This window comes from Brevibacterium epidermidis NBRC 14811, assembly GCF_001570805.1.
GTDB classification, from domain to species: Bacteria; Actinomycetota; Actinomycetes; order Actinomycetales; family Brevibacteriaceae; genus Brevibacterium; species Brevibacterium epidermidis.
In genome coordinates this window covers 403,701-460,971 of the sequence record NZ_BCSJ01000015.1, presented here as the reverse complement: position 1 = coordinate 460,971, position 57,271 = coordinate 403,701, and the positions used below count along the sequence as shown (strand labels likewise).

Annotated in this window: 55 protein-coding genes (2 of these 55 only partly in view); 7 read left to right on the top strand and 48 right to left on the bottom strand. The window is 65.3% G+C overall.

What is annotated here, in order from left to right; translation table 11 throughout:
- The 18 genes from BEP01S_RS13230 to rimP all read right to left on the bottom strand — a co-directional run.
- Window positions 1–419, bottom strand: partial view of an acyl-CoA dehydrogenase family protein gene (locus tag BEP01S_RS13230; RefSeq protein WP_062244026.1) — the 5' end (the start) only. Its footprint begins 748 nt before the window's first position; the window shows 419 of its 1,167 coding nt (coding positions 1–419); the start codon lies at window positions 417–419; its stop codon lies off the left edge, out of view.
- Window positions 420–508: 89 nt separating this feature from the next.
- The gene (locus BEP01S_RS13225) at window positions 509–2,179 is read right to left on the bottom strand and encodes a thiamine pyrophosphate-dependent enzyme (RefSeq protein WP_244882232.1); all 1,671 of its coding nucleotides are present in this window, start codon (window positions 2,177–2,179) and stop codon (window positions 509–511) included.
- Window positions 2,180–2,189: 10 nt separating this feature from the next.
- Complete coding sequence (locus tag BEP01S_RS13220) at window positions 2,190–4,232, bottom strand: acetate--CoA ligase family protein (RefSeq protein WP_062244022.1); 2,043 nt, start codon at window positions 4,230–4,232, stop codon at window positions 2,190–2,192.
- Between the two features lie 4 nt (window positions 4,233–4,236).
- Entirely contained in the window at window positions 4,237–5,454 is a 1,218-nt protein-coding gene (locus tag BEP01S_RS13215) for a Glu/Leu/Phe/Val dehydrogenase dimerization domain-containing protein (protein ID WP_062244011.1), read from the bottom strand.
- A 224-nt stretch (window positions 5,455–5,678) separates the two neighbouring features.
- A complete protein-coding gene (locus tag BEP01S_RS13210) occupies window positions 5,679–6,308 on the bottom strand; it encodes a TetR/AcrR family transcriptional regulator (protein ID WP_062244002.1) in 630 nt (209 codons plus the stop codon).
- Between the two features lie 77 nt (window positions 6,309–6,385).
- Window positions 6,386–7,675, bottom strand: a complete 1,290-nt coding sequence (locus BEP01S_RS13205) for a M16 family metallopeptidase (protein WP_244882230.1) — start codon at window positions 7,673–7,675, stop codon at window positions 6,386–6,388.
- A 62-nt stretch (window positions 7,676–7,737) separates the two neighbouring features.
- Complete coding sequence (locus BEP01S_RS13200) at window positions 7,738–9,960, bottom strand: polyribonucleotide nucleotidyltransferase (protein ID WP_062243998.1); 2,223 nt, start codon at window positions 9,958–9,960, stop codon at window positions 7,738–7,740.
- 394 nt (window positions 9,961–10,354) lie between these two features.
- Entirely contained in the window at window positions 10,355–10,624 is a 270-nt protein-coding gene (rpsO, locus tag BEP01S_RS13195; RefSeq protein WP_039210907.1) for a 30S ribosomal protein S15, read from the bottom strand.
- A gap of 91 nt (window positions 10,625–10,715) precedes the next feature.
- A complete protein-coding gene (locus BEP01S_RS13190) occupies window positions 10,716–11,654 on the bottom strand; it encodes a bifunctional riboflavin kinase/FAD synthetase (RefSeq protein WP_062243995.1) in 939 nt (312 codons plus the stop codon).
- Between the two features lie 101 nt (window positions 11,655–11,755).
- Window positions 11,756–12,127, bottom strand: a complete 372-nt coding sequence (locus tag BEP01S_RS13185; RefSeq protein ID WP_062243991.1) for a hypothetical protein — start codon at window positions 12,125–12,127, stop codon at window positions 11,756–11,758.
- Complete coding sequence (locus BEP01S_RS13180) at window positions 12,117–12,737, bottom strand: hypothetical protein (protein WP_062243987.1); 621 nt, start codon at window positions 12,735–12,737, stop codon at window positions 12,117–12,119. The genes BEP01S_RS13185 and BEP01S_RS13180 overlap by 11 nt, the downstream gene beginning before the upstream one ends.
- A gap of 130 nt (window positions 12,738–12,867) precedes the next feature.
- Window positions 12,868–13,860, bottom strand: a complete 993-nt coding sequence (truB, locus tag BEP01S_RS13175; protein ID WP_062243982.1) for a tRNA pseudouridine(55) synthase TruB — start codon at window positions 13,858–13,860, stop codon at window positions 12,868–12,870.
- Between the two features lie 12 nt (window positions 13,861–13,872).
- Entirely contained in the window at window positions 13,873–14,769 is an 897-nt protein-coding gene (locus BEP01S_RS13170) for a VldE C-terminal domain-containing protein (protein WP_062243977.1), read from the bottom strand.
- A gap of 191 nt (window positions 14,770–14,960) precedes the next feature.
- The gene (gene rbfA / locus BEP01S_RS13165; RefSeq protein WP_039210919.1) at window positions 14,961–15,395 is read right to left on the bottom strand and encodes a 30S ribosome-binding factor RbfA; all 435 of its coding nucleotides are present in this window, start codon (window positions 15,393–15,395) and stop codon (window positions 14,961–14,963) included.
- 192 nt (window positions 15,396–15,587) lie between these two features.
- Window positions 15,588–18,509: a translation initiation factor IF-2 gene (gene infB, locus BEP01S_RS13160; RefSeq protein ID WP_062243970.1), complete on the bottom strand. Its 2,922-nt coding sequence runs from the start codon at window positions 18,507–18,509 to the stop codon at window positions 15,588–15,590.
- A 130-nt stretch (window positions 18,510–18,639) separates the two neighbouring features.
- Window positions 18,640–18,915, bottom strand: coding sequence for a YlxR family protein (locus BEP01S_RS13155; protein ID WP_039210922.1), 276 nt, complete (start codon window positions 18,913–18,915; stop codon window positions 18,640–18,642).
- Between the two features lie 72 nt (window positions 18,916–18,987).
- A complete protein-coding gene (gene nusA, locus BEP01S_RS13150; RefSeq protein WP_039210925.1) occupies window positions 18,988–19,950 on the bottom strand; it encodes a transcription termination factor NusA in 963 nt (320 codons plus the stop codon).
- A gap of 137 nt (window positions 19,951–20,087) precedes the next feature.
- Complete coding sequence (gene rimP / locus BEP01S_RS13145) at window positions 20,088–20,552, bottom strand: ribosome maturation factor RimP (protein ID WP_062243968.1); 465 nt, start codon at window positions 20,550–20,552, stop codon at window positions 20,088–20,090.
- A gap of 180 nt (window positions 20,553–20,732) precedes the next feature.
- On the opposite strand from rimP, the gene BEP01S_RS13140 reads away from it, so the two are divergent.
- Both BEP01S_RS13140 and BEP01S_RS13135 read left to right on the top strand, forming a co-directional pair.
- Window positions 20,733–21,701: a hypothetical protein gene (locus tag BEP01S_RS13140; RefSeq protein ID WP_062243966.1), complete on the top strand. Its 969-nt coding sequence runs from the start codon at window positions 20,733–20,735 to the stop codon at window positions 21,699–21,701.
- On the top strand, window positions 21,698–22,717 hold the full coding sequence (locus tag BEP01S_RS13135; protein WP_039210933.1) for an aminoglycoside phosphotransferase family protein: 1,020 nt from the start codon (window positions 21,698–21,700) through the stop codon (window positions 22,715–22,717). Before BEP01S_RS13140 ends, BEP01S_RS13135 begins: the two co-directional genes overlap by 4 nt.
- 68 nt (window positions 22,718–22,785) lie before the next feature.
- Here BEP01S_RS13135 and BEP01S_RS13130 read toward each other — a convergent pair whose 3' ends face one another.
- Together BEP01S_RS13130 and BEP01S_RS13125 are read right to left on the bottom strand one after the other, a co-directional pair.
- Window positions 22,786–23,553 (bottom strand): TSUP family transporter, encoded by a 768-nt coding sequence (locus BEP01S_RS13130; protein WP_052240093.1) that lies wholly within the window; start codon window positions 23,551–23,553, stop codon window positions 22,786–22,788.
- Between the two features lie 51 nt (window positions 23,554–23,604).
- Window positions 23,605–25,452, bottom strand: a complete 1,848-nt coding sequence (locus tag BEP01S_RS13125) for a proline--tRNA ligase (RefSeq protein WP_062243964.1) — start codon at window positions 25,450–25,452, stop codon at window positions 23,605–23,607.
- Window positions 25,453–25,658: 206 nt separating this feature from the next.
- Here BEP01S_RS13125 and BEP01S_RS13120 point away from each other — a divergent pair, with 206 nt between their 5' ends.
- Window positions 25,659–26,456, top strand: a complete 798-nt coding sequence (locus BEP01S_RS13120) for an NUDIX hydrolase (protein ID WP_062243961.1) — start codon at window positions 25,659–25,661, stop codon at window positions 26,454–26,456.
- Window position 26,457: 1 nt separating this feature from the next.
- Complete coding sequence (locus BEP01S_RS13115) at window positions 26,458–26,874, top strand: RNA-binding S4 domain-containing protein (protein ID WP_062243958.1); 417 nt, start codon at window positions 26,458–26,460, stop codon at window positions 26,872–26,874.
- Between the two features lie 30 nt (window positions 26,875–26,904).
- Here BEP01S_RS13115 and BEP01S_RS13110 read toward each other — a convergent pair whose 3' ends face one another.
- Both BEP01S_RS13110 and ispG read right to left on the bottom strand, forming a co-directional pair.
- Complete coding sequence (locus BEP01S_RS13110; protein ID WP_062243954.1) at window positions 26,905–27,786, bottom strand: GNAT family N-acetyltransferase; 882 nt, start codon at window positions 27,784–27,786, stop codon at window positions 26,905–26,907.
- An 81-nt stretch (window positions 27,787–27,867) separates the two neighbouring features.
- On the bottom strand, window positions 27,868–29,031 hold the full coding sequence (gene ispG / locus BEP01S_RS13105; RefSeq protein ID WP_062243950.1) for a flavodoxin-dependent (E)-4-hydroxy-3-methylbut-2-enyl-diphosphate synthase: 1,164 nt from the start codon (window positions 29,029–29,031) through the stop codon (window positions 27,868–27,870).
- A 251-nt stretch (window positions 29,032–29,282) separates the two neighbouring features.
- Here ispG and BEP01S_RS13100 point away from each other — a divergent pair, with 251 nt between their 5' ends.
- Window positions 29,283–30,683, top strand: a complete 1,401-nt coding sequence (locus BEP01S_RS13100) for a serine hydrolase domain-containing protein (RefSeq protein WP_062243948.1) — start codon at window positions 29,283–29,285, stop codon at window positions 30,681–30,683.
- 83 nt (window positions 30,684–30,766) lie between these two features.
- Here BEP01S_RS13100 and BEP01S_RS13095 read toward each other — a convergent pair whose 3' ends face one another.
- Window positions 30,767–32,320, bottom strand: coding sequence for a M50 family metallopeptidase (locus BEP01S_RS13095; protein ID WP_039210946.1), 1,554 nt, complete (start codon window positions 32,318–32,320; stop codon window positions 30,767–30,769).
- Window positions 32,320–33,537: a 1-deoxy-D-xylulose-5-phosphate reductoisomerase gene (gene dxr, locus BEP01S_RS13090; RefSeq protein WP_062243946.1), complete on the bottom strand. Its 1,218-nt coding sequence runs from the start codon at window positions 33,535–33,537 to the stop codon at window positions 32,320–32,322. Before dxr ends, BEP01S_RS13095 begins: the two co-directional genes overlap by 1 nt.
- A 156-nt stretch (window positions 33,538–33,693) precedes the next feature.
- Between dxr and BEP01S_RS13085 the strand changes: the two genes are divergently transcribed.
- Complete coding sequence (locus BEP01S_RS13085) at window positions 33,694–34,893, top strand: acyl-CoA dehydrogenase family protein (RefSeq protein ID WP_062244374.1); 1,200 nt, start codon at window positions 33,694–33,696, stop codon at window positions 34,891–34,893.
- A gap of 148 nt (window positions 34,894–35,041) precedes the next feature.
- On the opposite strand, the gene BEP01S_RS13080 is transcribed toward BEP01S_RS13085, so the two are convergent.
- The 9 genes from BEP01S_RS13080 to rpsB form a co-directional block, all read right to left on the bottom strand.
- A complete protein-coding gene (locus tag BEP01S_RS13080; RefSeq protein WP_039210948.1) occupies window positions 35,042–35,914 on the bottom strand; it encodes a N5-glutamine methyltransferase family protein in 873 nt (290 codons plus the stop codon).
- A 79-nt stretch (window positions 35,915–35,993) separates the two neighbouring features.
- On the bottom strand, window positions 35,994–36,701 hold the full coding sequence (locus BEP01S_RS13075; RefSeq protein WP_039210950.1) for a hypothetical protein: 708 nt from the start codon (window positions 36,699–36,701) through the stop codon (window positions 35,994–35,996).
- Window positions 36,694–37,254, bottom strand: a complete 561-nt coding sequence (locus BEP01S_RS13070) for a DivIVA domain-containing protein (RefSeq protein ID WP_025777300.1) — start codon at window positions 37,252–37,254, stop codon at window positions 36,694–36,696. The genes BEP01S_RS13075 and BEP01S_RS13070 overlap by 8 nt, the downstream gene beginning before the upstream one ends.
- A 100-nt stretch (window positions 37,255–37,354) precedes the next feature.
- Window positions 37,355–38,584 (bottom strand): 23S rRNA (adenine(2503)-C(2))-methyltransferase RlmN, encoded by a 1,230-nt coding sequence (gene rlmN / locus BEP01S_RS13065; protein WP_039210951.1) that lies wholly within the window; start codon window positions 38,582–38,584, stop codon window positions 37,355–37,357.
- Window positions 38,585–38,836: 252 nt separating this feature from the next.
- A complete protein-coding gene (locus BEP01S_RS13060) occupies window positions 38,837–39,859 on the bottom strand; it encodes a phosphatidate cytidylyltransferase (protein ID WP_062243944.1) in 1,023 nt (340 codons plus the stop codon).
- A complete protein-coding gene (gene frr / locus BEP01S_RS13055; protein WP_039210953.1) occupies window positions 39,859–40,416 on the bottom strand; it encodes a ribosome recycling factor in 558 nt (185 codons plus the stop codon). Before frr ends, BEP01S_RS13060 begins: the two co-directional genes overlap by 1 nt.
- 192 nt (window positions 40,417–40,608) lie before the next feature.
- Window positions 40,609–41,361 (bottom strand): UMP kinase, encoded by a 753-nt coding sequence (gene pyrH / locus BEP01S_RS13050; protein WP_052240066.1) that lies wholly within the window; start codon window positions 41,359–41,361, stop codon window positions 40,609–40,611.
- 184 nt (window positions 41,362–41,545) lie between these two features.
- Complete coding sequence (gene tsf, locus BEP01S_RS13045) at window positions 41,546–42,373, bottom strand: translation elongation factor Ts (RefSeq protein WP_039210955.1); 828 nt, start codon at window positions 42,371–42,373, stop codon at window positions 41,546–41,548.
- 33 nt (window positions 42,374–42,406) lie between these two features.
- Window positions 42,407–43,348 (bottom strand): 30S ribosomal protein S2, encoded by a 942-nt coding sequence (gene rpsB / locus BEP01S_RS13040; RefSeq protein ID WP_062243942.1) that lies wholly within the window; start codon window positions 43,346–43,348, stop codon window positions 42,407–42,409.
- A 542-nt stretch (window positions 43,349–43,890) separates the two neighbouring features.
- Between rpsB and BEP01S_RS13035 the strand changes: the two genes are divergently transcribed.
- Window positions 43,891–44,961 (top strand): D-alanyl-D-alanine carboxypeptidase family protein, encoded by a 1,071-nt coding sequence (locus tag BEP01S_RS13035; RefSeq protein WP_244882229.1) that lies wholly within the window; start codon window positions 43,891–43,893, stop codon window positions 44,959–44,961.
- A gap of 57 nt (window positions 44,962–45,018) precedes the next feature.
- Here BEP01S_RS13035 and BEP01S_RS13030 read toward each other — a convergent pair whose 3' ends face one another.
- From BEP01S_RS13030 to BEP01S_RS12960, 15 genes are all read right to left on the bottom strand, one after another.
- Complete coding sequence (locus BEP01S_RS13030) at window positions 45,019–46,155, bottom strand: tyrosine recombinase XerC (protein WP_062243924.1); 1,137 nt, start codon at window positions 46,153–46,155, stop codon at window positions 45,019–45,021.
- 27 nt (window positions 46,156–46,182) lie between these two features.
- Window positions 46,183–47,412, bottom strand: a complete 1,230-nt coding sequence (dprA, locus tag BEP01S_RS13025; protein ID WP_062243920.1) for a DNA-processing protein DprA — start codon at window positions 47,410–47,412, stop codon at window positions 46,183–46,185.
- Entirely contained in the window at window positions 47,409–49,016 is a 1,608-nt protein-coding gene (locus BEP01S_RS13020) for a YifB family Mg chelatase-like AAA ATPase (protein WP_083532710.1), read from the bottom strand. The genes dprA and BEP01S_RS13020 overlap by 4 nt, the downstream gene beginning before the upstream one ends.
- Window positions 49,013–49,450 carry a YraN family protein gene (locus BEP01S_RS13015; RefSeq protein WP_082019002.1) on the bottom strand — a complete coding sequence of 146 codons (438 nt, stop codon included), beginning with the start codon at window positions 49,448–49,450 and terminating at the stop codon, window positions 49,013–49,015. Before BEP01S_RS13015 ends, BEP01S_RS13020 begins: the two co-directional genes overlap by 4 nt.
- Window positions 49,451–49,619: 169 nt before the next feature.
- Complete coding sequence (locus BEP01S_RS13010) at window positions 49,620–49,937, bottom strand: DUF2469 domain-containing protein (RefSeq protein ID WP_039210963.1); 318 nt, start codon at window positions 49,935–49,937, stop codon at window positions 49,620–49,622.
- Window positions 49,934–50,740, bottom strand: a complete 807-nt coding sequence (gene rnhB, locus BEP01S_RS13005; protein ID WP_062243916.1) for a ribonuclease HII — start codon at window positions 50,738–50,740, stop codon at window positions 49,934–49,936. Before rnhB ends, BEP01S_RS13010 begins: the two co-directional genes overlap by 4 nt.
- A complete protein-coding gene (gene lepB, locus BEP01S_RS13000; RefSeq protein WP_039210967.1) occupies window positions 50,740–51,447 on the bottom strand; it encodes a signal peptidase I in 708 nt (235 codons plus the stop codon). The genes rnhB and lepB (BEP01S_RS13000) overlap by 1 nt, the downstream gene beginning before the upstream one ends.
- Window positions 51,448–51,607: 160 nt before the next feature.
- Window positions 51,608–52,231, bottom strand: a complete 624-nt coding sequence (gene lepB, locus BEP01S_RS12995) for a signal peptidase I (protein WP_052240067.1) — start codon at window positions 52,229–52,231, stop codon at window positions 51,608–51,610.
- 31 nt (window positions 52,232–52,262) lie between these two features.
- Window positions 52,263–52,604: a 50S ribosomal protein L19 gene (gene rplS / locus BEP01S_RS12990; protein ID WP_039210968.1), complete on the bottom strand. Its 342-nt coding sequence runs from the start codon at window positions 52,602–52,604 to the stop codon at window positions 52,263–52,265.
- A 173-nt stretch (window positions 52,605–52,777) separates the two neighbouring features.
- Window positions 52,778–53,596, bottom strand: a complete 819-nt coding sequence (trmD, locus tag BEP01S_RS12985) for a tRNA (guanosine(37)-N1)-methyltransferase TrmD (protein ID WP_039211266.1) — start codon at window positions 53,594–53,596, stop codon at window positions 52,778–52,780.
- 56 nt (window positions 53,597–53,652) lie between these two features.
- Window positions 53,653–54,153 (bottom strand): ribosome maturation factor RimM, encoded by a 501-nt coding sequence (rimM, locus tag BEP01S_RS12980; RefSeq protein ID WP_039210971.1) that lies wholly within the window; start codon window positions 54,151–54,153, stop codon window positions 53,653–53,655.
- A gap of 178 nt (window positions 54,154–54,331) precedes the next feature.
- The gene (locus BEP01S_RS12975; protein ID WP_039210974.1) at window positions 54,332–54,562 is read right to left on the bottom strand and encodes an RNA-binding protein; all 231 of its coding nucleotides are present in this window, start codon (window positions 54,560–54,562) and stop codon (window positions 54,332–54,334) included.
- A 1-nt stretch (window position 54,563) separates the two neighbouring features.
- Complete coding sequence (rpsP, locus tag BEP01S_RS12970; RefSeq protein ID WP_039210975.1) at window positions 54,564–55,007, bottom strand: 30S ribosomal protein S16; 444 nt, start codon at window positions 55,005–55,007, stop codon at window positions 54,564–54,566.
- Window positions 55,008–55,164: 157 nt separating this feature from the next.
- On the bottom strand, window positions 55,165–56,775 hold the full coding sequence (gene ffh / locus BEP01S_RS12965) for a signal recognition particle protein (RefSeq protein WP_039211267.1): 1,611 nt from the start codon (window positions 56,773–56,775) through the stop codon (window positions 55,165–55,167).
- A gap of 157 nt (window positions 56,776–56,932) precedes the next feature.
- Window positions 56,933–57,271, bottom strand: the 3' portion of a protein-coding gene (locus BEP01S_RS12960; protein ID WP_062243915.1) for an ammonium transporter. 882 nt of this gene lie beyond the right edge of the window; 339 of the gene's 1,221 nt are visible here — the last part of the coding sequence; the start codon falls outside the window, past its right edge — the gene reads right to left on this strand; it ends in the stop codon at window positions 56,933–56,935.

The window sequence follows — 57,271 nt, the reverse complement described above, 5'->3', positions numbered from 1 at the left end:
GCAGAGTCCGAGCCCGAACCCGGTTCCGTCGTCGCCAAAGCGGTGATCTTCGGTTCCGCACCGGTGAGCGGGCGCAGCCATTCCTCTCTCTGCTCGTCAGTGCCGAGGGCGAGAATCGGGTCGGCGAAGAAGCCGTTCGAGCACACGAAGTTTCCGATTCCGGGGTCGCCGAAGCACAGCTGCTCCTGGACGAGACATTGGGTGAAGACGTCGGTGAATCCTCCGCCGCCGAATTCCTCGGGGATCATGAAGTCCGTGATCCCGAGCTTCGCCGCGGCCCTGAAGATGCCGACGGGTGATTCGGTGTCGGCTTCGTCGACGCGGCGACCGTTGGGCCGGATCGTGTCCGCGGCGAATCCGCGCACGAGGTCGAGGATGTCGTGCTGCTCGTCCGACAGCGGCCACGGTGTGTAGTTCATGATGGTCTCCTTTGATGGGTACAGAGCCCGGACTCTGATGCGTGTGGAGGTCGGGCGCGCCCTTGCGCCCGACCGACGGTTGGCGATCCTCAGCCGCGAAGCATGTCCGCTCCGGCTCGTGAGTCCTCGGTCATGTGGATGAGAGTCGGCCCCTCCCCTGCCTCCGCCTCATTCAGGGCCTCCAGCAGCGCGTCCCGACCGTCGACGTGGACCCCGCGGGCACCCATCGCGCGTGCGAGTGCCGGGAAGTCCGGGCCGGTGAGCTTCACGCCTGAGGGAGTGTCCCCGCGGTCTTCCATCTCGTTGCGGATCTCGCCGTACCCGCCGTTGTCGACGATGATGAGCGTCATCCGCACGCCTGCCTGCACGGCCGCGGCTAGTTCGGCGATGGTGAACATCGACCCGCCGTCACCTTCGACGGCAACCACCCTGGCCTGCGGTGATGCGAGTTTCGCTCCGATTCCTGCGGGTAGCCCGTACCCGAGGGTTCCCGCCCCGGCCGGGTAGAGGAACCGGTCGCCAGGGCGCGCCTTCCACCCGGTCTGCACACCGTAGTAGCAGGCCATCGTCGAGTCCGCGCCGATGATGAGCGGGGTCTCCGCCGAGTCCCCGAATGTGGTGAGTGCGTCGGTGAGCTCGGCCCAGGGCCGGCCATCGGATTCCCCTGCCGAAGCGGCCCTCGACTTCCAGTCCGCCGTCCAGTCCCGTGCGGCGGCAGTCGCGGACTTCGCCCGCATCGCGGTCACTCGGACGTTCAGCGCCGCTGTCGCGGCCCGCGCGTCGGCGAGGATCGGGTGGGTCACTGTCGCGTTCGTGAGCATCTGCACCTCGTCGATGTCGATGCGCACAACGGTCTCAGGCAGGGGCAGCGGTTCGGGCCAGAAGTCGCTGGGCGCGAGTTCCGTGCCGATCGCGATGACCGTATCGGCATCACCGGTGAGTTCAGGGAGGAGCTCGAGGACACCGATCGCACCGATGGCGGTCTCGGCTCGGTCGTCGACGAGTCCCTTGGCGTTCGAGGACAGGACGATCCCGGCCCCGAGCGTCTCCGCCAGAGCTGTGGTCTCCTCCCCCGCACCGCAGCTGGCACCCGCGGCACCGGCCCCAAGCGCCCCGGCGCCAGCGATGATGAGCGGACGCTGGGAGGCTGCAATCGCCTCGGCGGCGGTGTCGATCTGCTCGGTGACCGGACCGGGCAGGGCCCGGGTCACGGACGGGTGCAGACGGCCAGGACCCTCAGTCTCTATGAGGTCGAGGGGGATCTCGATCGCGGCCGGTCTCGTCCTGCCCGAGCGCATGGCAGACAGGGTCTGCCCGACTGCCAGGGAGACTTCGCCGGGGCTGGTGACTCGCATGACTTCGGTGAGCACCGCGGACAGCGCGGCGGACTGGTTGCGGACTTCGTGGAGGAGTCCGTTGCCGCGTCCGGGATGGGTCAGCGGCATGCCGGGGGTGATGAGGAGGACGGGAACCGAGTCGGTGAACGACTGCAGCAGCGCGGTCAGTGCGTTGAGCGCGGCCGGGCCCGTGGTCGTGACGATCACCTGCACCTCGCCGGTGACGCGGGCGGCACCATCGGCCATATAGCCGGCACCCTGTTCGTGGCGGGGCGAGACGATGTCGATGCCGTGGGCCGACAGCTGCGCGAAGATCTCGAGATTATGGGTGCCGGGGATCCCGAAGACTCGGGCGATCCCCTCGGCCTTGAGCGCGCGGGCCAGGTGGGCACCGCCGGTGATGGTCATTGGTTCCATTCTCATTCCTCGCTTCTCATTCTGCGCTCTTCACGTTTTCGCCGGTCACGACGAGCGCATCGACGGCAACCGCCCCACCAGGAGCGACGCGCACAGGGTTGATCTCGATCTCGGCGATATCGTTGTTCGCCGCCACCAGTCGCGATACTGCGACGATGACCTCGGCGAGTCCGTCGACGTCCGCGGCTGGCCGACCGCGCCACCCGGTGAGCAGCCGCGAGCAGCTCAGTCGCGCGATCATGTCGAGGGCTTCGACATGGGTCACGGGCGCGAGTTCGAGCCAGGTATCGGCGAAGAGCTCGGTCTCAGTGCCGCCGGCCGCCACCATGACCACCGGTCCGAAGTTCTCATCCTGCCGCCCACCGACGAGGATCTCGGCGACATGATCGCGGGTGTCCATCTCCTCAAGAATGTAGTCACCCTCGCCGAGGCGGCCGACCATGTCCGCATAGGCAGTGTCGACCGCAGCGAGATCGTTCAACCCCAGGACAATGCCCCCGACCTCGGTCTTGTGCGCCGGCCATCCGGCCTTGAGCGCGAACGGGGGCTTGAGTCCGGAGTTCGGGACCGCCTCGGCGGGTTCGCGTCCCTTCCCCAGGCTCACCGCGGCGGGAACAGGCACACCGGCCCGGGAGATGACGTCGCGGGCGGCCGCGTAGCCCGTCCCCCACGGGGTCACAGGACCAGTGAGATCCTGGGTGTCGGTGAGCCGACCGGAGTGGGCGGCGTAGAAGCCTGAGTGGGCGAGCACGCGCATGGCGGCTTCGATCGAGGTGTAGGCGGGGATGCCGAGTTCCCACAGTCGGGTCACGGCCTTCGAGTCCGCGCTCATGGAGTGGACGATGACGGGCTTCTTCGCCTCCCCGACGACCCGTCCGAGACGTTCGACGACGGCCAGCTCGGCCGTACCGAGTTCGGGGATGTCTTGGCCATAGCACCCGAAATAGCCGGAGAGGATCACGGCGTCGATGGCGGGGTCGGCCAGCAGCGCCTCGGTGACATCGGCGTAGGTGTCGAGGTTCTTCTCCCCTGCCCCGTCGAGGTCGATGGGATTATCGATGTGGGACGCCTCGGGCAGCAGTTCACTGATGCGTCGGCCGGTGTCCGGGCTGAGTTCGGGCACGCCGAGTCCCCAGTTCTCGGCTGTGTCGGCGGCGATCGCCCCTTGTCCGCCGGAGTCGGAGAGCACGGCGACGCGGTGGCCTGCAGGCAGCCAACCGGTGGCGAAGAAGCCGGCGACTTCGACGAGCTGACCAGGAGTGTTGAGCCGAATGGCTCCGGCGGCGCGGCAGGCAGCGTCGACGGTGTCCATCGTCGAGGTCAGTGACCCCGTGTGCGATTTCGCGAGTCGGGCCCCGGCTGAGGAGGCGCCGATGGTGAGGATCATCGTCGGTTTTCCGGCCGCGCGCAGGGCCTTGAGCGCGGTGACGAGGGCGGTGCCGCCGGTGAACGATTCGAGGTAGAGGGCGACCTGGGTGGTGGCCGGATCGTCGACGAGGGTCGCGAGCACCTCGGCGGCGCGGACATCGGACTGGCCGCCGATCGATGCGAAACGGGAGATGCCCAGTCCGCTGCGCGCCGACAGCGTCGCGATCTCCGTGCCGAGCTGACCGCTCTGCGTGACCACGGCGAGGGTCCCGGGCGTGAAATTGCCCCACGCCAGGAGCAGCTCATTGCTTGAGTCGACGAGTCCCAGCGAGTTCGGGCCGATGAGGCGGCCCCCGGCGGACCGGATGGCGGCGGCCAGATCCGCGGCGTCAGGGACACGGGCAGAGATGATGAGGAAGGCGCGCACCCCGAGATCGAGCGCCTCGGCGACAACGCCTGCCACCGTGGGGCCGGGTACGGAGATGACGAGGAGTTCGGGCACCTCGGGCAGTTCGCGCAGATGCGTGAACGTCGGTTGGCCTTGGATCGAGGCGGCACTTGAGTTGATGAGATAGACGCGGCGGCGCTCGTCTCCGCGCAGGGCTCCGGCGGCGAGCCAGAAGCCCCATTTGCTGGAATCGTTCGATGCTCCGAGGACGGCCACGCTGCCGGGATCGAAGAACGCATCCATGTCGCTAGCTTTCCGGCGCCGAGGCGGGATCTGCAGTGAGGTCGGCGAGTCGGGCGAGGTTCGCATCGACCTTCGCCTGCGCGGCCGCGCGGGGGCTGATGCCCTGCTCCCGGGCTGAGGTGAGGACTTCGGCGGTGAGTTCGCGCAGGGTGGTGGTGACGATGGCATGGCTGTCATCCCAGGTGCCGTCGACGTCGCCGAAGGTCACCCACCACCACCAGGCGTTCGTCGCCGAGTTCGCGAGGAAGTCGGGGACGACGGTGACCCCGCGGGCCAGCAGCGTCTCTTCGGCTTCGGGCAGGACGGGCATGTTCGCGGCTTCGACGATGAGCGAGGCTGTGATGCGGTCGCAGTTGTCACCGGTGATCGCGTAGCTGACGGCGGCGGGGACGAGGACGTCGGCATCGGCTGCCAGCCAGTCGTCGCGATCACCATCGCGGTCGTCCGACCGCAGCGAGGAGCGGTCGATTCCGCCGAAGGGGTCGCGGGTGGCGAGCAGGGTTTCGACGTCGAGTCCGTCGGGGTTGGTCACGAACCCGTCGGCATCGGCGATGCCGACGATGCGCAGTCCCGCCTCGGCGAGGTAGCGGGCGGTGGCTCCGCCCATTGACCCGAAGCCTTGGATGACGGCGGTGGATTCGCTGGGCTTGCGTCCGGCGGCGTCGAGGGCGGCGATCACCGAGGTGGCCACGCCGAGTCCGCCGACGAGTTCGTCCTGGGCGACGCCGTCGACGATGGTGGAGAACGCGGTCTGCGTGCGGGTTTCGACGGCGTCCGGGTCATCGACGAGTTTCGCCACGGCGGAGAGTCCGGAGCCGAGTTCGCGGCGGGCGAGGATTTCGTCGATGTCGTCCTGGCGGACGCCGAGGTCTTCGCCGAGCGCCCAGTAGGCGTGCATGATCGGGTTGATGTCGACGAGGAAGCGTTCGAGGACGTCTTTCGCTCCGGGTGCGCGGGGGTCGAAGTCGATTCCGCCCTTGGCGCCGCCGACGGGGACGTAGGCTCGGCCGTCGCGGAGGTGGATGGCTTCCTTCCGGGTCATGCCCTGGGCGAGTCCGCGCACCTCCTCGAGGGTGCAGCCTTTGCGCATACGCAGTCCGCCGGAGGCCGTGCCGCGCACGAGGGTGTCGATGACGACATAGCCGAGTGCGCCGGTGACAGGGTCCTGCCACGTGATGTCCATGAACATGAGGCCTCCAGGAGGGGCGGTGAGGCGGAGCATTCGTCCTTTACTGAACCGCGATTCAGTAAGAGTGTGGTTCCAGTCTGACGGGGCCGGGACACCGCGTCAAGGGCACACATTGGGTCAGGTGCCACCCGGGAACGAGGCAGCGGGCTCACGCGAGAGCATTCTCCGGTCGATCCCGAGCGTTCTCAGCGTCCAAACCGCATTGGATCGACCGGAGAATCCACCTTCACACCCGTAAGACAGTCCGGGCAGAGCCCTCACCCGAGTTCGTGGGTGAGAAAGTCGTCGACCCAGGTCGCGAGCACTGCAGTGTCGACCGCGGAAGGGTTGACCATCACTTGGACCGCCAGACCGTCGAGGTAGGCGAGGATCCGAGTCGCGCAGGCTTCGGTGCCCCCAGTCGGGGTCCGGCACTCCCCTGCCGCGATCGCTTCGTCCATGAGTCCGCGCAGAACCGACTTCCATTCGCGGTCAAGCGCGGCGAAAGTCGACCGAACGGCCTCATCGAAGAGACCGGCCGACCATGCGTCGATCCAGATCTTCCAACTGCGCGAGGACCCGCTGGGCATGTACCAGCCGACGACGTCCCGCAGGCGATTGCGTGCCGGTGACGTCGGCGGCGCGCCGTCCACACCGGCGGGACGGTCCCCCGCTTGCCCCGCAGCGAGCTCCCGGGCATGCTCGACGTCCTGTCGCCCGGCATGGTCGAAGGCCTCGGAGACGAGGGCTTCCTTCGTCTCGAAGTGGTAGATGACAAGGCTGGCGCTCAAGCCCAGCCGTGCCGCGACGTCGGAGACGCGCAGGGCCCTCAGTCCGGATGCTTCGATCTCCTCGACAGTCGCCGCCAGGATCTCCTCCCGACGCACGGCTGCATTCTTTCGTGCCATCTCCCCCGCCTTCCTTCAGCGCCCTGTCCTCCAGCATCCCACGCCCCGGGACACAGCCCCGACATGGAGAGGAGAACTCAGGGCAGGACGATCTCGGCGGCCGGTCCGACCAAGGCCAGAGCCTTGGGCCGTGACAGCAGCCGTCCGGCCATCTCGCTGACATCCTCGGCCGTGACCGAACGGACGCGTTCGATGAGATCCATCGGCGATTCAAGCGGCAGACCGAAGATCTCCGACCGGGCCAGACGATTCATCCGCGCCGCAGAGGATTCGAGACCGAGCACCATCGACCCAGACAGCTGAGACACGATCTCGTCGAGCTCGAACTGACTCGGGGCCTCCTGCGCGAGTCGGTCCCATTCGCTCATGGCCAGGTCGACGACGGCCTGAGCGTTCTCGGCCGTGCAGCCGGCGTAGATGCCGAAGGTGCCGGTGTCCGTGAACTGGCTGGCTACGCAGTTCACCGCATAGGCCAGTCCGCGTTCCTCGCGCACGCTCTGGAACAGCCGCGACGACATTCCGCCGCCGAGCATCGTGAGCATGACCGAGTAGATGAACCGGTCGTCATGGCCTTCTTCCAGGCCTTCGCAGCCGAGCAGAATGCCCAGCTGTTCGATGTCCTTGACCGTATGCGACTTCCCGGATTGGAACTCCGGACGCACACGTGCGGCACCACCCAGGTGCGATCCCTTCGCCACCGAGTCGGTCCCGGCAATTGCGGACTCAGAGCCCGACCCGGCACCCGACCACACATCGGCACGGGACCCGAGCCCAGCCTCGGCGAGGGCGTCATCAACCATCGCGAGGACCTCTTCATGGGTCGCCCCACCTGCGGCAGCGATGACCAGCCGCGGCGGAATGTACGTCGACTGATAGTGGTCGATGACGGTGTGGTGGCCGAGCACCCGGATCTGATCCTTCGTCGCACCCACCGGGCGGGCCAGCGAATGCGAACCGAAGACCAGCGAATCGAAGTCGTCGAAGAGGACGTCCCCGGGATCATCGGCGGACATCGCGAGCTCTTCGATGATGACTCCGCGCTCGCGTTCGAACTCCTCGACGTCGAGCTGGGAGTTCGAGACCATGTCGACGAGCAGCCCGGTGATGTTCGGCAGATCCGTCACCAGGCACCTGGAGTAGTAGCAGGTGAGCTCCTTGGCGGTGATCGCATTCGAATCCCCGCCGGTGCGGTCGAAAGCCGCTGCGATGGTCTTCGCATCGCGGCTGCCGGTGCCCTTGAAGAGCATGTGCTCGAGGAAATGCGTGGAGCCTGCGGTCTCGGCGGATTCGTCACGGGACCCGGCTGCGACCCAGATCCCGATCGTCTCCGAGGCCAGGCCCGGCATGTGTTCGGTGGTCAGCGTCAAACCACCGGGGAGGACAGACCGATCGATTCGGCTGCCCTCCCCGGTGTGCGAACTGCTCAGTATCAGTTGTCTGATCCCTCTTCGTCCGACGTCTCGTCTTCGTCGGTGACCGGAGCCAGCGAAAGCTTGCCGCGGTCATCGATCTTCGTGATCTCGACCTGGACCTTCTGGCCCACACCGACGACGTCTTCGACGTCCTCGACGCGCTTGCCATCGTTGAGCTTACGCAGCTCGGAGATGTGCAGCAGGCCGTCCTTGCCCGGGGTCAGGGAGACGAATGCGCCGAAGCTCATCGTCTTGACCACGGTGCCCAGGTAGCGTTCGCCGACCTCGGGAACCTGCGGGTTCGCGATCGCGTTGATCATCGAACGAGCAGCCTCGGCCGCCGGTCCGTCGGTGGCACCGATGAGGACGGTTCCGTCGTCTTCGATGCTGATGTCCGCGCCGGTGTCTTCCTGGATCTGGTTGATCATCTTGCCCTTGGGCCCGATGACCTCACCGATCTTGTCGACGGGGATGTTCACGGAGATGATCCGCGGTGCCGTCGGTGCCATCTCGGCCGGGGCGTCGATGGCTTCGGCGATGACGTCGAGGATGACCATGCGTGCTTCGCGGGCCTGCTTGAGTGCGGCACCGAGCACCGAGGCGGGAAGGCCGTCGAGCTTGGTGTCGAGCTGGATCGCGGTGACGAAGTCACGCGTACCGGCGACCTTGAAGTCCATATCGCCGAAGGCATCTTCAGCACCGAGGATGTCGGTCAGAGCCGCGTATGCGGTCTGCTCGCCCTGGTCGGTGGAGATGACGTCGGAGACGAGACCCATGGCGATGCCGGCGACGGGCGCCTGCAGCGGCACACCGGCCGAGAGCATGGCCAGCGTCGAGGCGCAGACCGAGCCCATGGAGGTCGAACCGTTCGAGCCGAGGGCCTCGGAGACCTCACGGATGGCGTACGGGAAGTCCTCGCGCTTGGGCAGAACGGGCACGAGGGCGCGTTCTGCCAGTGCACCGTGGCCGATTTCGCGGCGCTTCGGGCTGCCCACGCGGCCGGTCTCACCGACCGAGTAGGGCGGGAAGTTGTAGTGGTGCATGTAGCGCTTCGACGTCTCGGGTGAGAGCGAGTCGATGGTCTGCTCGAGCTTGAGCATGTTGAGCGTGGTGACACCCAGGATCTGGGTCTCGCCACGTTCGAAGATGGCCGAACCGTGCACGCGCGGGATGACGTTGGTCTCGGCGGTGAGCGGACGGATGTCCTTGAGCCCACGGCCGTCGATGCGGACCTGTTCGGTGAGAATGCGCTTGCGCACAACCTGCTTCGTCAGGGCGTTGAGAGCGTTCGCGATCTCCTTCTCACGGCCCTCGAAGCGCTCTCCGAGCTTCTCGAAGAGCTCGTCGAGGAGGGCGGCGCCTGCGGCTTCGCGCTCCTGCTTGTCGGCGATCTGGAAGTTCTCGGTCTGCTTCGCCTCGGCGAGTTCCTTGACGGCTTCGAAGACGTCGTCCTCGTAGTCGCGGAAGACGGGGAATTCGACGGTCGGCTTTGCGGCGCGATCGGCGAGTTCGGACTGCGCACGGCAGAGCTCGGCGATGAACGGCTTCGCAGCTTCGAGACCCTCGGACACGACCTCCTCGGTGGGGGCCTTTGCACCGGTCTTGATCTTGTCGATGGCGTTGTCGGTGGCTTCGGCCTCGACCATCATGATGGCGACGTCGTCACCGACAACGCGACCGGCGACGACCATGTTGAACACGGCGTCCTCGAGCTGCGAGTGGTTCGGGAAGGCGACCCACTGGCCGTCGATGAGCGCGATGCGCACACCGCCGATGGGGCCGGAGAACGGCAGACCCGAGAGCTGGGTCGACATCGAGGCGGCGTTGATGGCCAGAGCGTCGTAGATGTGGTCGGGGTTGACCGACATCACGGTGACGACGACCTGGACCTCGTTGCGCAGGCCCTTGACGAAGGACGGGCGCAGCGGACGGTCGATGAGGCGGCAGGTGAGGATCGCGTCCGTCGAGGGGCGACCCTCGCGGCGGAAGAACGAGCCGGGGATGCGTCCGGCGGCGTACATGCGCTCTTCGACGTCGACTGTCAGGGGGAAGAAGTCGAAGCCCTCACGGGGGTTCTTGCCGGCCGAGGTGGCCGAGAACAGCATGGTGTCGTCGTCGAGGTAGGCGACGGCGGAGCCGGCGGCCTGCTGGGCCAGCCGACCGGTTTCGAAGCGAATGGTGTGTTTGCCGAAGCTGCCGTTGTCGATATGGGCAACGGCGGATTCAGGGTTGAGTCCCACGTAGTCTCCTAGTTTGTGCCGGTGCGCGGCGGTCCTCATGATGGCAAGACCTGCAACGCTCGAGGGAGGTCCCCCGACGCCAAGAGGCAGCGCTCTGCATTGCGCAGTGCGAGACCCCGCGCCCTTCCGGCGGGATATTGGCAATGGACGATGCATGGATCCACGCCGGTCATCGATCGGGGCCCACGGAACCGGTGCTGCCAACCGCCTGCATCTGCAAGCCGGTGTCAGCGCCCAATCCTCCGGAGGCCACTACCGAAGACCGAAACGTCCATGGCATGTGCGTCCGCCTCAGAGTCTACCGCAGAAGCACGAAAGCGCCCCACCGAGAGGTGGGACGCTTCCGAACAGTTCGCGAGTCTGCGATCAGACGATGCTGATCAGCTGACTCGAATCAGCGGCGCAGGCCGAGGCGCTTGATCAGCGAACGGTAACGCTCGATGTCGACCTTCGCGAGGTACTTGAGCATGCGGCGACGCTGGCCGACGAGGAGCAGCAGGCCACGACGCGAGTGGTGGTCGTGCTTGTGATCCTTGAAGTGCTCGGTCAGGTCGGTGATCCGGCGGGTCAGCAGTGCAACCTGGACCTCGGGAGAACCGGTGTCGCCCTCATGAGTTGCATATTCCTTGATGATCTCTTGCTTCACAGCGGTATCGAGAGCCATGGAGTTCTCCTTCGTGTCGTTGCGCGGCGCAGTGACCTGAAGTCTCTGCACTATGGGACCGCGGCCGGTGAAAACGGCAGAGTTCAGCTTATCAGGTGTGCAGGACTTCGCGCACATCGGCGATGTCCTCATGCATCTGCACGATGAGGTCATCCATCCCGGTGAACGCGACCTGCCCGCGGATGCGGGAGACGAATTCGAGAGTCATCTCACGGTCGTAGACGTCGAATTCGCCGAATTCCTTGTCGAGCACGTAGGCCTCGACCCTTCGGACCTGTCCCTGGAAAGTGGGGTTCGTGCCCACGGAGATCGCGGCCGGATACGACTGATCCTCACCGGAGAACGTCGCCCATCCGGCGTAGACGCCGTCGGCGGGCACGAGTCCGTCGGGATCGTCGGAGAGGTTCGCCGTCGGGAAACCGAGGTCGCGTCCGCGGGCATCGCCGTGGACGACAGTGCCGTGGAGTGCGTGGTAGCGCCCGAGCTGGTCGGCCGCCTCGGCGACATCACCGGCGGTGAGCTGTTCGCGGATCCGGGAAGACGAATACCGTCCCCCGCGTCCGACTTCGTCGATCGTCTCGGTCCGGAAACCGAATTTCTCGCCGAGGCTGCGCAGAGTCTCGATCGTGCCTTCGTTGTCACGCCCGAAGCGGACATCGTCGCCGACGACGACGATCTTCGCGTGCAGGGCTTCGATGAAGTACTTACGCACGAATTCCTCGGCCGACTGCGCGGCGAAGTCGAGGTCGTAGGGCTGGATGAGGAGGCCGTCGATTCCGGTGGCGGCGATGAGATCGGCGCGCTGCCGGGTCGAGGTGATCATCACGGTCGGCTCCTCGGGACGGTGGACCGTGCGCGGGTGCGGGTCGAAGGTCATCGCGATCGAGCGCAGGCTTTCTTGCCTGGCCAGTCCGGCGACGGTGGTCAGGACCGTCTGGTGTCCGCGGTGCACGCCGTCGAAGTTGCCGAGGGTGACGACGGTGCCGACAGGGTCGACCTCGACTTCACCGAGTCCGTGATACAGCTCCACCAGACATTCGCTCCTTCCGTGCACCGACTCAGATTATCGCAGAGATCTTCCGCCTCCTAACCCGCACCTCGCCGAGGCGGGGCGACGAGGGGTGGGTCCGCTCAGGCCACGATCGCCCACCCGATGACGCCGAGGAGGGAGGCCAGCGCGATCGAGACGAACGTGCCGATGATGAACCGCTCCCCCGCGGCCGCCGAGGACTTGATCTCCGCGAAGCGTCCGAGGCCTTTGACCGCGATGACCACGGCCATGAGTTCGGGCCGGCCGAGCACTATCGCTCCGGCGATGAGAGCACGTTCGACGATGCCGATCCACAGTCCGCCGCGCAGGACTTCGACGCCCTCGGATCCCGTCCGTTCAGGCTTGCTTCCCGGGCCTTTGTGGGTCAGTCGGAGGAAAGCCGGGACGAGCGGCCAGCCGATGAGTGCCGCGACGATGGCGGCAGCGATGGCAACGAGCACTTCAGTCCACATCTGCTGCTCCTTCCGACTGAGCCAGGTGCTGCTGAGCGAGGTGGTAACGGGCAAGGCGTTCGGCACCGGCAACGATATCGGCGGGACCGGCAGACAGCACGCGCGAGACAGCCTGCTGGGAGACGTCGAACTCTGCGGCGATCTCGGCCTGAGTCGCATCGGGGTGGTCAAGTCGGAAGCCGACATAGCCGCGGGAGTGGCTGCGCAGTTCCGCCAGGGTGCTGATGAGGAGACGCAGAGCGGCTTCCGCCAGGCCACGATGGTCACCGTCCGGATCGGCGCTCACGACGAGGTTGGCGGGTGCGGATTTGGCCGCTTCGACCGCCTGGCGGGCTGCATAGAATGCCGCTCCCCTACCCTCGGTGGTCGTCTTCGGCAGAGGCCGTTCGACCTCGCCGATTCCGATGCCGATATGCCAGCCGGAGTCGATGCCGATTCGGCGGACCGCCTCGGCGACGGCATCGGGGTCGACCAGGACGCCTTGGACCTCGTCACCGATGGTGCGGGCGAAGGGAACGACCGTATCGATCGGAGAGAGGACGTCGAGGATCCGCGGCACCGCGTCGTCGCTTGAACGCGAATCCTGTTGGTCGATGGTCAAGACGAACATAGGTCAAGTAGACCAGATGATATTGCGAAACACAAGAGTTTAAGTTGTATCGATTGATTACAACTGTTTTCGTTGTGATCTGTGGCGGGCCTGTGGACCGCTCAAGCTCTGCGGCGGGACCGCGGACCGCTCAGGCGAGGTCAATGGCGAACGCCGTGAGCGACTTCAGTCCGCCGTTCCGACGCACTTCGGCCACGGAGACGAGGGCATCGTCGCAGACGACGGCGACTTCGCGGTTCGCCGAGTCAACGCCTTGGGCACCTGCGCTCGGGACAGTGCTGTCGGAATCGGCACCCACGGCAGCGTCAGCGGTGTCGGCATGCCAGTCCCCGTCGGCAACGGTCTTGCCCTGCATGAGCGCCTTGGCCTGTTCGGCATCGACGGTGACGACGGGCAGAAGGGTGCGGGCCGCCTCGGCGAGCGAGATGAGGGCGGGCGAGGGAACGTCGAGATCCTCGGGCAGGGTCACGGCCTGGTCGATATGGAAATCGCCGACGCGAGTGCGCCTGAGCGCGGTTAGGTGGCCGAAGACGCCGAGGTCGGTGCCGATATCGCGGGCCAGGGCGCGCACATACGTGCCGGACGAGCAGTCGACTTCGACATCGACATCGATATGCCCGTCCTCGGCGGCAAAGCGGATGTCGATGATCTCGAAGGCCGAGACCTCGACACGACGAGCTTTGAGTTCAACGTCCTCGCCGGCACGGACGCGGGCATAGGAGCGCTTGCCGTCGACCTTGATCGCCGAGACAGCGCTGGGCACCTGATCGATGGGTCCGCGCAGCTTGGCCACGGCGGCTTCGATGGCGGCCGCATCGACACGAGCAAGGTCGGCCGGATCGGCGAAGCGATCGGGCTCGGAATCGGCATCATCGGTCGGGGTCGACGACCCCAGGCGGATGGTGGCGAAGTAGGTCTTCGAGACCCCGGTGATATAGGTGAGCAGCTTGGTGCCGCGGCCGAGGCCGAGCACGAGGACACCCGTGGCCATCGGGTCGAGAGTCCCGGCGTGGCCGACCTTCTTCGTCCCGAACCAGCGGCGGATACGGGAGACCACGCCATGGGAGCTCAGTCCCTGCGGTTTGTCGCAGACGAGGACGCCCTGTGGGGAAGAGTCGCTCACTGGGTCCGGCGATCAGCTGAAGGAAACGTGCACGTGGTCGAAGTGGTTGGCGGTCGCGGATCCGCGATCCTTCATGGCCTTCCACCCCTGTCCGGGCATCCAGATGCGCTGTTCCCAGATGACGTACTTGACGTTGAGAGCACCCTGGTTCTGGATGAGGTATTCGGCGATGCGGTCGCCGGTGGAGCCGGTGATCATGATGTCGACGGCTTCACCGGTGTTGTGGTCCGAACCGGTGCCGGGGCGACGTCCGCCGAAGGTCTTGACCTCGGGGAACTTCGCGCAGACGGCACGGTAGCCGTTGACGGCGTTCGGCAGCAGACCGGATTCGATCGAGGAGGACACGCTGCACGGCGGAGCCGAGGTATCCGAGGAGGTGCCTTCGCCGTCGCCGGAGGACTTCTCATCGCCTGACTTCTCGTCGCCCGACTTCGAGTCAGAGGACGAATCGTCGCTCTTCGCCGGGGCCGAGGATTCGGCAGTCGGCTTGGGCTTCGGCGGAGCCTTGACCTCAAGGGTGGTCTTCGAAGACTTGTTCTTGTACTTCGGGTCGTCCTTGACCTTCTCCAGGTACTCTTCGCCGGCCTTTTTGCGTTCGGCGTCGAGCTCCTTCTGGCTCACGGTCGAGGAAGTGGTCGACTCCTCAGGGGTCGTCGTCGATGCGGCCTCGGTGGTGACATTGCCGGACTCGGGCGGTCCCATGACAACGGTCGAACCGACGACGGCGGCCGTCGCGGCTGCCGGAACGGCGATCGCGGCGACGACAGGACGCTGCTTGACGGTCGCCAGCACGGAAGTCGCCGAGGACGGCGCATTCGCTGCGCGTCGGCCGGCGGGGCGCTTGCCGGGAGCCAGGTCCCGGATCAGCTGCTTCGCGAACGACGGCTTCGGTGAGGAGTGCTTACCCAATGCAGAATTCCCTTAACAGAGTCGTAATCATTTCGTTACCGCAAAAAGTCTACGACATCTCGGAAAGATAACAAAACTGTTACGAGAACTTTTTTCACGACGTGACGAAGGTCAAATCGGGCGTCAATCCGCCTTTCGGCGGCTCTCCCCCGTTGACCAGGCGCGATACAAGGATCGGCCGGATAGGACGATCAGTCTTCGTCGGCGTCGTCGTTCTTCTTGTACGGGTCGGATTCACCTGCATGCTGCGCGTTCTTGGCCAAGCCGGCCACCCGGGCATCGTCGGCGGCGGCCTGAGCGAGCAGTCCATCGAGGCGGGCGGCCGCCTCGGGGACGGCATCGGCGATGAACTCGAGAGTCGGGGTCAGACGGATCGTCAGTCCCTTGCCGACCTCGGAGCGGATGAAGCCCTTGGCCGATTCGAGGGCATGACCGGTGCCGACGAGGTCCTGGTCGTTGCCGTAGACGGTGTAGAAGATGGAGGCGTGTTGCAGATCGCCGGTCACCCGCACATCGGTGACGGTGACGAAGCCGAGGCGGGGATCCTTGAGCTTGCGCTCGATGGTGCTGGCGACGATGACCTTGATCTGGTCGGCGATCTTGCGGGCCCGTGTCGAGTCTGCCATGGTGCGTGTCCTTAGGTTCGGGGCCGGAACAACTCTTCCGGCCCTATGTTAGCTGTGGAATCGAACCGGCTCCGGCCGGTCCCCCGTCTGGGGGCCGACCGGAGCCGTCGACTCACGGTATGAGTCCCATCCGATCATTCAGACGCGCTGCTGCGCTGAAGAGTCATCGGCTGCGACTCGCTCCGCGACCGATCAGTCGCGCGGCTTCTCCTGCATCTCGAAGGTCTCGATGATGTCACCGACCCGCAGGTCGTTGAACTTGCCGAGTCCGATACCGCACTCGTAGCCCTCGCGGACCTCGGTCGCATCGTCCTTGAACCGACGCAGCGATTCGATGTGGACGTTGTCGCCGATGACGATTCCGTCGCGGGTGACGCGAGCGGTCGAGTTCCGCTTGATGAGGCCGTCGCGGACGATCGAGCCGGCGATGTTGCCGAACTTCGACGAACGGAAGACCTCGCGGATCTCCGCCGTACCGGTCTGGACCTCTTCGTACTCGGGCTTGAGCATGCCCTTGAGCGAGGACTCGATGTCTTCGATCGCCTGGTAGATGACCGAGTAGTAGCGGACGTCGACGCCTTCGCGGTCTGCCAGGTCGCGAGCCTTCGCTTCCGGACGGACGTTGAAGCCGAGGACGATCGCATTGTCGACCGTGGCCAGGTTGATGTCGTTCTCCGTGATCGCACCGACGCCGCGGTGGATGATCCGCAGGTCGACGTCGTCGCCCACATCGATCTTGAGCAGCGAATCCTCGAGTGCTTCGACAGCACCGGAGACGTCGCCCTTGAGGATGAGGTTGAGCATGTCGACCTTGCCCTCAGCCAGAGCCTTCGTGAAGTCTTCGAGGCTGATGCGCTTGCGACCGCGAGCCTGAGCGGCGTTGCGCTCGATGGCGTCACGCTTCTCAGCGATCTGGCGAGCCGTGCGATCGTCATCGGTGGAGATGAACGAGTCACCGGCACGCGGCACGGACGACAGACCGAGGACCTGCACGGGACGCGACGGTCCGGCCTCCTCGACGAGGTTGCCGTTCTCATCGAACATCGCACGCACACGTCCGTAGGCGGTGCCGCAGACGATGGCGTCACCCTGACGCAGGGTGCCGGACTCGACGAGGACGGTGGCAACCGCACCGCGGCCCTTGTCGAGCTTGGCTTCGATGGCGATGCCGCGAGCGGACTTGTCGGGGTTCGCCCGCAGGTCCAGAGCAGCATCGGTGGTCAGCAGAACGGACTCGAGCAGCTGGTCGATGCCCTCACGCTTGAGCGCGGAGATCGGCACGAACATGGTCTCGCCGCCGTACTCTTCGGCCACGAGGTTGTATTCGGTCAGCTGCTGCATGACCTTGGCGGGGTTGGCGCCTTCCTTATCGATCTTGTTCACGGCCACGACGATCGGCACTTCGGCCGCCTGAGCGTGGTTGAGAGCTTCAATCGTCTGCGGCATGACGCCGTCGTCGGCGGCGACCACGAGGATCGCGAGGTCAGTCGACTTCGCACCACGGGCACGCATGGCGGTGAACGCCTCGTGACCAGGGGTATCGAGGAAGGTGAGCTTGCGCTCCTTGCCCTCGTGGTCGACCTCGACCTGGTAGGCACCGATGTGCTGGGTGATTCCGCCGGCCTCGCGGGAAGCGACATTGGCCGAACGGATCGCATCGAGCAGCTTGGTCTTACCGTGGTCGACGTGACCCATGACGGTGATGACCGGCGGGCGTGCCTGCAGATCTTCATCGTCTTCTTCTGCGGCTTCGGCATCGAGGTCGATGTCGAAGGTCTCCAGCAGCTCACGGTCTTCGTCTTCGGGCGAAACGATCTCGATCTTGTAGCCGAGCTCCTCACCGAGGACCTCGAAGGTCGCCTCGTCGAGGGACTGCGTGATCGTGGCCATCTCACCGAGGTGGAAGAGCACGGTGACGAGGTTCGTCGGATCGGTGTTGATCTTCTCGGCGAAGTCGGCCAGCGAGGAGCCGCGACGCAGACGCAGCGGCGTATTGCCGTCTCCGCGCGGAACGGTGACGCCACCGACCGACGGAGCCTGCATCTGCTCGAGCTCTGCGCGCTTCGCCCGCTTCGACTTGCGTCCCTTCTGACGGGGACCGCCACCGCGGCCGAATGCACCCTGTGTGCTTCCGCGACCGCGACCTGAACCGCGACCACCGGGACCGCCGCCGGGTCCACGACGAGGACCGCCTGGACCGCCGCCCGGTGCACCGGGAGCGCCGCCGGGGGCGTTTCCGCGTCCGCCGCCGCGACCACGGCCGGGAGCGGGCTTGTTCAGTGCCGAGTTCTTCAGCATCGAGGGGTTGGGACGAGGTGCGCCCGGGCGAGGTGCCGGACGGGGACCGCCCGAGGATTCCTCACCTGCGCCGCGCGGCTTCTGGCCGGGCTTCGGCATTCCCTGCGAAGGTGCGAACGGGTTGTTGCCGGGGCGTCCGCCCTGGCCACCCTGACCGCCCTGGCCGCCGGAGCGACCGCCGGGCTTGGGGCCACGGCCGGGCTTCGGCATTCCCTGCGAGGGAGCGAAGGGGTTGTTTCCGGGACGTGCGGCACCACGGCCACCGGGCTTCGGGGCACCAGGCTTGGGTGCTCCGGGCTTCGGAGCTCCGGGCTTGGGCGCGGCAGCCGGCTTCGGAGCACCGGGCTTCGGCGCCGAGGAGGCAGCCGGCTTGGACTCGGCTGCGGGCTTGGCCTGGGCTGCGGGAGCCTCGGTCGGTTCCGCGGCCTTCGCGGCGGCTGGCTTGGCGCCGGGCTTCGGTGCGGACTTCGCAGCGGGGGCGGCATCCTCGGCGGGGGCCGATTTTGCCGAAGCGGCAGGCTTTGCAGCGCCCGGCTTGGCAGCCGACTTCGCGGCGGGCTTGGGTGCGGGCTTCGCACCGGGTTTCGGGGCTCCGGGCTTCGCGGCCGGCTTGGCGGCCTTCTTCGCGCCGGTGGACTTCTCACCATCGGCGGAAGAGGAATCGGCGAATGCCTCCTTCACGCGGCGCACGACGGGCGCTTCGAGCGTCGAAGAGGCGGAGCGAACGAATTCGCCCATGTCCTGGAGCTTTTCGAGGACGTTCTTACTTGTTGTGCCGAGCTCTTTGGCGAGCTCATGGACACGGGGCTTTGCCACAGTTCTCCTGTCCGGGTTCTTTCCCGGTCAGGAAAGAACCTCATCAATGAAGAGCAGTACTCATTTCACTGCTCTCTCGAATTCCGTTTGGGTGTCATCGTGCGACACTCACAACTTGTCATCCATTCGGCTACCCGTTCTCTTTGGGTTCGGTGTCCGGCCTCGGGAGGTCCGAGGCGGTGATCTTCGTTCGAAATGATCGAGCGAAGGCGGCAGTGGTCAGGGCCTTGTTCAGGCACTTCTCAGCAGGGTGCACCCAAGCACCACGTCCCGGCAGTGTCGCTGACACATCGTGGACGACGGCGGGGTGCTGATCGGGGCGGAACACGAAGCGTGTCAGCTCGTCCCGACCGGCCTTCTGCCTACAGGCGATGCACGTCCTTACGGGTCCATCACCAACATTCACAATGAATGATTCTACAGCACCGGCACCCCCGCTCGCGCCAAGGGGGCCAGTGGTGCGAATCACTGCGGGAGGCTACTCGCCTGCGACGATGTCGATCTTCCACCCGGTGAGCTTCGCTGCCAGACGGGCGTTCTGCCCTTCCTTGCCGATGGCCAGCGAGAGCTGGTCGGTGGGGACGACGGCGCGGGATTCCTGAGCGGCCGCGTCGAGGATCTCCACGCTCTTGGCCTTGGCCGGGGACAGCGCATGGGCGATGAATTTCGCCGGGTCGTCGGAGTAGTCGACGATGTCGATCTTCTCCTGGCCGAGTTCATTCATCACGGCGCGCACGCGGGAGCCGAGTTCGCCGATGCACGATCCCTTCGCGTTGACGCCGGGCTTCGTGGCGCGCACGGCGAGTTTCGTGCGGTGGCCGGCTTCGCGGGCCAGGGACACGATCTCGACGGTTCCGTCGGCGATCTCCGGGGCCTCGTGGGCGAAGAGCCGGCGTACGAGGTTCGGGTGGGTGCGGGAGACGGTGACCGAGGTGCCCTTCGTGCCCTTGTGCACGTCAGCGATGTAGACGCGCAGGCGGGTGCCGTGGTTGTAGGCCTCGCCGGGGACCTGCTCGTGCGGGGGCAGCACGGCTTCGACGTCTCCGATGTCGACCTGGACCATCTGCGGGTCACGGCCCTGCTGGATGATGCCCGAGACGATCTCACCCTCACGGCCTTTGAAGGTGCCGAGCAGGGTCTCGTCTTCGACATCGCGCAGCCGCTGGTGGATGACCTGCCGGGCCGTCTGGGCGGCGATGCGGCCGAAGCCGGTGGGGGTGTCGTCGAATTCGCCGATCGGGTTGTCGTCGTTGTCGAACTCCACGGCGAGGATGCGCACCTCACCGGTGGACTTGTCGAGTTCGGCGCGGGCGTCGGGCCAGGCCCCTTCGGTCTTCTGGTAGGCGAGGAAGAGCGCCTGTTCGATGAGTTCGATGAGGGTTTCCAGCGGAATCTCACGCTCTCGTTCGATGACGCGCAGAACATTGAGGTCGATGTCCATGTTTAGGTCCTCTCCGGCTCAACCGAGCATTGAATTGTCTGTGTTCACTTATGCAGGCGTAACAGTCTATCCCAGTCTGCGCCTGCACTCTGCCTGCATTGGGGCCATCTCACCGCCGGCGGAGCGTGAGATTCGCCTCAGCGGAACTTCAGTTCGACCTGTGCCTTGCGGATCTCGCCGAGGTCGACCGTCTTCGTCTCCTTGCGCTGGGGGTCAGTTCCCGTGATCGAACTCTCCCCCACCTCGGCGAGGTCGAGCTTGAAGGTGTCTTTCTTCGTCGTGATCTCCAGGCGCCGTCCGATGACGCGGCGGAAGTGGCGTGGGGTCTCGAGTTTCCGGGTGGCGCCGGGGCTCGTGACCTCGAGCTGGTAGGGCTTGTCCCGGAAGATCTCGACCTCATCGAGGGCGTCGCCGACGATCTTCGTTGATTCGGCGATCTTCTCCATCGACATCGGATCGGTGCTCGATTCGTCGAGGTCGACGACGACGGTGAGCGTACGCCGTGGTCCGGCCGCTACCGCTTTGACGGTCTCGAGGTGGAATCCCGCATCCTGCAGGGGCGGGGCGAGCAGGCCCTTGATCCGCTCGACGTCTTCGTCCATTTCTCCTCCATATCTCTGGCCTCTCCCCTCGCCGAGGTGGGGCGAAGGGGCCGGCGCACCGTGCACGAGTGCGACCGCCGTGTTCTCACCCACCCTAAGCGACAGCCGCCGTCGAGGTTAAGCCTTCGGCCAGGTTCGGGCATTCCTCGGCGATGACCGGGCATCCGATAGGATTGCCGTATGCGTTTTCCCGTCAGTCGCCGCGGCCTGCTCACTGCCGGCGTCGGCGGGCTGAGCTTAGGCCTGCTCACTGCCTGCGGCCTGCGACTCGATCAGGATCCGGAGATCCCCACGCTGGATTCGACCCAGCAGCTGCGCAACCGTCTGGCCCGCATCCTCGACTCCACCTCCCCCGGCTCCGGGGATCCCGAAACCGCTGGTGAGGACCTCGCCGACTTCGTGGCGGCGGTCGGACCAGTGTGGAATCCGCCCACCGAATTCGCCACCGAGGCACCTCCGACCGAGGAGGAGCGCACCTTCGTCCAGGCCGCCGAAGTAGCCTCCCGTGCCGTCTTCGAAGCCTCATCGTCCGTGGGTTCGGGTCTCATCCCCGTCCTGTCCGATGTCGCCACGGGACTGGCCCTGCTCGCCGGGACGAAGAAGCCAGAGATCATCTCCACCGCCGACGAACTCATCCGTGCCGGCCGTGAGGAGCTCGATCAGAGCAAGAACGAGAAGCCGAAGAAGTCGCAGAGCGCGGACGAAGGGGACGAGAGCGACGAGAAGCAGGCCGATCGCTCGAAAGTCTTCAACGCGATCCTCAATCAGTCGCGGGCAGCTGCCTACGGCTATGAACGGCTTGCCGTGAACTTCGATTCGAAATCGCGTGAACGCAAGTCAGCGCTGGCTCGGCTCGAATCCTTGGGCGCTCTGTCCGGGGAGATGCTGGAACTCCTCGGTGAGGACGCGGCCGATCCGGCCGCCTCGGCGTGGAAGCTCGACCCCACCCCGACGGATGCGGACTCCGCGAAGGAACTCGTGCTCTCCCTCGAGGACGGCATCGCCTCCGCACTTCTGCCATGGTTGGAGGCGGACGCCTCGGCGATTCTGCGTCTCTGGGAATCGGCCCGGACACGGATGGTCTTCGGCGCTGTGCAGCCGCTGCGTTTCACCTATGACGAACCCGGGCAGGCGGAGGTGCAGGAGTGAAGGTTCCACCGGTTCTCTACCGCGCGACGCGCGAGATCATCGGCGAATATCGCACCGATTCGTGGGTCGCGGCGCTCGACTACATGGCCAATGAGGTCCTCGATCGGTGGAAGCTGCGCTTCGACGATGTGCCGGGTGCGCCGTGGGCGGGCTGCGAGTCGTTGGTGATTCCGGTGCTCACTCAGGAGAACTATCAGGGGGTGCTGCGGTTCGCCGCTCCCACCTCGGCACATACGGCCGCGCATGCGCAGGTGCTGCGGGCACTGAAGATGTGGAACGGGCACGGGGCGGTCCGGGTCATCCGGGACGATCGCAGCTTCCGGGTCACTCTGCAGGAGCGGCTGCGCACGAAGGACAATCTCTCCGTGCTGCCCCTGGCTGACGTCCCGCCCGTGTGGGGTGCTCTGCAGCGGTCTCTGGAGATTCCGGCGACCTCGGAGTTCCTGCGGGTCCAAGACGTCGTGGCCGGGTGGCTTAACTCGTTCGATGCCGATGCCGCGCTGCTGACCGGATGGTCGGAGGCCGGTCCACACGATTCCCTGCTGCTGTCGTTCGCCCGCAATTGGATGCAGACTCTGGCGTCGTCGGACGAGAACTGGCTCATCCATGCCGATCTGCACTACTACAACATCCTCGCCGGCAATCCCGATCCGACGGGCATCTCGACGTGGAAGGCCATCGACCCGCAGCCTTTGGCCGGTCCGACTGCGTACACTTTGGCTCCGATCCTGTGGAACCGTCTGGCCGAGATTCCCTCGGATCATCCGCAGGCGCAGGCAGCGTGGCTGCGCGGCTTCGCCACGGACCTGGCCCTGTGTGCCGGAGTCGATCCGCAGTACGGGATGGGTGCGACCGTGGCCCGGGAGATCACGAACATGTTCTGGTATCTGCGCGCGGCTTCCGGCGGTTCGAATTCGGGCCTGGCCGATGCCGCCCGTTCCCTGTGGGTGGCCCGCGCTCTGTCCGGCGCCGACGTCGCAGGAGTCAACGCGCACGCCCTCAAACCCATCGGCTGACCCCTATTGCTACCTGACGGCGGCCCAAATACCTCGCGCGAGGTTGCTGGGCCGCCGTCAGGTAGCAATTAGTGGATGAGGCCGGAGACTACGTCGAAACCGAGCTTGAGGATCAGCGCGGAGACGACGATGACGAAGATGACGCGGACGAAACCGGAGCCCCTCGCCAACGCGGTGCGGGCGCCGAAGATTCCGCCGGTGACGTTGCCGACGGCCATGACCATGCCCAGCAGCCAGACGACCTGACCGTCGGGGATGAAGTAGACGAGGGCTCCGAAGTTCGTCGCCCAGTTGATGACCTTCGCCGTCGCCGAGGCCTGCAGGAACGAGAATCCGATGATCGAGACGAAGGCGATGACGAGGAACGATCCGGTCCCCGGTCCGAGCACTCCGTCGTAGATGCCGATGACGAGTCCGATCAGCCACGACAACGCATGGTGACGTTTCGACGACTCTCCGAATCGCAGCGTGGCATCGGCCCCGAGGCTCGGGTTGAGCACGGTGAAGATCCCGACGCCGATGAGCGCCACAAGGATGATCGGGGTGAACGCCTCGCTCGGCACCAAGGTCGCGAGCTTCGCCCCGAGCACGGCTCCCAAGAATGCCGAGGCTGCGGCCGGGATCGTCGCCGACCGGTCAGGGGTGATCTTGCGCAGATAGGTGATCGCCGAGGCGGTCGTGCCCGCAATCGACCCGATCTTATTCGTCGCGACCGCTTGGACGGGGCTCATCCCCGGCACCAGCAGCAGCGCGGGCAGCTGGATCAGTCCGCCCCCGCCGACGACGGCATCGATCCACCCGGCCAGGGCTCCTGCGGCGAGCAGCCACAGGACCATCGTCCACGTGACATCGATGCCTCCGGCGAGGGCTTCGAACACCGAGGCGGCTCAGGCGTTCTGGTCGGCACTGACCGCAGCATCGGCTGCGGCTGCGGCCTTCGCGTACGCCTCACGCACACGTGCCACGGTGGTAGGAACCACCCCGGCGACGGGCTGGTCGGACTTCTCCCCTGCCAGACGGTCGCGCACTTCGACGACTCCGTCGGCCAGCCCGCGGCCGACGACGATGACGGTGGGGATGCCGATGAGTTCGGCATCGGCGAACTTGAACCCGGGTGAGACCTTGTTGCGATCATCGAGCAGGACGCTGACGCCTTCGGCTTCGAGTTCCGTCGTCATCGTCTCTGCGGCCTGGGCGATCTCCTCACCCTTGCCGGCGACGACGATGTGCACATCGGCCGGAGCCAGGTGCTGAGGCCACAGAAGTCCGTCCTCTGAGTGGTATTCCTCGGCGATGCAGGCCATGACTCGGGTGACGCCGAGGCCGTAGGAGCCCATGGTCACGGTCGTCGCCTTGCCGTTCTGGTCGAGGACCTTGAGGTCGAGGGCTTCGGCGTACTTGCGGCCGAGCTTGAAGATCTGACCGATCTCGACACCGCGGGCCAGTTCCAGCGGTCCGGATCCGTCCGGTGCCGGATCGCCGAGGACGACCTGGGCGGCTTCGATCGTGCCGTCGGCGACGAAGTCGCGTCCGGCGACGAGGTCGAAGACGTGGCGGCCGGGCTCGTTGGCTCCGGTGATCCAGCGGGTGCCGTCGACGACGCGGGGGTCGAGCAGGTAGCGGATCTTCGAGGGCGCTTCGAGGCCGAGAACCGGTGCGTCGAGTGAGTTGCCGGGTCCGATGTAGCCCTTGACGAGTTCCGGATGGGCGGCGAGATCCTCGGCGGTGGCGGCTTCGAGGTCTACTTCACCGTCGCCGAGCATTCCGGTGCCGGCGGCGCGATCGAGGTCGACTTCACGGTCACCGGGCAGGCCGATGACGATGATCTCGCGGGTGCCGTCGGGGTGGGTGACGGCGCAGACGACGTTCTTCAGTGTGTCTGCGGCGGTCCATTCCCGATCGGAGCGCGGGTGCGAGGCATTCGCAGCGGCCACGAGAGTCTCAATGGTCGGGGTGTCAGGGGTGTCTTCGACATGCGCAGCGGGCGACTCCGAGTAGGGAATCGCCTCGGGCACGATCGAGGTCACTGCTTCGACGTTCGCGGCATATCCGCCCGGGGACTTCACGAAGGTGTCCTCGCCGACCTCGGAGGGGTAGATGAACTCTTCGGTTCCGGAGCCGCCCATGGCGCCCGGGGTCGCCTTGACCGGCAGGCACGGCAGCCCGAGGCGTGCGAAGGCACGCAGGTAGGCCACGCGCATGGCTTCGTAGGAGGCGTCGAGTCCGGCGTCGTCGATGTCGAACGAGTAGGCGTCCTTCATGATGAATTCGCGGCCGCGCAGCAGACCGGCGCGGGGGCGGGCCTCGTCGCGGTACTTCGTCTGGATCTGGTAGATCGACAGCGGCAGGTCTTTGTACGAGGAGTAGAGGTCCTTGACCAGGAGGGTGAAGACCTCCTCATGGGTGGGAGCGAGGATGTAGTCGTTCTCGCGGCGGTCCTTGAGATGGAAGAGGTCGGGGCCGAAGGCCTCCCAGCGGCCGGACTTCTTGTACGGATCGGCGGGCAGCAGACCGGGGAAGTGGACTTCCTGGGAACCGGCGAGCGCCATCTCTTCGCGCACGATGGCCTCGATCTTGCCGAGCACGGACAGGCCCAGCGGCAGCCACGTGTAGATTCCCGGTGCTGACCTGCGGATGTATCCGGCACGGTGCAGCAGTTTGTGGCTGGCCACCTCGGCGCCGACCGGGTCCTCCTTCTGGGTTCGCACGAACAGGGACGACATGCGCAGGGCCATGGGTAAATCTCCTCAACTTGTCAAGACTCAGATCGAACACTATCGCACGCGAGCGAACCGCAGGGAATCGGTGCGGGCGCGGATTCGTCACCTGGGGGAAGAGAATTAGACTGGGGGCTGCAGCACCGAAGCCCAGCATCGGTCGGAGCCGTCCGGTTCCCCAGCCGATCTCCGCCGAAACGACGAGTCCGAACGATACGAAGAGCATGCCTGATCCCAGCCAACTCACGCAGTTCCCGCGGCCCTCGGTCGCGGTCGACACCGCGGTCCTCTGCCCCGTGCCCGGCCGTGGCCTGCATGTTCTCATGACCCATCCCGGCGATGGAGTGTGGCAGCTGCCTGGGTCGATCCTGCGTCCGCAGGAACGCCTCGCCGAGGCGGTCGCCCGCTGCCTGCGCGAGAAGGCCCGCCTGGTCGACCGCGCCCCCGTCCAGCTGCATGTGTTCGACCAGCCCGACCGTGATGATCGCGGTTGGGTGATCTCCGTGGCCCACCTCGATGTGCTCTCCGCCGCCGATGTCGGACTCGCCGAGGATGACAGCCCTAGCGGGCAGGGTACGGAAGACACCCCCACCGAGGCGGCCGTCCCCGAGGCGACCGACGCTGACCTGCCGGAGTCGGATTCCGACCACCCGGACTCCCCCGTCCACTGGCGCAAGCTCGTGCCCGTCCACGACGTCCACGAGCTCAGTGCCGAACATCAGGAAATCGTGCGGGTAGCCGTGCACCGGCTGCGGGCTTTCCACGAACGCACCCCGGATCCGTTCGGGCTGTTGGAGAAGGAATTCTCCCTGCGGCAGCTGCGCGAACTCCACGAGATCGTCGCCGGGGAGAGCCTGCAGGCCGATACGTTCCGCCGCACTATGCTGCCGCTGCTCGATCCCACTGGGGAGGCCGTCAGTCAGGGACGAGGTCGTCCCGCCCAGACTTTCACGAGGCGCTCGGCTCTGGCGCTGCGTGCCGACACCCGGATCCAGGTGCCCGAAGGGCCACGACGGGAGTGAGATGACCGAGATCAACCGAGACGCGGCCAAACACATGCGCGTCGACGTGTGGCTGTGGACGACGCGGATGTTCAAGACCCGCAACCTCGCCACTCAGGCCTGCCGCGGCGGGCATGTGCAGGTCGACGGTCAGCGCGTCAAGGCCGCGCAGAAGGTGACGATCGGCCAAGAGGTACGGGTGCGCAAAGCCGGATCCGAGTTCATCTGGAAGATCACCGGTTTCATCCCCACCCGGATGCAGGCCTCTATCGCCGTCCAGTGCTACGAGGACCTCACTCCCCCGCCCGACCCTGCGCTGCGCGGGTTCGTTCCCAGGCGTGACAAAGGATTGGGACGTCCGACGAAGAAGGACCGTCGGGAGATGGAGAAGTTCCTCGGCGATATGGCCAAGCCCCAGTCACGCAATCGCCGCGGCTGATCCGCTGGCGGCTCAGTATCCGCCGAAGGCTCAGTACATGACGGTAGCGAAGGTGCCGACCTGTTCGAAGCCGACGCGGGCGTACATGCGCAGCGCCGTTTCGTTGTAGTCATTGGCGTACAGGCTCACGGTGGAATGCCCCTTATCGCGGGTGCGTTGGACGACTGCGGCCATGCCCGCGGCTCCGAGGCCCTGATTGCGCACTTCGGGGTGGACCCACACTCCTTGGACCTGGACGATGCGGCGAGCACGGATGCCGATATCGGCCTTGAACAGCACTTGTTCGTCCTGCTCGGTGGCCGGCCAGCGGGGCACCGGGCCTCCCTGGGGCAGGGTCGACGAGATCCGGGCATAGCAGTTCTTGCCGCGGATGATTCCGCGCACCCGCGACAGGTATCCGGCGGTGCCGTCCTCGATCGGTGAGAATCCGACCTCTTTGGTGAACATGTCGACGCTGGCGGGAAACACTGCACCGAGCTCGTCGAGGGTCACCCGGTGCACATGTTCGTCGGGGGTGACCAGCGGGTCGGAGCTGATGGCCAGCAGCGGCTGCCGTTCACGCACCCCGCGCGGCTGGCCCCAATTGAGTCGCTGCTGCAGGTCGAGGATGACGGACCGGCTGCCGATGAGTGAGCAGGACACGCGTCCGTCGGCATTGAGTTTGCGGGCGAGCACCTCGTTCGTCCCCGGGGTCGCCGCAACCGGGATGATGTTGCCGCCCACCCAGTAGGCGGCGACGGGTCGGTCACTGTCGAAGATTCCGTACAGAGTGCCGGCCGGGGAACCCAATCGGGCTGTGCCGGTGACTTCGAGCAGGGAGATGAGGTAGACGTTCTCGCAGGGGTTGCGCGCAAGCAGGTCCGTCAGCCACCGAGTGTGCTGATGTTCCAGTCGTGCGATCCTCAGCGCCATGTGCCCCTGAACTCTTTCTCAGCCGTCAGCATGGGCCAATGACTGGACCATGTATCTGTTCGTCCTCACAAGGTATCGCACCTACCCCACGGTGACTTCAGGCGGCCCCGACGCAGCACCGGATGGCTGCCCCGCTGCCTCCTCGGCGATGCGGTTGGCCTCATGGATGAGGGTCTCGACGATCTCGGATTCGGGCACGGTTCGGATGACTTCGCCCTTGACGAAGATCTGGCCCTTGCCGTTGCCGCTGGCCACGCCGAGGTCGGCGTCGCGGGCCTCACCGGGGCCGTTGACGACGCACCCCATGACGGCCACACGCAGCGGCACCTCCATGCCTTCGAGGCCTTCGGTGACGCGTTCGGCGAGCGTGTACACGTCGACCTGCGCGCGTCCGCAGGACGGGCAGGAGACGATCTCGAGCTTCCGGGGGCGCAGGTTGAGAGATTCGAGGATCTGGTTGCCGACCTTGACCTCCTCGGCGGGAGGCGCGGACAGCGACACCCGGATGGTATCCCCGATCCCCTCGGCCAGGAGGTGACCGAACGCCGTGGCAGATTTGATCGTGCCCTGGAAAGCGGGCCCCGCCTCGGTGACCCCGAGGTGAAGCGGCCAATCACCGCGCTCGGCCAGCAGCTCATAAGCGCGGACCATGATCACCGGGTCATGGTGTTTGACGGAGATCTTGAAGTCATAGAATCCGTGCACTTCGAACAGGGACGCCTCCCACAGCGCGGACTCGACGAGCGCTTCTGGCGTGGCCCTCCCGTACTTCTCCATCAGCCGTTTGTCGAGAGAGCCGGCGTTGACGCCGATGCGGATGGATACGCCCGCCTCGGCCGCAGCTTTCGATATCTCTTTGACCTGATCGTCGAATTTGCGGATGTTTCCGGGGTTGACGCGCACTCCCGCGCAACCGGCGTCAATGGCGGCGAATACGTATTTGGGTTGGAAGTGGATATCGGCGATGACAGGGATCTGGGATTTGCCGGCGATGATCGGCAGGGCAGCTGCGTCGTCGGCGGTCGGGCAGGCCACGCGAACGATATCGCAGCCGGCGGCAGTGAGTTCGGCGATCTGCTGCAGAGTCCCGTTGATGTCCGTCGTCTGCGTCGTCGTCATCGACTGCACGCTCACCGGGGAATCGGATCCGACCCCGACTTTTCCGACGTTGATCTGCCTCGTCTTCCTCCGCGGAGCAAGCACGGGAGGCGGTGGGGCGGGCATTCCAAGATTGACCGATGTCACGAAGGATCCCTTCAGTCGGGCTGGTGACCAGCCACAATGTCCGAGCCGGCGCCGATGCGGGACCCGGATTGTGCGAACCATCACCATTGTAGGACCTCCCACTGACACACGACTGTCCGTCCGCAGAACGCAACCCGAGCCCAACCACGGTCCTACCCGCACCGCCGACGCGCCCCACCAGCCCCGCCGCCCGTGTCACCGGCCGACGGTAGTGTGATGGTGACGTGAAGTCTGCACGAAGGAGCGCGCCTGTGAGCACACCCGGATTCGTCGAACCCGATATCGAGGCGATGGCCGCAGTTCTCGATGCCGAGGCACGGAAGCTCGACGACCAGGGTGGGGCCCTGGCTTGGGGACTCTTTCGCCGAGGCGGCCCCGACCGAGCCGTGAACGCCAACGTTCCGTACCGGATCGCTTCGATGACGAAGTCCTTCACTGCCGCAGCCATAGGGTTCCTCGCCGCGGACGGACTCGATCTCGACGCACCGTTCGGCGAACTGCTCCCGGAGATCGCTGACACCTCGATCGCCGACCGCACCTGCCGACAGGCCCTGACGATGAGCACCGGTTTCACGAAGGACGACCCCTGGGCGGACAGGATGGAGGCGATGACTCCGGCCGAGCTCGCCGACTGGCTGCACAGAGGCGCGATCGCCTGCGCACCGTCCGACACCGGCTATGAGTATTCGAACCTCGGTTATGCGCTGCTGGGCATGGTCGCCGAGGCGGTCACGGGCCGGACGTTTACCGAGATCGTCTCCGCTGAGGTCCTCTCTCCTCTCGGGATGGAGCGCACCGGTTTCAACTTCACCGATTTCCCGGACCTGGCGCCCGGCCACCGCGTCGATCTGAACGGCGGCCTCCACCCGGCCGAACTCACCGGTCCCGGTGTCTTCTCCCCCATCGGCGGGGTCATCTCCACCGTCAACGACATCGGCACATGGATGGACGCGCATCTCGACGCCCTCGAACGCTTGGACTCCTACGCTCCCGGTTCCCGGTCGCGGATCCTCGCCGACAACCAGCAACCGCGACGGACCATGGAGATCCAGAAGAGCGACCATCACGCGGAGACGCTCAGCTACGGATACGGGCTCGAGACACGTCTGGACACGCGTTTCGGCCGCGTCGTCTGCCATTCCGGCGGCTATCCCGGGTACGGCTCACATATGCGGTGGTTCCCCGATCTCGGGGTGAGCATCGTTGTCCTCGGCAACACGACGTACTATCCGGCGCAGCGCGTCGTCCAGGACGCACTCGATCACGGGTGGGCGGCGGCCACAGGACGTGACGATGTCGCAGTCACTCGAACGACCACCTCGGCGCCGGTGCCCCGCTACCCTGCGGCCCAAGCCCAGATCGACACCGTGATGACTGCGGCGAACTTTGTCATTGACTTCGACGACACCGTCGCCGAGGCGATCTTCTCGATGAACATGGACCTCGACGAACCCCGCGATGAGAGGCGGGAGCGCTTCGCCCGGTGGCGGGCGGAGAAGCAGCTCGACCGTCCCTTCACCGAGGCGGACCTGGCGATGGTCTCCCCACTGCGCGGGATCGTCACGGTTCCGGGTACAGCAGATGCGAAGTCCACGATCACGGTCGGGCTCAATCACCTCGGCGAGGTGCAGGCGATCACCCTCAGCCGCTGAGCCCAGGTGCCTATGGACCTGATCAGTCGCCCGCGTCATCTGCTAGCCGCCCGCGCGGCCGCGCCTCTCCTACCAGCCGGAGCCTAACCCCCGGAGTTGAAGATCGCGTCGAGGGTGATGGGTTTGACGAGGTCGACGTAGACGAGCAGCGCCGTCATGCACAGCATCAGGCCGATGCACACATACGTCAGCGGCAGCAGCTTCGCCGTGTCGAATGGACCGACGAGTCCGCGTCCGCGCCACCGGTTGATGCGGCGGCGCGCACCTTCGTAGAGGCCCACGGCGATGTGTCCGCCGTCGAGGGGCAGCAGCGGGATCATGTTGAACGCGAAGAGGAAGATGTTGAGCGAGCCGAGCATGCCCAGCCCCATCTGTGCCTTATCGACGACGTCGATCTGGTCGGTGGATACGATCTCACCGGCGATGCGTCCGACGCCGACCATGCCGACGAGTCCTTCGGCGTCGCGGTCCTTCGTACCGATGGCCACCTCGCCGATGTCGACGAGTTTGACCGGCAGAGTGATGATTGCGTGGAAGACACCGCTCACCTGGTCCCACACGGCACCGGGGAACTCCCCGAGCGGCAGGGACTGACGTTCCTGCACGGGTCCGACGCCGAAGAATCCCTGGGTCTCGGTCTGCGGGCTCCCGTCCGGCTTGAGCAGGGCCTTGCCGTTCTCGTCGACCTTCGGCCGTTCGGTGGCGATGATCGGCACCGTCACCGTCTGAGCCTTGCCGTCGCGGATGAAATCGACATCGACGCGCTCACCGGCATGATCCTTGATGACCGAGGACAGCTGGTCCCAGTCCTTCGTCTCGGTTCCGGCGATCGCGGTGATCTCGTCACCCGGTTTGATCCCGGCCTCCCACGCGGGAGTGAGCTGATCGTCGTCGCGGCAGGTGTTCTGCTCCGAGGCGGGACGCTGCGCGGCTTCCGAGGCGGGCACGGCACATTCGACGACGGTCTGGACGGTCGTCGTCGGCGTGATCACGCCGATGCCCAGCAGCGAGATCCCCATGATGAGGATGCCCAGGACGAGATTGACCAAGGGACCGGAGAACATGACGACGAGCCGTTTGGGCACGCTGAGCGCATAGAACGTCCGGTGCTCCTCACCCGGCTCGATCTCCTGATTCGAGAACTCCCGGGCATCGGCCATCGTGTCCTCGAACAGCCGCCCCTTCCGCTTCTTCCGGTCCCGGCGCAGCGGAGCGGCATCACCGTCATCCATCCCCTCACCGAGGCGGCCCTCCGTGACATCGTCAGCTGAGCCGAGTGCGGCGCCCGGTTCGCCGAGGCGGCCCGTCGTTTCGTCGACCCCGCCGTCGACGACGCCGCCGGCGGCGCCGCCGTTCTGTACCGCGACGGTTCCCTCATGGCGCGACTTCGTCGCCTCCTCGGGCGGATACATTCCCGGCATCGCGATGAACCCGCCCAGCGGGAACGCTTTGATGCCGTACTCGGTCTCACCGCGGCGGAAGGAGAACAGGGTCGGTCCGAAGCCGACCATATAGTGCGTGACTTTCACCCCGAACTTCTTCGCCGGAGTGAGGTGTCCGAGTTCGTGCAGCGCAATCGAGATCGAGATGCCGATGAGGAACAGGACGATCCCGACGATGTAGAGCACAACTGTCATCAGCGGCCCCCGTTCTGTTCGGCAACATCGGCGCGAGCGAAGTCCCTCGCCCAGGCGTCGGCGGCCAGCACGGTCTCCACCGTGTGTTCAGCCGCCGGTTCATGAGCGGCCAGTGCCCGGGCCAGTCCCTTGTCGATTCCGGTGAACGCGATGTCACCGGCGATGAACGCGGAGACGAGTTCCTCATTGGCGGCGTTGAGCACCGCGGGATAGCTGCGGCCCTTCTTACCGGCGTCGATGGCCAGTCCGAGCGCGGGAAAGGCGAGATGGTTGACCGGTTCGAACGACCAGTGCATGGGCTGTCCCCAATTGTGCGGGACAGCGCCCGAGGTCAGACGCCTCGTCGTTCCATCGTCCTGAGTGCCCAAAGCATAGGAGATCGGCAGACGCATGTCGGGTGGGGAAATCTGGGCAATCGTCGAGGCATCGGTGAACTCGACCATCGAATGGATCTGCGACTGTGGGTGCACGACGACTTCGATGTGGTCGAAGTCGATGTCGAAGAGCAGGTGGGCTTCGATGACTTCGAGGCCTTTGTTGACCAGGGTCGCGGAGTTGATGGTGATCATCGATCCCATCGACCAGGTGGGATGGTTGAGTGCTTGGGCGGGAGTGACCCTGCGCAGGGCGTCGCGGGTCATTCCGCGGAAGGGACCGCCCGAAGCGGTGATGATGAGTTTGCTGACTTCGCCGTGTGTGCCGGCGCGCAGCGCCTGGGCGATGGCGGAGTGCTCGCTGTCGACGGGCACCAGTTGGGCCCCGGAGGCACGAGCGGCGTCGAGGACGATGGATCCGCCGATGATGAGGGATTCCTTGTTCGCCAGAGCCACATCCGTGCCGCGTTCGAGAGCCGCCAGGGTGGCGCCGAGTCCGGCGGCACCGGTGATCGCGTTGAGGACCATGTCCGCGGCCAAGCCCGCGACCGCCTCGGCGGCGTTGTCCCCGAGGTGGATGGTTTCGACGGGATCGGCGATCCCCCGCTCGGCAGCCAACTCTCTCAGTCGCGCACGCACCGCGGCCTCGCCGCCGGCAGGTGGGGTCGTGAGCCCGATGACCGCGACGTGGAAGTCGAGGGCCTGTTCGAGCAGCAGGTCGAGCTGGGACCCGGCGGCCAAGCCGATCACCGCGTGTTCGTCCCGGTGTTCGGCAAGGACATCAAGGGCCTGGGTGCCGACCGAACCAGTTGAGCCGACTACAATGAAACCACGTTTACTCACGCCAACCGATGATGCCAAAGTTCTCTGGGAAATGACTCGACACGAAGTCGTGTGTCGCCCGACGGACCTGGTCATCAGAAGCGCTTCGGGACACCGACCCTCCACCGTGTCCCGGTAAAACTGTGAATGAAGAAATCAATGGCGAAAGAGATGGATATGAGCAAGACGCTGAGCCCTGACGACATTCTTGGACTGGATTCGGTCTTCGAACCCGATGACCTCGAATTCGCATCGATCGTGAAGAAGTGGCTGGACGAGAACGTCCGTGAGAAGATCGGCGACTACTTCCTCGACGCCACCATCCCCGCCCGCGAACTGGCCGAAGGACTCGGCGAACTCGGTCTGCTGGGTATGCACCTCGACGGCTACGGCTGCGGCGGATCGACCGCGACTCAGTACGGACTGGCCTGCCGCGAGCTCGAAGCCGTCGACTCCGGACTGCGTTCGCTCGTGTCCGTGCAGGGTTCGCTGGCGATGTTCGCCATCCACCACTGGGGATCGGAAGCACAGAAGGAAGAATGGCTGCCGAAGATGGCCGCCGGCAAGGCCATCGGCTGCTTCGGTCTGACCGAACCCGATGTCGGCTCCGACCCGTCGGGTATGAAGACGACCGCGAAGAAGGACGGATCCGACTGGATCCTCAACGGCGCGAAGATGTGGATCACGAACTCCCCGGTCTCCGACGTCATGGTCGTGTGGGCCAAGACCGAAGAGGTCGATGACAAGGGCAAAAACGTCGTCCGCGGCTTCGTCGTCCCCTCGAACACCGAGGGTGTGCAGACCCCGGAGATCCACCGCAAGATCTCGCTGCGCGCCTCGATCACCGGTGAGATCGTCCTCGACAACGTTCGCCTGCCCGAGGATGCGATGCTGCCAAAGGCTAAGGGACTCAAGGGCCCGCTGTCCTGCCTGTCCGAGGCCCGCTACGGAATCGTCTTCGGTGTCACCGGGGCCGCTCGCGATGCGCTGCTGTCGGCGCTGGAGTACACCGGAACCCGCGTCCAGTTCGATCGTCCGTTGGCGTCGTTCCAGATCACTCAGCAGAAGCTGGCCAAGGCCTTCGGCCAGTACTCGCAGATCACTCTGCTCGCCGCTCACCTGGGCAAGCTCAAGGATTCGGAGAAGGGTGTGCGTCCGGAGCAGATCAGCCTGGGCAAGATGGTCAACGTCGACACCGCGATGAACGTGTGCCGCGACCTGCGCGCCCTGTTCGGCGGTTCGGGCATCACGAGCGAGTACCCGCCGCTGCGTCACGCGGTCAACCTCGAGACCGTGCTCACCTACGAAGGCACGCACGAGGTGCATCAGCTGACCCTGGGTCGGACGATGACCGGAATCAACGCCTTCGCCAACTGAGCGACATCGCCAACGCGCAGCTGAGCGCCGAGCGACTCACCGACTGGCTCAAAGTGCAGGCGCATAGCCGCAATTCGCTGCGCGTGCACTTTGAACCAGTCGGTATGTATTCGGCCGGTTGAAATCACCCGATTTCAACCGGCCGTTGTCAGTTCCAGTGGCCCGGCCGCAGTTCGAGGACGACGGTCTGTTCATCCTCGCCGAGGTGGCTCTGGGCTTCCAGCTCTCGCTCGGTGGCGAATCCGGTGGCCTCTGCAACCTGATCCTGGCCGAGTTCGATGAGCAGCGCACCTTCCGGAGCCAGCCAGTCGAGCGACTCAGCGATGAGACGGCGGACGAGGTCGAGTCCGTCGACGCCGCCGAACAGAGCGGTGCTCGGTTCGAAGTCGAGGGCTTCACGAGGCAGGAAGTCGACGGCGGTGACGGGCACATAGGGTGGGACGGCCGCGATGACGTCAATGCCGTGGCGCAGCTCGTCCGGCAGTCCGTGCAGACAGTCGAGGACATGCCCCGTCACATTGGCAGACGACTCCCCCGCTCGCGCGTAGGCTTCCACGTTCGCCACGGCGCACCGCACAGCCTGCTCGTCAGCATCGCCGACGTGGATGGCTGCTTCCGGCACCGAGGCGGCCACTGCAGAGGCGACAGGGCCGACCCCGCAGAAGGCTTCGAGCACAACGGGTCGTGGGACAGTTCCAGTCCCCGATTCGGCTCCGCTCCCCCGCGAGTCAGCCACTTGCTTCGTCACAGTTGCAGTGTGTTCGGCCAGCATTCGAGTCCGCTGCCGTGGCACGAACACGCCCGGCCGCACCTGCAGACGCATCCCCGCGAAGTCGACCCAGCCGACGATCTGTTCGAGAGGTTCACCCGCGACCCGGCGAGCCACCAGTTCATCGAGTCTCTGCTCAGAACCGCCGACCGCAGGCGCGGAGCCGGCGACGTCATGCTCGGCCGCCGCCTCAAGGAGAATCACCGCTTCGTCTTCAGCGAAGACACAGCCGGCAGCGCGCAGTGTTGCCACCGTCTGTGGGAAACGCGAATCAGCCTGAACCCGAGAGTTAATGTCGTCTCTCGAGTCGAAGCCCCTGGAATGCCGGGACTCAGGAGGCAGAGAGAACCTCGTTACGATACCAGTCGAGACTCGATCCCGCAGTGATCTCACCATCATCGGTGAGCAGCAGCGTGTGGTCGGGCGCCAGTGGTACGACAGCGGCGAATTCGACTCGGGAGTCGCGCATCGCCTGGTCGAGGTTCGCGGTCTCGGAACCGATGGTCACTCCGACGCCTTCGAAGCGCGAACGAGTGACCCGCACGGAGGCACGGCCCGGCTCGATCGGTTCGGCTTCGATCGAATGCAGAACCACCGTGTTCTGGTCAGAATCGGCTCCGACACCAGCGCCAGCACCGGACGTCGCTCCACCAGACCCAGCGCGCAGATCCACGACGAGCCCGACCCGGGCAGCAGCGAGCAGACCGAGCGCACGCGCCAAGGGCGGGACATCCTCGGCGATGGTGAGCTTGGCACCGGATTCCGGAACCACGCCCATGGCACGCAGCACTCCGGCGAGCTTCGAGCTGCGGTCGAGAACCTCGGCACGGTCGAGCTCGACGGGCACGGACAGCGCCTTGATCAGGCGGGGATCTGTGACCTCACGACCGTCGACCAGCGGTTTCTCCGGAGCCGGTCCGGTCAGCACGATATCTTCGGCCTTGCCCATCGCGATCGGGAAATCGAGGAGTTCGTACACCGGGTTGAGCGTGCCGGGATCGGTCGCGGTGGGGACCGCGAAGTAGTGGAAATCAGTCAACAGAGGCCATCACTTCGACGACGCGGTCGATGAACGCATCGACCTGGTCCTCGTTGTACGCCTTCTTGCCTTTCGCGGTCTTGAACAGCACGCGGCGGACCTGGTCGACGCTCATCGCCACTCCCTGCGTGAAGTACGAGTTGACCTTGTCGCACATGTCGTCGACCTGGGTGATGTCGTAGCCGATCACCCCGGGAGGCGGGTTGTCGAAGCGCTCTCCGGGTTCGCGGACCAGGCGTCCCCGCAGGGACGCGGCCACGCGGGTGAGTTCGGAGACCCAGGCATCCTGGCCGGACTGCGCGATCAGGCGATCGCGTGCCTGCTTCGCGAATGCGTCTTCGAGACGGTCGAGCGCGGCGTCGACGACGGCGACGTGGTAGCCCTTGCGGACGAGGTCGAATCCGACCGTGCGCACCGCCCGGGAGTCGAGGTCGCCGGGCTGCGGCGTCGGCCGCTCGAAGGACTCACGTGCGCGCTTGAAGAAGCTGTCGACCTGCTTGGGGTCGTATCCGTTCTTCCAACCGGACATTCGAGGGAAAGTCGTGTCCGCCATGTCTCCTCCAGAAGCGAGTGGCTGTGGTGTTTCCACCATGATAGATGGAAGCCGCAGAAATTGCGTGGCCGCGGTCGGCGGGTGCCGATCCGGACGTCGATCAGTCGGCTGCGGCGAGCTGTCCGCAGGCGCCGTCGATGTCGGACCCGCGTGTATCGCGGATCGTCGTCGGAATGCCCTGATCGATGAGGCGGCGGACGAATTCGTCGGCGACCTCCGGTTCGGAGGCAGTCCACACCGAGCCCGGGGTCGGGTTGAGCGGGATCGGGTTGACGTGGACCCAGCCCCGTCCGCGGGCGTTGAGCTTCTTCGCCAGCAGTTCCGCGCGCCAGGCGTGGTCGTTCATGTCCTTGATGAGCGCGTATTCGATGCTCACCCGCCGACCGGTCACCTGGTAGTAGTTATACGCGGCGTCGATGGCTTCGTCGGCCTTCCAGCGCGTGTTGACGGGGATCATCTCGTCGCGCAGTTCGTCATCGGGAGCATGGAGGCTGAGTGCGAACGTGACGGGGATGTCCTCGGCCGCGAGTTTGTTGATGCCGGGCACCAATCCGACCGTGGAGATCGTGATCCGCCGGGCCGACATGCCCAGTCCATCGGGGCTCGGGCCGACGAACCGGCGCACCGCGTTCATCACGCGCTTGTAGTTGGCCAGGGGTTCGCCCATGCCCATGAAGACGATGTTCGAGACCCGTTCGGGTCCGCTCGCCGAGGTGGCCGTGGCCTCCCCGTCGAATGCGGACTCCCCCGCCGCTTCGTCATCGTCGGCTTCCGCACCGAGTGCGGTTTCGCCGGCGCCGGGCATATCCGACTTCGGGGCCTCGGCGAGTTCGCCGGCGGCGATGACCTGGTTGGCGCGGACGACCTGTTCGACGATCTCGGCCGTGGACATGTTCCTGGTCAGGCCCTGCTGGCCGGTGGCGCAGAACGGGCAGTTCATTCCGCAGCCGCACTGGCTGGATACGCACAGGGTGACGCGGTTGCGGTAGCGCATGAGCACGGATTCGACGAGAGCTCCGTCGAAGAGGCGCCACAGGAACTTGATGGTGTCACCGTTCTCGGTGCGCAGGCGGCGCACCTCGGTGAGCAGGTGCGGGAAGAACCGTTCCTGGATCTCAGCGCGCTTGTCCTTGGGCAGGTCCGTCATCGCCTCGGTGTCGGTGACGTAGTGGCTGAAGTAGTGGGTGGAGATCTGCTTGGCACGGAAGGCGGGCAGTCCCATCTCCTTGACCGCGTCGATGCGTTCGTCCATCGTCATATCGGCCAGATGCTGAGGCGGCTGCTTGACCCGTGCGGACTTGAAGTTGAGAAGGGGACGGCCATCGCGCATCGGGGTCTTCGATGTCGTACCGTCGGCATGTTCGACGACGGGCCTGGTCTGCCTTCTGCCTGCTTGAGAACTCACACGGCCATTGTCTCATGTTCGCCGCACGACTGTCGTGTGGGAGCCGCCACGTCGGGCGGGACCGAAACACCTGGCGGCGAGCGGCCAGCTCGGCGTGCGGCCAGCTCGGCGTGCGGCCGGCTCGGCGTGCGGCCAGCTCGGCGTGCGGCCGGCTCGGCGTGCGGGTACCCGTGCGGGTCAGAGGTAGCCGGGCAGCACCGAGAAGAGAACGAGCGCAACGGGTGCGGTCGGCAGGATCGAGTCCAGTCGGTCCATCACACCGCCGTGACCGGGCAGCAGGGTGCCCATGTCCTTGAGCTCGAGGTCGCGCTTGATCATCGATTCGCTGAAGTCGCCGAGGGTGGCGAAAGCGGGAATGACCGCACCGATGACCAGGCCGGTCCAGAACGGAGCGCCGACGACCGTGACCGCCAGGATCGTGGCGACGACTGCGGCGAAGACGGTGGAGCCGAGGTAGCCCTCCCAGGACTTCTTCGGGGAGATCCGCGGGGCGATCGGATGCTTGCCCCAGAGCACGCCGAAGACGTAGCCGCCCGTGTCGGAGGCGACGACGGCGGCAAGGAAGATGATGACGAAGTAGTTGCCGTCCGGCTGGGTGAGGATGTAGACGATGAAGCAGGCCATGAGGCCGACGTAGGTGAGGGCGAAGAGGGAGAGCGAGACGTCTTTGACTGCGTTCTTCCGGCGCTCGACCATCGTGAAGAGCATGACTGCTCCGGCGCTGGCGGCGAAGGTCACCCAGAGGGCTTCGCGACCGCCGATGAAGGTGGCGACGACCATGCAGGCGGCCGACACCATTGTGGGCACGCGGGAGACGAGGGACCCGGAGCGTGACAGTGCGTTCGCCAGCTCCCACATTGCGGCGACGATGCCGACGAGGACGATGAAGAGGAATGAGATCGGCAGGAAGATCAGGGAGGCCAGGACCACTCCGCCGATGAGCAGTCCCATGCCGATCGCGGCCGGCAGGTTGCGTCCGGCCCGACCGTAGTCCTTCTCTTCCGGTTCGGCTTCGGCCGCGGCCGCCTCGGCGGTGGGGTTCGAATCCGGATCGTCAGGTGAGTATGGCTTGTCCGCATTGCGCAGATCTCGGCGTTTGGGGAAAGGGGTCTCAACCCGCGCGGCCTCGCCTGACGGATCCGGCTCCCCGAAGGGAGCCGGATCCGCTGCGGGGCTGTCGGACCCTGTCACGGCGATCATCAGACCTCGAGCAGCTCAGCTTCCTTCTGCGCAAGCAGCTTGTCGACGCTTTCGACCTTGCTCTTCGTCAGATCGTCGAGCTCGGAGATGCTGCGAGTGACTTCGTCCTCGCCGGCTTCGCCGTCCTTCTTGATGCGCTCGAGCGTCTCCTTGGCGTGGCGACGGATGTTGCGGATGGAGACCTTGCCGTCTTCGGCCTTGCCCTTGACGATCTTGACGTATTCCTTGCGGCGTTCCTCGGTGAGGTCCGGGAGGACGACGCGGATGACGTTGCCGTCGTTGGCGGGGTTTGCGCCGATGTCGGAGTTGCGCAGAGCGGTCTCGATGTCGGTCAGCGTGCCCTTGTCATACGGGGTCACGAGGATCGTGCGGGCCTCAGGCGTCTGGAACGAGGCGAGCTGCTGCAGCGGCGTCGGAGCACCATAGTAGTCGATCTCGATATCGGCGAACAGTGCTGGGTTGGCGCGGCCGGTGCGGATCGACGCGAAGTCGTCCTGCGTGAATTCGACGGCCTTGTCCATCTTCTCTCTGGCTTCGGCCAGTGTCTCTTCAATCACGGTTGCCTCTTTCCATCTCTTAAAGCTTTGAGTTCATTCTATGGGTCATCGCTGAAAAATGCCGCACCGAAACATCACAGGGATGTTCTCACCTGCGTGGATGCGCGGCGGCAGGCAGCCTCGGTATCAGCGGTTCCACGCTGTGGGGATCCGCCCATGTTCAGCGTCGGGTCGCCTCGGCGACGGTGGGCGTCAGTGGACGACCGTGCCGATCTTCTCACCGATGATGGCTTTGCGCAGGTTGCCCTCGCCTTCCATTCCGAAGACGTGCATCGGCAGTTTGTTGTCCATGCACAGGCTGAAGGCGGTCGCGTCGACGACTTTGAGGCCGCGCTGCAGGGCGTCCTGGTAGCTGATCTCGGCGATCTTCTCGGCCTTCGGGTCGACCTTGGGGTCGGCGGTGTAGACGCCGTCGACACCGTTCTTGGCGATGAGGACCTCATCGGCGTGGACTTCGAGTGCGCGCTGGGCGGCCACGGTGTCTGTGGAGAAGTACGGAAGTCCGGCTCCGGCGCCGAAGATGACGACGCGGTTCTTCTCCATGTGCCGCATGGCGCGGCGGGGAATATAGGATTCGGCGACCTGCGACATCGGGATCGCGGTCTGCACACGGGTGTCGACACCCGTCTGTTCGAGGAAGTCCTGCAGGGCCAGGCAGTTCATGACGGTGCCGAGCATGCCCATGTAGTCGGCGCGGGTGCGGTCCATGCCGCGCTGGGAGAGTTCGGCTCCGCGGAAGAAGTTGCCGCCGCCGACGACGATGCTGACCTCGACATCCTCGGTGGTGGGGGCGACCTCACGGGCGACTGCGGCCACGACGTCGGGATCGACGCCGATCTTGCCTCCGCCGAAGACCTCGCCGGAGAGCTTGAGCAGAACACGGCGGCGATGAGTGCGCACCGCTCGGCTGGCGTAGCTGGATTCGTGAACAGGAGTGCTTGTCATGGAGTCCTTCTTCCGTGCGGGCAGGTCTGTGCCCGGTGGGATCTTCACTGTGATCGGGCGTCTGGGACAGTCTAGCGAAAAACGGGGCCGGACCGATTGGTCCGACCCCGCTCCTCGGGTGAGTTCTCACTCACTCGGTGAACCTGCGAAGCATAGTCGTGTCTGCTTCACGGTCAGTGGTGTATCAGGCTCCGACGCGGTAGCGCAGGAAGCCGGTTGCCTTGACGCCGGCAGCCTCGAGCACCTTGGCCACGGACTGCTTGGGATCCTTGGCGAATCCCTGGTCGAGCAGGCAGTTCTCCTTGAAGAAGCCGTTGACGCGACCTTCGACGATCTTCGGCATAGCCTGTTCGGGCTTGCCTTCGTTCTTCGCGGTGTCTTCGGCGATGCGACGCTCGTTCTCGACGAGATCGGCGGGAACGTCTTCGCGGGAGAAGTACTTCGGAGCCATGGCGGCGATGTGCACAGCGACATCGTGTGCCACGGTTTCGTCGTCACCTTCGAATGCCAGCAGCACGCCGACCTGCGGAGGCAGGTCCTTGTTGGTGCGGTGCAGGTAGGAGGCGATCTTCGCGCCCTCGAGGCGGCCCACGCGACGCAGGTCGACCTTCTCACCCAGGGAGGCACCGGATTCGGTGATGAACTGGGAGACGGGCTTGCCGTCGGTCTCAGCGGCGAGCAGCGACTCGGCCGAATCGGCCTTGTTCGCCACGGCCAGCGAGAGGACCTCTTCGGAGAGTTTGAGGAACGGTTCGGACTTCGCAACGAAGTCGGTCTCCGAGTTGAGCTCGATCATGGTGCCGACTCCGCCTTCGACGGAGGTCGCGACCAGACCGTCGGAGGTCGAGCGGCCTTCGCGCTTGGTGGCGCCCTTGAGACCCTTGATGCGCAGGGCCTCCATGGCCTTTGCCTGGTCGCCGTCGGACTCGTCAAGAGCCTTCTTGACGTCCATCATTCCGGCGCCGGTCTTCTCGCGCAGTGCCTTGATATCAGCGGCAGTGTAGTTTGCCATTCTTTCTCCTCAGGATGGTGGAGTTAAACGAAATCAGGACTCGGTCGACTCGGTGGAGTCGGCTTCAGCGTTCTCGGCGTCAGCTGCGGGTGCAGCTTCAGCGGCAGGAGCAGCTTCGGCGGTCTCGGCAGCCGGGGCAGCCTCAGCAGCCGGTGCGGCTTCGGCGGCCGGGGCAGCAGCCTCGGCAGGCTTCTCTTCGGTCTTGCCTTCGAGGAGCTCGCGCTCCCACTCGGGCATGGGCTCGACGGCGGAGACGTTCTTCTCACCGCTGGCGTCGTCCGAGGAGTGGCGGGCGATGAGGCCCTCGGCCACGGCGTCGGCGACCACGCGGGTCAGCAGCGAGACCGAGCGGATGGCGTCGTCGTTGCCCGGGATCGGGTAGTTGACGTCGTCCGGGTCGCAGTTGGTGTCGAGGATGCCGATGATCGGGATGCCCAGCTTCTTGGCTTCGTCGACCGCGAGGTGCTCCTTCTTGGTGTCGACGATCCAGACAGCAGACGGGGTGCGCTGCATGTCGCGGATACCGCCAAGGGTCTTCTCGAGCTTGTCCTTCTCGCGACGCAGGATGAGCAGTTCCTTCTTGGTGTGCGAGGAACCTGCAACGTCGTCGAAGTCGATCTCTTCGAGTTCCTTGAGGCGGCGCAGACGCATCGAGATGGTCTGGAAGTTCGTGAGCATACCGCCGAGCCAACGCTGGTTGACGTAGGGCTGACCCACGCGCTGAGCCTGCTCAGCGATGGATTCCTGGGCCTGCTTCTTCGTTCCGACGAAGAGGATCGAGCCGCCGTGGGCCACGGTCTCCTTGACGAATTCGAAGGCATTGTCGATGTAGCCCAGCGACTTCTGCAGGTCGATGATGTAGATGCCGTTGCGCTCGGTGAAGATGAAGCGCTTCATCTTCGGGTTCCAACGACGGGTCTGGTGTCCAAAGTGAACGCCGCTGTCGAGCAGCTGGCGGATGGTGACGACGGCCATGCCGACGCCCTCCTTTCTGTGCACCCGAGGGTGCTTTTACGTCACGCGCACGTCAGATCGTCCTCGCCGCGCACGCGCGACGATTCGATCAACAAGATGCGTCGATGACATTTTCGGTTGATTCCTGGTACCCGGTTCGTCCGCCCCACAGGCACACCTGACGGCTGCCTGCACCATGGGAAGGAGAAGAATTCGGATACGCGTAGTCAGAAGACACGCTTCTGCTGGGCTTAAGTCTATCCCGGTTGGGCAAGCCATTTCCAATCGAGACCGATCCCTCGCCGAGGCGGCCCACCGGCCCGCATCCTCGCTTCGACTCGTGCGTCGACCGCTGTGGATCGTTCGGCGCGGCGAGAGCCGACCCGATCGGTGCGTCACGGTCCCGGGGAGCCGAATCGCAGTCGTTCTGATCCACTCGGCCACCTTTTCCTGTGGACGGTCGTCTGACTCGAACGTCGGAGCCCTGTGGAGTCAGAAGCGTGGTCCACAGCAGTGTTTCCCAACCGTGACTCGGTCGTGCTCTACGGGGTTGCATGCTCCGTATGACTCTCTTTGCGTTCGATCGTCTCCGCCTGCTGTTCCATCTTCGAGAGAGACGCCCAAGCATCGGCTCACCGCAGTCACTGCTTCTTGCCGCGATCATCGCAGCGGCACTTGTGCTCACGACCACTCCCCCGGAGGCGAGCGCAGCCACCGGGTCGACGACGACAACAGCGCAGAGCGGTCCGCGAACGAGCGGTCCGACGAGTTGGGTCACTCCGGTGCCGGCGATGGAGATCATCGAAGCCTTCGATCCTCCGGACAAGCCGTGGCTCAAGGGACATCGAGGAATCGACGTGCTCGCGCTCGAAGGCGAACCGCTGCGGGCACCGACGGGAGGAACGATCCGCTTTGCGGGGACTGTGGCGGGAATGGCCACGGTCAGCATCCTCACCGAGTCCGATCATGTGTTCACCTTCCAACCAGCTGCGACATTGTTGAAGAAGGGTGAGAGTTTCGCTGCCGGTGAGCAGATCGGCACGGTGGGCAGCGGTGGTCATTGTCAGCGTTCGTGTCTGCACATCGGGGCATGGCCGGCCGCGAGCGACAGGAGATACGTCGATCCGGGCAAGTTCTTCGGTCAGGAGCAGTCGGCTTTGCTGCCGCTGTCACGGAAGCCCGCGAAGGAGCCGAAGGGTGGCGGAGATTCGTCCACTTCCGGTGCCGGGGCGTGGGGCGGTCACAGCAATGGGCGGATTCCCGCCTCGGCGATGTGTCCGTTGAAGACGACTCCCGGGCAGATGCTGCGCTGTGATGCTCAGGCGGCCTTCGATCGGCTCTCGAAGGCGTTTGAAGCTCGTTTCGGTGCACCGATCTCCGTCACCGACGCCTACCGGGACTATGCCACGCAGGTGATCCTCAAACGGCGGAAGGGGCGGATGGCGGCGACGCCGGGAACGTCGAATCATGGGTGGGCGCTGGCGGTCGACCTTGGCAGCGGGATCAATTCCTTCGGCACTGCACAGCATCAGTGGATGCGGGCGAATGCTCCGAAGTTCGGGTGGATCCATCCCGGCTGGGCGAGGCAGACAGGGTCGCTGCCCGAGCCGTGGCATTGGGAGTTCCGGAAGTAGAACATCGAAGTTGGGCCGACGCTTCCGCCATGACACCGCCAACTAACGACATGAGTTTCAGGCTCGAGGGTGTGCCCTGCGGTAGGTTTCCTGCAGTCGCTGCATAGACACTTGGGTGTAGATCTGAGTGCTGCTCATGGTCGAGTGGCCGAGCAGCTCTTGGATCTGCCGCAGGTCGGCACCGCGATCGAGCATGTGTGTAGCCGCCGAGTGGCGCAGTCCGTGAGGACCGATATCAGGGGCGCTGGGATCGTCGGAGCCGTAGCGGTGAACCAGTTCGCGGACCTGTCTGGCACCGATGCGTCCCCCGCGGACGCCGAGGAACAGTGCGTCACCGCTGTGGGGGCCGGCAAACAGGTCGCGAGTGGCGAGCCAATCGGCGAGGGCTCTGCGTGCCGGGGTTCCGAACGGGACACGACGTTCCTTGTTGCCCTTGCCGAGCACGGTGATCATCGATGCCCGGTGATCGATATCGCTGCGGTCGAGTCCGGTCAGCTCCGAGACACGCACGGCGGTGGCGTAGAGCATTTCGAGGATCGCGGCATCGCGGATGCGTTTGGCCGCGTCGAGCGGGTCGTCCTTGGCACCCTGGTCGGCGTCGTCTGCCGTTGAGCTCCTCGTATCCGTGCCGCCGTTCGCGACGTCCTCGTTCCTTCTCCGACCGCTGCCTGTACCTCCGGTTCGGTGATTCTCGGTCGCGGAGATGAGGTCGGCGGCCTGTTGCGGTTTGAGTACCGTGGGCAGGCGTGAGTCCTTCTTCGGTGTCCGCAGGCGTGCGGCCGGGTTGTTCCGCAGTCCGAGATTGCTTACACCGTAGGCGAAGAAGGAGCGCACAGCAGCGATCTTACGAGCCACCGTCGATTTCGCGGCACCGGCATCGTCGAGCGCGATGAGCCACGACCGCAGATCATCGAGTTCGACGTCTGCCAGATCGATTCGCGTTCCTGAAGCCTGCTGCGAACTTCCGTCACCGTCCGGCGTGCGCTGTTCGCTCTCAAACGAGTTCCGCTCCGACGTACCTGTCGTCGTTCTTCCCCCGGTCCTGCGGCGGAGCTTCGTCGAGTGCACGGCATGGTCAAGGAAGTCGGTCACGTCTGAGACATAGGCGCGAGCGGTGTGCTCGGAGACGTCACGGGACCGCAGGTGGTCGGCATAGCCAGCCACCAAATCGGCGACGGTCGATGATGTGCTCACGTCCTCAGGATACGTGGGCGGTCGGTCTCACCTGCGGGACTTGTGCAGCTTCACCCATCCCGTGTCGCGGCGTTCGGCCAATCCAGCCAGGTCGAGTGTGGTCAGGGAGTTGAGTGCATCGGCGATCGTCAGCCCTGCCCGGGAGGCGATGGTGCCGACGTCGAGCGGCTTCGATACGGTCAGCGCATTCAGGCAGATCTTCTCCCGCTCGTCGAGGACTTCACGGGGGTCGGGAGTCGACGAACGATTTCCGCTCTCCGACGCGGCACCTGCTGCGGCAGCATCGAACAGTGCCGGAGCGTCGTCGTCCATGAGCGCGATGACATCGTCGCTGCAGGTGACGAGTTCCGCTTCGTGTTCACGGACCAGCTTGTGGGTTCCGGTCGAGGACGCCGAATACACGGATCCGGGGAAGGCGGCGACCTGCCGGGAGAGTTCGAGGGCATGCCGGGCGGTGTTGAGTGCCCCGCTGCGCCAACCGGCTTCGACGATGACGCTGACCTGCGACGAGGCGGCGATGAGTCGGTTGCGCAGCAGGAACCGGTGACGCATCGGGGTCATCCCCGGTGCCGTTTCGGACACGATGGCACCGATGGTGAGTATCTGGTCGAACAGTTCGGCATTCGCCGCCGGGTAGAAGCGGTCGACTCCTCCGGCCATGAACGCCACCGTCGGTGCTTCGCGAGCGATGGCGGCACGGTGGGCGGCCGCGTCGATTCCGAACGCACCGCCGGAGACGACGGTGATTCCTCGAGCGGCAAGGTCCCACGCAAGGTCGGAGGCGCATTTGGTTCCGTAGCTGCTGGCTGCTCTGGCACCGACGACGGCAACAGCACGATTCAGCACAGTGCTGAGAGAAGCTTCTCCACGCACCCACAGACCCAGCGGTGCGGCGGGACCGAGGTCGTCGAGCATTCGGGGCCACTCCTCGTCCTCGGGAATGACCAGGCGCCCGCCTATTCTTGCGATCGTGTCCAGATCATTCCCTTGCGTCTCGGCTTCCCCGGCTCGCACCGCCCACCGGTCGATGGCCTCTGCCATCTGCCCGTGTTCGGCTGCCTCGGTGCCGGTGGTGGCCAGACCCTGCACGGCATCGTGAGCAGTTGTCTCACCACGACCAACGGCCATGATGATCGCCAGTGCGGCGACCGGCCCGATCCCATCGACGAGCCGCTTGAGCAGACCGTCCCCTGGCTCACCGATGCGCAGAAGTGAGGCGATGGCCGCGCGGACGTCCTCGTGTGTGTTCACGGTCATGACTCCTGGGTTCTCAGGGCGAGCGCCATTCTCATCGTGTCGGGATCGGGTCCGGGTTTCCCCGCCAGATCGGCCAGAGTGGTCGCAACGCGCAGCACTCTGTCGTAGCCGCGCATTGTGATCCGGCCGGTGTCGAGCGCCCGATCAAGATCGGAAAGGTCTGACGGTGTGAGGGCGAAGTGTTCGCGCAGCCAGGTTCCGGGTGCTTCGGCGTTGAGCTTCCAATCGCAGTCGGCAAAACGTTCGGCCTGTCGATTCCGTGCTTCGAGCACGCGGGCGGCCACCGTGGTGCTGGTTTCCTGGTCCCCACCGATCCGGAGGTCAGCCGGAGAGACCGGGAAGAGCTCGAGCTGCAGGTCAACTCGGTCGAGCAGCGGCCCGGACAGTCGATTGCGGTAGCGCCGTTTATCCAGGGGTGTGCATCGACAGTCCGCACCGGCCCCGGCCATTCCGACCCCGCAGGGGCAGGGGTTCGCGGCCATGATGAGCTGGAAGGAGGCAGGAAGCACCATCGATCCCCAGGCACGGTGGATATGGACGCGACGGGATTCCATCGGCTGTCGCAGAGCTTCGAGGACGTCGCGGGAGAATTCGGGGGCTTCGTCCATGAACAGCACCCCACGGTGAGCGCGACTGAGAACACCGACCGTTCCGGGGCGACGTCCGCCGATGAGCGCCGAGGCGGTGCTGCGGTGGTGAGGCGCCTCGAAAGGAGGCCGGTGATCGAGTCCCTCGCTGCCGTCGAGTTCCCCACGCAGGGACCGAACCGTGGCGACCTCCACGGCTTCGTCGTCCCCAAGTGGCGGCAGGATTCCCGGGAGACACTGGGCCAGCAGGGTCTTACCGGCTCCGGGTGTGCCGCGCATGAGCAGGTTGTGCCCGCCGGCGGCCGCGACCTCGAGACCGAACCGTCCTTCGGCTTGTCCTTGGACTTCGGAGAGGTCGTGGAGTTCCGGGGAGACGGGGACGGTGCGGTCCATTTCGAGGACTGCGGGCAGTGCGGGTACGGCCATCGAGCCCCCGTAGGCGTTGACAACTTCAGCCAGCGAGGCGACCGGGAGGACTCTTGCCCGTCCGATGAGCCGTGCCTCATCGGCATTGCCGATGGGGACGACGAAACGGTCGAAACCAGCCTGCAGCGCGGTGTGGAGGGAAGGAAGCACTCCGGTCACGGGGCGGATCCGGCCGTCGAGTCCGATCTCACCGCAGTGGATGACGTTGCCGGTGTCATCGTTGGTGATCAGCGACAGTGCTTTGAGCACGGCGACGGCGATGCCGAGGTCGAATCCGGTGCCGATCTTCGGCACTGTTCCTGGCGTGAGGTTGATGGTCAGGTGCTGTGTGGCGACGGGTTTCCCGAGGTAAGCCAGGGCCGCCCGAAGTCGCTTGCGTGATTCGCTCACCGAAGCGTCCGGCAATCCGACGATGTCGATTCCGGGCAGTCCGGCGCTGACGCTGGCTTCGATCGACACGATCTTCCCCGTCAGTCCCCAGAGTGCCACGGCGGAGGCCCGCCCGATGACATGTGCCGAGGATGCAGGTTCGGCCTCGTCGACATCGACCGGCTCCGGCGGTTCCTCCCGGCCCAGGGTCTTCTCGTTCATGAGTCGACCTGGATGTTCGGGCAGTGGAAGTACTGAACGCGCGGTTCCATGATGATTCCGAGCGCATCGATGCGGGTGGCGGGAAAGAATTCGTCCTGCCCGCTCAGCCAGATCCCCGCGAGCGTGCGGATGCGGGCGAGCTTCGTTCGGGTCACGGCCTCCAGCGGTGATCCCAGCATTGCGGTGCGACGCGTCTTGACCTCGACGAAGACCGCAGTGTCACCGTCGCGGGCGATGATGTCGAGCTCACCCCGAGCGCACCGGAAGTTGCGTTTGAGAACGACCAGACCGGCGTCTTCGAGGAACGCGGCGGCGAGGTCCTCTCCCCTGCTGCCGAGTGCCTGCTTGCGCAGGCCTTTGGCGGTCCTGGTGCTCTTCCCCGTGCGTGTCTGACCAGGTGCTCGTGCCCGACCGGGTGTTCGTGTCCGTCCCATGTCGCTCAGATGACCATGACGGCATGGCAGAGGGGAAGAGCAGAGAAACGGCCTGTGGAAGAGGCTTGCCCATCCACAGGCCGCTGACGCTCAAGTCAGAGTCTCGTCCACAGCGATCGACGCAGGAGTGCGGCCACCGCGGACGAGGCAAAGGACTGAGGAACCAGTCTCAGCCGCGGATCGCCGTCGGCGGTTCGAGATCGGACTTCGCGATCTCCTCGATGTTGACGTCCTTGAACGTCAGCACGTGCACGGTCTTGATGAACCGTGCCGTCCGGTAGCTGTCCCACACCCAGGCATCACGCAGGGTGAGTTCGAAGTACACGTCGCCGGCATCGTTGTGAGCTTTGAGGTCGACGTGGTTGGCGAGGTAGAACCGGCGTTCGGTCTCGACGACATAGGCGAAGAGCCCGACGACGTCCCGGTATTCCTTGTACAGCGCAAGCTCGAGTTGTGCTTCGTAGTCGTCAAGATCATCGGCACTCATGACAGGCCCTCCTTCGCTCCTGTGTCCGCGCTCAGGCGGAAGCTTCTCCGGTGGTGGATGCTGGGTCCGAGTTCGGTGATGCCCTGTCGGTGCTTCGCCGTCCCGTATCCCACGTTCGATTCCCAACCATAGTGCGGATAGGCCTCGGCGAGTGCGATCATCGTCTCGTCGCGTGCCACTTTCGCCACGATGCTCGCCGCTGCGATCGCCGGAACTGAGCCGTCGCCTTTGATCACGGTGCGCACCGGCGGCAGTTCGAGGTCGGCGCAGTCGCCGAATATCCCCAGGGTGTCGAGGGTGAGTGGGGCCGAAAGCCAATCGTGTCGACCGTCGAGGAGGACCATGGTCCGCTCTGGAAATTCCCTCACCGAGGCGGCTCCCCCACTCCCATCGGAACCGACGGAGCCCTCGGAACCGACCAGAGCGTCCCCAGCGGAACCTACCCCTGCCAATTCGCCGAGCATCGAGAGCATGGCGCGTCGTCCGGCAAGGTTGAGCGCCATCGTCATCCCCACCTCGTCGAGTTCGGCGGGGGTCGTCGACCCCACTGCCGCGGTGGCCGCCCACGATCGCACACGGTCGGTGGCGTCCTGCCTCGCCTGCGCGCTCAGCTGCTTCGAATCGTGGATGCCGGCGGGCACCTCGGCGGAGGTGAGGGCGCGCAGGTCGAACAGGGCGACACCTACGCTGACGGGTCCGGCCAGCGCACCGCGGCCCACCTCGTCGACGCCGATGACGAAGTCGAATCCCTCGCTGAGCAGTCCGCGTTCGACGCTGAGGTCGGTCAGTCCACGTGCGGCCATCAGTTCCCGGTGACTCCCGCCGGGGTGTCCGGCACGTCTGCGAAGACTTCGTCGGGGGTCGAGACCCAGCTGAAGTGCTTGAACGGCCAGTTGATGAGGAACACGGTGCCGACCACGTCGTCTTCGGACACATAGGGGTCCGTGTCCGTGTGGTACCGGGAGTCGGCGGAGTTGCTGCGGTTGTCGCCCATCACCCAGTAGTGGCCTTCGGGCACGGTGACTTCGAATTCGACCTCCGAGGGCGCCATGCCCTCATCGAGGTAGGTCTCATCGATCGGTTCGCCGTTGACCAGCAGACGCCCTTCGGCGTCGCAGCACTTGATCGTGTCACCGCCGACGCCGATGACACGTTTGATCAGCTGATTTCCCGAGTCCGAGGGTGCTAAGCCGATGAATTCGAGAACCGGGTTGGGTGTGTATTCGGCGGTCTCGGCAGCCGAGAGCCAATGGTCCGGGTCGTCGAAGACAATGATGTCGCCACGGTCGGCGGGTCCGAAACGGTGAGCCATCTGGTTGACGAGCACCCGGTCATCGACCTGGAGGGTGGTCATCATGGATTCGGACGGGATGTAGAAAGAGCGGACGACCCACGTCTTCAGCGCCGTCGAGATGAGCAGGGCGATGACGATGATCGCCACGGTCTCCAGCAGCCCGCGTGCAAACCGTTTCGAGGCGGGTGGCGGGGAAGCTTCGGATTCGCTTGTCATTCGTTCGCTTTCACATCGGACCAGGACTGCGGCTGTGGACTGAACCGAGCGTATCAGCACGACTCTTGCCCGACACTCAGCCGAAATGCAGTTCCGTGCGAACGCTCAGAACTCTTTGCAGACGCTCAGCAGACGACGATCAACCTCGCCGAGGCGGTGCTCAGTCGATCGAGGAACCGTGCCCGATCACGGGGCCGATGATCCGATCGGTGGGGATGAATCCCCCACCGGGCCGTCCCAGCAGGGACCGTGAATCGGCGGAGTCGTTGCGGTTGTCACCCATCACCCACATAGTTCCCTCGGGGACTTCGATGGAGAACTCCACCGCCGAGGCGGGGGTGGGCGCATAGTCTTCGTTCAGAGGTTTGCCGTTGAGCAGCAGACGCCCCTTCGCGTCGCAGCATTCGAGGGTGTCACCGCCGACGGCGATGACGCGTTTGACGTAGTACACGTCGCGGGGGCCGAGTCCGACCCAGGATCCGAGCTTCTGCAGAGGGGTGGGCAGCGCATCGTCGACGAATGATCCGCGACCGTCGAAGACGACGATGTCTCCGCGTTGGAGTTCTCCGCGCAGGGCATCGGGACGCCACACTGTGATCGAATCGTCGACCTGCAGGGTCGGCTCCATCGAGGCACTCGGAATGGTGAAGCGCTGGATGACGAATCCTCGGATCGATCCGCCGAGGACGATGATGACGACGACGATCGCCGCAATCGCCTTCCAGAACCGTGCCGAAGACAGAAGACGCGACCCGAAGGTCGCGTCTTCATGTCTGTTCGGCACCGTGTGATCATCTCCCACAGTGCCGGGCAAATCAGGCCTTTTCGCGGATGCGAGCAGCCTTGCCGCGCAGTTCGCGCAGGTAGTACAGCTTCGCGCGGCGCACGGCACCGCGGGTGAGGACCTCGATCTTGTCGACGTTGGGCGAGTGCACCGGGAAGGTACGCTCCACTCCGACGCCGAAGCTGATCTTACGAACGGTGAAGGTCTCGCGGACGCCGTCGCCCTGGCGACGGATGACGATTCCCTTGAAGACCTGGATACGCGAACGCGAACCTTCGATCACCTTGACGTGAACGTTGAGGGTGTCGCCCGCACGGAATTCGGGAACGTCAGACTTCAGCGAGGCTGCATCTACAACATCGAGCTTCTGCATTGTGGTTTCTCCTGTGGCCCCTGCTTCAGGTCGAGGACACGCATATCGGACCGGTGAACCGGTAGCTGGATCGTCTGTCGGGATCTCTCCCCGTCGACCCGCCGATTCGATACGACGGGCCACCGTGGGCACTCATCCCCCTGAAGCAGGTGAGTGCCAACAAACGCGACGCTCTATTCTGTCACGTTTGAGCGCTCAGACTCAAACCGTTCCAACGCCGCCCGGTCGTCTTTGCTCAGGTCATCGAGCTTCTCGAGCAGATCCGGCCTGACTTCGGCGGTGCGTTCGAGACGTCGGTCACGTCGCCAGCGCGCGATCGCTGCGTGGTTGCCGCTGAGCAGGATCTCCGGCACCTCACGTCCGCGCCAGTTCGCCGGCTTCGTATAGATGGGGTATTCGAGCAGTCCGTCCTCGTGGCTCTCCTCGGTCAGCGACTCAGGGTTGCCGATGACACCGGGGATGAGGCGGCTGACCGCTTCGATCATCACCATCGAGGCGACTTCACCGCCGTTGAGTACGTAGTCGCCGATGCTCATGGGCAGCAGCTCGAAGTGCTCTCCCGCCCAGTCGATGACGCGCTGGTCGATGCCTTCGTAGCGTCCGCAGGCGAAGACGAGATGGTCCCGTCCTGCGAGGTCTTCGGCGATGCGCTGGTCGAACACCTGCCCGGCAGGGCTGGGCACGATGAGCGTCGGTTTCGATCCGACCGCAGCATCATCGGTTCCGGCGCTGGGAAGACTATCTCCCTCTTCGGCGCCGCTGCCTCCGCCGAGGATGTGCTCAAGTGCCAGGGCCCAGGGCTCGGCCTTCATGACCATTCCCGCTCCCCCGCCGTAGGGCGAATCATCGACGGTGTTGTGCCGGTCGAAGGTGAAGTCACGCAGGTCGTGGACATTGAGGCTGAGCTGCCCGCGGTCGACGGCTTTGCCGATGAGCGAGAGCTGCAGACCGGCGAGGTATTCGGGGAAGATCGAGACGACGTCGATCGACATCTGTGGGCCGGCCGCCTCGGTGGGGGTGTCAGTGGAGGTCATCGGGGACGGTTCGCTCATTCGGCGTCGAAGAGGCCGGCGGGCGGGGTGACGTTGACGCGGCCTGCGTCGATGTCGACGTCGGGCACGATCTCGGTGACGAATGGGATGAGCACTTCGTGTCCTGCGGTGTGCCTCATGTGGAGCAGATCCTGGGCGGTGCCGTTGGTGACGTCGACGATCTCACCGACGAGGGCGTCGTTCTCATAGACCTTGAGTCCGATGAGGTCGTCGAGGTACCAAGCGTCGGAGTCGTCGTCTTCTTCGTCCGCTTCGGCGAGGATGAGGGTGTTGCGGATCTCCTCGGCGCGGTTGCGATCGGGTACCTCGTCGAAGGCCAGGAGCAGACGGTCGCGGTGCCACCTCGCGGACTTCAGCGTCAGCGGTCCGATATCGGGATCGGTGGCGAAGGTCGCTCCGGGGTTGAGCCGTTCATCGGGTCGGTCGGTGCGCACCTCGACGGTGAATTCGCCCTTGATTCCGTGCGGCTTGCCCAGCCGGGCGATCACCGTGTCCATACTGCTCCTCGAAGTCTGCTGTCGCTGTCTGTCCGGCCGATCAGGCATCCGGGTGACCTCGCTTGTGGTCAGCCGGCGGACCGCCGTGTTCTGGCACCAGTCTAGTCGGCGACGGTTAAGTGAATGCACGAGAGGGGATGCAGCGCATGTGCACTGCATCCCCTCTCGGATGTTGGAATTACGCCTCGATGAGGTCCACTCGCACCGACTCACGGCCGGCCAGCGAGTTCATCACTGTGCGCAGGGCCTTGGCGGTCCTGCCTGCACGGCCGATGACCCGGCCGAGGTCTTCGGGGTGAACCCGGACCTCGAGGGTCGTGCCGCGCTGCGAAGAACGCGAACGAACGGAGACGTCATCGGGATGATCGACGATTCCGCGGACCAGGTGTTCGAGCGAATCAGGCAACATCTCAGGCTTCAGCGCTTTCTTCAGCGGCCTCAGGTGCGGCTTCGGCTGCTTCCTCGGCCGGAGCCTCGTCAGCTTCAGCGGACTTGCCACCCTTCTGGGTGATGGCTTCCTTGATCACCGATTCGGCGTTGGGAGCCACGTAGGCTTCCTTCTCCGGCTGCGGCTTCACGGTGTTGACCGCTTCACCCTCGCCCTTGAACTTCTGCCAGTCACCGGTGAGCTTGAGCAGAGCAGTGACCTGCTCGCTGGGCTGAGCACCGACGGAGAGCCAGTACTGAGCGCGCTCGGAATCGATCTCGATGACCGACGGCTCACGGGTCGGGTGGTAGATGCCGATCTGCTCGATGGCCTTACCGTCGCGACGGGTCTTCGAATCAGCGACGACGACGCGGTAGAAGGGTGCACGGATCTTGCCCATGCGGGTCAGACGAATTTTGACTGCCACTTTAGTGGTGTCTCCTTTTGTGTTCTGTGTGCACAGCTGTACCAGAAGAATCGTGGGGTTGATCTGCTGGAAGCCGCGGCTCGGACTATCACTTCGGCGCGGATGAGAGGGCCCGGACCGAGAGCAAAAGTACAAGAGTCAATTGTGCCAGAAGGCTCTACTTCTTGCCACCTGGGAAGATTCCGCCGAAGCCCTTGGGCAGGTTCGCCGGATCGAATTCCTCGTCCTTGCCCAGATCGACTCCGCCGAAGGCCGAACCGACCGGGTCCTGCGTCTTGCCTGCCTTCTTGTCAGCCAGTGCCTGCGCTTCCTGCGCGCGCTTGGCCGGGTTGCCGGACTGACCGCCCTTGCGGCCCTTCTTCTTCCCTGCGGGTTTCTTCTTCTTTCCACCGCCCGCACCAGGCATTCCTCCCATTCCGGGCATCTGCGGCATTCCGCCGCCACCGGGCATTCCGGGCATTCCGCCGCCGCGGGTCATCGACCGCATCATCTTCTGCGCCTGGGTGAAGCGCTCCATGAGCTGGTTGACCGCGGTGACCGTGGTGCCGGCACCTTTGGCGATGCGGGCGCGACGGGAGCCGTTGAGGATCTTCGGGTTCGTGCGCTCCTGGGGTGTCATCGATCTCACAATCGCTTCGACCCGGTCGACCTCACGCTCGTCGAAGTTCGCCAGCTGCTCCTTGTACTGGCTCATACCGGGCATCATGCCCAGCATCTTCTTCATCGAGCCCATCTTCTTCAGGCCCGCCATCTGCGTGAGGAAGTCGTTGAGGTCGAAGTCCTCGCCGGCTTCGACCTTCTTCTTGAGCTTCTCGGTCTCTTTTTCGTCGAAGTTCTTCTCGGCCTGCTCGATGAGCGTCATGATGTCGCCCATGTCGAGGATCCGGTCGGCCATCCGGTCCGGATGGAACTGCTCGAAGTCCTTCATCGATTCGCCCGTCGAGGCGAACATGATCGGCTTTCCGGTCACCTCGGCGACGGACAGTGCGGCACCACCGCGGGAGTCACCGTCGAGCTTCGAGAGCACGACACCGGTGAAGTCGACGCCGTCGAGGAACGCCTCGGCCGTCTTCACCGCGTCCTGACCGATCATCGCGTCGATGACGAAGAGGACTTCGTCGGGGTTGACCGCGCTGCGGATGTCCGCGGCCTGCTGCATGAGCTCCTCGTCGATGCCGAGGCGACCGGCCGTATCGACGATGACGACGTCGTGGAGCTTGGACTTCGCGACCTCGATCGAGTCGGTGGCGACCTGGATCGGATCGCCGACGCCGTTGCCCGGTTCCGGGGCGTAGACCACAGCACCGGCACGTTCGCCGACGATCTGGAGCTGGTTGACGGCGTTGGGGCGCTGCAGGTCGGCCGCGACGAGCATCGGCCGGTGGCCCTCGGACTTCAGCCAGTGCGCGAGCTTTCCGGCCAGGGTGGTCTTACCTGCACCCTGGAGACCAGCGAGCATGATGACCGTCGGCGGCCGCTTGGCGAAGTTGAGACGGCGGGTCTGCCCGCCGAGGATGCCGACGAGTTCGTCGTTGACGATCTTGACGACCTGCTGGCCGGGATTGAGTGCGCCCGAGACCTCCTCGGACAGGGCGCGTTCACGGATCCGGCCGGTGAAGGCACGCACGACAGGCAGGGCGACGTCGGCGTCGAGCAGGGCACGTCTGATCTCACGGATGGTGGCATCGACGTCAGCTTCGGACAGCCGGCCCTTCCCGCGCAGATTCTTGAAAGTCGCGGTGAGCCTGTCGGACAGAGAGTTAAACACGTACAAGCCTTCTTCACGATGATTTGGTCGACTCTTAAGCCTAGCAACTCACCCGCGTCCGGCTGAAACCGTGCACGCTGGCAAAGCCCCGTGAACCCCCTCACCGAGGCGGCTCCCGCCCCACCCGTCGCCAGCGGTCAGCGGAAGTCGCCCGGCGTCACCGGAAGGTGTACGCCTGCTCCGCGTGCTCGAAGGCGTCGATCCCTTCGAGCTCGTCGCGGGGGTCGATCCGCAGCCCCATCGTCTTCCGCAGCACCAGCGAGATGGCCAGTGTGACGAGACCGGCGAAGACGATGGCCACGAGACAGGCGAGCACCTGTGCAACGAGGAGTTCGAGTCCGCCTCCGTAGAAGAGGCCGGCCGGTCCGTCTTCGTTCGGGAACGCGAAGAACCCGATCATCACGGTGCCGATGATTCCGGCGACGAGGTGGACGGCCACGACATCGAGCGCATCGTCATAGCGCAGACGGTTCTTCGCTTCGACGGCGAAGATCGC

Excerpts from the sequence above, each read along its gene's own strand:
- BEP01S_RS13225 (WP_244882232.1), bottom strand. The coding sequence starts at position 2,179 with ATGAGAATGGAACCAATGACCATCACCGGCGGTGCCCACCTGGCCCGC.
- BEP01S_RS13220 (WP_062244022.1), bottom strand. The coding sequence starts at position 4,232 with ATGGATGCGTTCTTCGATCCCGGCAGCGTGGCCGTCCTCGGAGCATCG.
- BEP01S_RS13215 (WP_062244011.1), bottom strand. The coding sequence starts at position 5,454 with ATGCTCCGCCTCACCGCCCCTCCTGGAGGCCTCATGTTCATGGACATC.
- BEP01S_RS13210 (WP_062244002.1), bottom strand. The coding sequence starts at position 6,308 with ATGGCACGAAAGAATGCAGCCGTGCGTCGGGAGGAGATCCTGGCGGCG.
- rpsO (WP_039210907.1), bottom strand. The coding sequence starts at position 10,624 with ATGGCTCTCGATACCGCTGTGAAGCAAGAGATCATCAAGGAATATGCA.
- BEP01S_RS13185 (WP_062243991.1), bottom strand. The coding sequence starts at position 12,127 with ATGTGGACTGAAGTGCTCGTTGCCATCGCTGCCGCCATCGTCGCGGCA.
- BEP01S_RS13180 (WP_062243987.1), bottom strand. The coding sequence starts at position 12,737 with ATGTTCGTCTTGACCATCGACCAACAGGATTCGCGTTCAAGCGACGAC.
- rbfA (WP_039210919.1), bottom strand. The coding sequence starts at position 15,395 with ATGGCAGACTCGACACGGGCCCGCAAGATCGCCGACCAGATCAAGGTC.
- nusA (WP_039210925.1), bottom strand. The coding sequence starts at position 19,950 with ATGGACATCGACCTCAATGTTCTGCGCGTCATCGAACGAGAGCGTGAG.
- rimP (WP_062243968.1), bottom strand. The coding sequence starts at position 20,552 with ATGGACGAAGACGTCGAGCGGATCAAGGGCCTGCTCGCCCCGCCCCTG.
- BEP01S_RS13140 (WP_062243966.1), top strand. The coding sequence starts at position 20,733 with ATGCGTTTTCCCGTCAGTCGCCGCGGCCTGCTCACTGCCGGCGTCGGC.
- BEP01S_RS13130 (WP_052240093.1), bottom strand. The coding sequence starts at position 23,553 with ATGGTCCTGTGGCTGCTCGCCGCAGGAGCCCTGGCCGGGTGGATCGAT.
- BEP01S_RS13125 (WP_062243964.1), bottom strand. The coding sequence starts at position 25,452 with ATGGCCCTGCGCATGTCGTCCCTGTTCGTGCGAACCCAGAAGGAGGAC.
- BEP01S_RS13120 (WP_062243961.1), top strand. The coding sequence starts at position 25,659 with ATGCCTGATCCCAGCCAACTCACGCAGTTCCCGCGGCCCTCGGTCGCG.
- BEP01S_RS13115 (WP_062243958.1), top strand. The coding sequence starts at position 26,458 with ATGACCGAGATCAACCGAGACGCGGCCAAACACATGCGCGTCGACGTG.
- BEP01S_RS13110 (WP_062243954.1), bottom strand. The coding sequence starts at position 27,786 with ATGGCGCTGAGGATCGCACGACTGGAACATCAGCACACTCGGTGGCTG.
- BEP01S_RS13095 (WP_039210946.1), bottom strand. The coding sequence starts at position 32,320 with ATGACAGTTGTGCTCTACATCGTCGGGATCGTCCTGTTCCTCATCGGC.
- BEP01S_RS13085 (WP_062244374.1), top strand. The coding sequence starts at position 33,694 with ATGAGCAAGACGCTGAGCCCTGACGACATTCTTGGACTGGATTCGGTC.
- BEP01S_RS13070 (WP_025777300.1), bottom strand. The coding sequence starts at position 37,254 with ATGGCGGACACGACTTTCCCTCGAATGTCCGGTTGGAAGAACGGATAC.
- rlmN (WP_039210951.1), bottom strand. The coding sequence starts at position 38,584 with ATGCGCGATGGCCGTCCCCTTCTCAACTTCAAGTCCGCACGGGTCAAG.
- BEP01S_RS13060 (WP_062243944.1), bottom strand. The coding sequence starts at position 39,859 with ATGATCGCCGTGACAGGGTCCGACAGCCCCGCAGCGGATCCGGCTCCC.
- pyrH (WP_052240066.1), bottom strand. The coding sequence starts at position 41,361 with ATGACAAGCACTCCTGTTCACGAATCCAGCTACGCCAGCCGAGCGGTG.
- tsf (WP_039210955.1), bottom strand. The coding sequence starts at position 42,373 with ATGGCAAACTACACTGCCGCTGATATCAAGGCACTGCGCGAGAAGACC.
- rpsB (WP_062243942.1), bottom strand. The coding sequence starts at position 43,348 with ATGGCCGTCGTCACCATCCGCCAGCTGCTCGACAGCGGCGTTCACTTT.
- BEP01S_RS13035 (WP_244882229.1), top strand. The coding sequence starts at position 43,891 with ATGACTCTCTTTGCGTTCGATCGTCTCCGCCTGCTGTTCCATCTTCGA.
- dprA (WP_062243920.1), bottom strand. The coding sequence starts at position 47,412 with ATGACCGTGAACACACACGAGGACGTCCGCGCGGCCATCGCCTCACTT.
- BEP01S_RS13020 (WP_083532710.1), bottom strand. The coding sequence starts at position 49,016 with ATGAACGAGAAGACCCTGGGCCGGGAGGAACCGCCGGAGCCGGTCGAT.
- BEP01S_RS13015 (WP_082019002.1), bottom strand. The coding sequence starts at position 49,450 with ATGGGACGGACACGAACACCCGGTCGGGCACGAGCACCTGGTCAGACA.
- BEP01S_RS13010 (WP_039210963.1), bottom strand. The coding sequence starts at position 49,937 with ATGAGTGCCGATGATCTTGACGACTACGAAGCACAACTCGAGCTTGCG.
- rnhB (WP_062243916.1), bottom strand. The coding sequence starts at position 50,740 with ATGGCCGCACGTGGACTGACCGACCTCAGCGTCGAACGCGGACTGCTC.
- lepB (WP_039210967.1), bottom strand. The coding sequence starts at position 51,447 with ATGACAAGCGAATCCGAAGCTTCCCCGCCACCCGCCTCGAAACGGTTT.
- rplS (WP_039210968.1), bottom strand. The coding sequence starts at position 52,604 with ATGCAGAAGCTCGATGTTGTAGATGCAGCCTCGCTGAAGTCTGACGTT.
- trmD (WP_039211266.1), bottom strand. The coding sequence starts at position 53,596 with ATGTCGATCGACGTCGTCTCGATCTTCCCCGAATACCTCGCCGGTCTG.
- rimM (WP_039210971.1), bottom strand. The coding sequence starts at position 54,153 with ATGGACACGGTGATCGCCCGGCTGGGCAAGCCGCACGGAATCAAGGGC.
- BEP01S_RS12975 (WP_039210974.1), bottom strand. The coding sequence starts at position 54,562 with ATGTTGCCTGATTCGCTCGAACACCTGGTCCGCGGAATCGTCGATCAT.